General features: G+C 44.7%; 51 protein-coding genes (1 of these 51 running past the window's edge). 26 read left to right on the forward strand and 25 right to left on the reverse strand.

Annotation, left to right across the window (positions count from 1 at the left end; all coding sequences use genetic code 11):
• From A3KS_RS20975 to A3KS_RS0111255, 4 genes are all read right to left on the reverse strand, one after another.
• The coding region (locus A3KS_RS20975) for a formate--tetrahydrofolate ligase (RefSeq protein ID WP_026395888.1) at positions 1-486 on the reverse strand (486 nt) is incomplete at its 3' end.
• A 386-nt stretch (positions 487-872) separates the two neighbouring features.
• On the reverse strand, positions 873-1601 hold the full coding sequence (locus A3KS_RS20980) for an acyl-[acyl-carrier-protein] thioesterase (protein WP_051355823.1): 729 nt from the start codon (positions 1599-1601) through the stop codon (positions 873-875).
• 9 nt (positions 1602-1610) lie between these two features.
• A complete protein-coding gene (locus A3KS_RS0111250) occupies positions 1611-2558 on the reverse strand; it encodes a 3'-5' exoribonuclease YhaM family protein (protein ID WP_026395005.1) in 948 nt (315 codons plus the stop codon).
• A gap of 53 nt (positions 2559-2611) precedes the next feature.
• Positions 2612-3820: a pyridoxal phosphate-dependent aminotransferase gene (locus A3KS_RS0111255; protein ID WP_026395006.1), complete on the reverse strand. Its 1209-nt coding sequence runs from the start codon at positions 3818-3820 to the stop codon at positions 2612-2614.
• A 152-nt stretch (positions 3821-3972) separates the two neighbouring features.
• On the opposite strand from A3KS_RS0111255, the gene A3KS_RS20985 reads away from it, so the two are divergent.
• The 16 genes from A3KS_RS20985 to A3KS_RS21000 all read left to right on the forward strand — a co-directional run bounded on the left by A3KS_RS20985 (position 3973) and on the right by A3KS_RS21000 (position 20076).
• Entirely contained in the window at positions 3973-4623 is a 651-nt protein-coding gene (locus tag A3KS_RS20985) for a pentapeptide repeat-containing protein (protein WP_051355824.1), read from the forward strand.
• Positions 4624-4728: 105 nt separating this feature from the next.
• A complete protein-coding gene (locus A3KS_RS0111265; protein WP_026395007.1) occupies positions 4729-5613 on the forward strand; it encodes an SPL family radical SAM protein in 885 nt (294 codons plus the stop codon).
• A gap of 169 nt (positions 5614-5782) precedes the next feature.
• Positions 5783-5995 (forward strand): helix-turn-helix transcriptional regulator, encoded by a 213-nt coding sequence (locus A3KS_RS0111270; protein ID WP_026395008.1) that lies wholly within the window; start codon positions 5783-5785, stop codon positions 5993-5995.
• Positions 5982-6464, forward strand: a complete 483-nt coding sequence (locus tag A3KS_RS0111275; RefSeq protein ID WP_026395009.1) for a DUF6773 family protein — start codon at positions 5982-5984, stop codon at positions 6462-6464. Before A3KS_RS0111270 ends, A3KS_RS0111275 begins: the two co-directional genes overlap by 14 nt.
• Positions 6465-6719: 255 nt before the next feature.
• Complete coding sequence (locus A3KS_RS0111280) at positions 6720-7373, forward strand: Fe-only nitrogenase accessory AnfO family protein (protein ID WP_026395010.1); 654 nt, start codon at positions 6720-6722, stop codon at positions 7371-7373.
• A 12-nt stretch (positions 7374-7385) separates the two neighbouring features.
• Positions 7386-8336, forward strand: a complete 951-nt coding sequence (locus tag A3KS_RS20990) for a toxin-antitoxin system YwqK family antitoxin (protein ID WP_051355825.1) — start codon at positions 7386-7388, stop codon at positions 8334-8336.
• A gap of 571 nt (positions 8337-8907) precedes the next feature.
• A complete protein-coding gene (gene nifH, locus A3KS_RS0111290) occupies positions 8908-9729 on the forward strand; it encodes a nitrogenase iron protein (RefSeq protein WP_026395011.1) in 822 nt (273 codons plus the stop codon).
• A gap of 49 nt (positions 9730-9778) precedes the next feature.
• Entirely contained in the window at positions 9779-10105 is a 327-nt protein-coding gene (locus A3KS_RS0111295; RefSeq protein ID WP_026395012.1) for a P-II family nitrogen regulator, read from the forward strand.
• A gap of 14 nt (positions 10106-10119) precedes the next feature.
• Positions 10120-10503: a P-II family nitrogen regulator gene (locus A3KS_RS0111300; RefSeq protein WP_026395013.1), complete on the forward strand. Its 384-nt coding sequence runs from the start codon at positions 10120-10122 to the stop codon at positions 10501-10503.
• A gap of 15 nt (positions 10504-10518) precedes the next feature.
• Entirely contained in the window at positions 10519-12108 is a 1590-nt protein-coding gene (nifD, locus tag A3KS_RS0111305; RefSeq protein ID WP_026395014.1) for a nitrogenase molybdenum-iron protein alpha chain, read from the forward strand.
• Positions 12108-13472, forward strand: coding sequence for a nitrogenase component 1 (locus A3KS_RS0111310; RefSeq protein WP_026395015.1), 1365 nt, complete (start codon positions 12108-12110; stop codon positions 13470-13472). The genes nifD and A3KS_RS0111310 overlap by 1 nt, the downstream gene beginning before the upstream one ends.
• 179 nt (positions 13473-13651) lie before the next feature.
• Positions 13652-15013, forward strand: coding sequence for a nitrogenase iron-molybdenum cofactor biosynthesis protein NifE (nifE, locus tag A3KS_RS0111315; protein WP_026395016.1), 1362 nt, complete (start codon positions 13652-13654; stop codon positions 15011-15013).
• Positions 15006-17720, forward strand: a complete 2715-nt coding sequence (gene nifB, locus A3KS_RS0111320; protein WP_207637754.1) for a nitrogenase cofactor biosynthesis protein NifB — start codon at positions 15006-15008, stop codon at positions 17718-17720. The genes nifE and nifB overlap by 8 nt, the downstream gene beginning before the upstream one ends.
• A 128-nt stretch (positions 17721-17848) precedes the next feature.
• A complete protein-coding gene (locus A3KS_RS0111325) occupies positions 17849-18157 on the forward strand; it encodes a 2Fe-2S ferredoxin (RefSeq protein ID WP_026395018.1) in 309 nt (102 codons plus the stop codon).
• Positions 18158-18305: 148 nt separating this feature from the next.
• Positions 18306-19289 carry a homocitrate synthase/isopropylmalate synthase family protein gene (locus A3KS_RS22620; protein ID WP_051355826.1) on the forward strand — a complete coding sequence of 328 codons (984 nt, stop codon included), beginning with the start codon at positions 18306-18308 and terminating at the stop codon, positions 19287-19289.
• Positions 19261-20076 (forward strand): beta/alpha barrel domain-containing protein, encoded by an 816-nt coding sequence (locus A3KS_RS21000; RefSeq protein WP_035356076.1) that lies wholly within the window; start codon positions 19261-19263, stop codon positions 20074-20076. Before A3KS_RS22620 ends, A3KS_RS21000 begins: the two co-directional genes overlap by 29 nt.
• A gap of 68 nt (positions 20077-20144) precedes the next feature.
• On the opposite strand, the gene A3KS_RS0111340 is transcribed toward A3KS_RS21000, so the two are convergent.
• The 10 genes from A3KS_RS0111340 to murA all read right to left on the reverse strand — a co-directional run bounded on the left by A3KS_RS0111340 (position 20145) and on the right by murA (position 30291).
• Complete coding sequence (locus A3KS_RS0111340; RefSeq protein WP_026395019.1) at positions 20145-20420, reverse strand: HPr family phosphocarrier protein; 276 nt, start codon at positions 20418-20420, stop codon at positions 20145-20147.
• 111 nt (positions 20421-20531) lie between these two features.
• Positions 20532-21326 (reverse strand): HAD-IIA family hydrolase, encoded by a 795-nt coding sequence (locus A3KS_RS0111345; RefSeq protein ID WP_026395020.1) that lies wholly within the window; start codon positions 21324-21326, stop codon positions 20532-20534.
• Positions 21323-22339, reverse strand: coding sequence for a sugar-binding transcriptional regulator (locus A3KS_RS21005; RefSeq protein WP_051355827.1), 1017 nt, complete (start codon positions 22337-22339; stop codon positions 21323-21325). The genes A3KS_RS0111345 and A3KS_RS21005 overlap by 4 nt, the downstream gene beginning before the upstream one ends.
• 234 nt (positions 22340-22573) lie before the next feature.
• A complete protein-coding gene (locus A3KS_RS0111355; RefSeq protein ID WP_026395021.1) occupies positions 22574-22912 on the reverse strand; it encodes a P-II family nitrogen regulator in 339 nt (112 codons plus the stop codon).
• Positions 22913-23043: 131 nt separating this feature from the next.
• Positions 23044-24300 carry an ammonium transporter gene (locus A3KS_RS0111360; RefSeq protein WP_026395022.1) on the reverse strand — a complete coding sequence of 419 codons (1257 nt, stop codon included), beginning with the start codon at positions 24298-24300 and terminating at the stop codon, positions 23044-23046.
• 486 nt (positions 24301-24786) lie between these two features.
• Positions 24787-25125: a P-II family nitrogen regulator gene (locus tag A3KS_RS0111365; protein WP_026395023.1), complete on the reverse strand. Its 339-nt coding sequence runs from the start codon at positions 25123-25125 to the stop codon at positions 24787-24789.
• 71 nt (positions 25126-25196) lie between these two features.
• On the reverse strand, positions 25197-26450 hold the full coding sequence (locus A3KS_RS0111370; protein WP_026395024.1) for an ammonium transporter: 1254 nt from the start codon (positions 26448-26450) through the stop codon (positions 25197-25199).
• A gap of 468 nt (positions 26451-26918) precedes the next feature.
• A complete protein-coding gene (locus A3KS_RS0111380; RefSeq protein ID WP_026395025.1) occupies positions 26919-28022 on the reverse strand; it encodes a S1C family serine protease in 1104 nt (367 codons plus the stop codon).
• Positions 28023-28052: 30 nt separating this feature from the next.
• Entirely contained in the window at positions 28053-28841 is a 789-nt protein-coding gene (locus tag A3KS_RS0111385; RefSeq protein WP_026395026.1) for an MBL fold metallo-hydrolase, read from the reverse strand.
• A 172-nt stretch (positions 28842-29013) separates the two neighbouring features.
• Complete coding sequence (gene murA, locus A3KS_RS0111390; protein WP_026395027.1) at positions 29014-30291, reverse strand: UDP-N-acetylglucosamine 1-carboxyvinyltransferase; 1278 nt, start codon at positions 30289-30291, stop codon at positions 29014-29016.
• A gap of 272 nt (positions 30292-30563) precedes the next feature.
• Here murA and A3KS_RS0111395 point away from each other — a divergent pair, with 272 nt between their 5' ends.
• Positions 30564-31592 (forward strand): DnaD domain protein, encoded by a 1029-nt coding sequence (locus tag A3KS_RS0111395; protein WP_026395028.1) that lies wholly within the window; start codon positions 30564-30566, stop codon positions 31590-31592.
• Complete coding sequence (locus A3KS_RS0111400; protein ID WP_026395029.1) at positions 31579-32544, forward strand: ATP-binding protein; 966 nt, start codon at positions 31579-31581, stop codon at positions 32542-32544. Before A3KS_RS0111395 ends, A3KS_RS0111400 begins: the two co-directional genes overlap by 14 nt.
• Positions 32545-32585: 41 nt before the next feature.
• Here A3KS_RS0111400 and A3KS_RS0111405 read toward each other — a convergent pair whose 3' ends face one another.
• Positions 32586-33194, reverse strand: a complete 609-nt coding sequence (locus A3KS_RS0111405) for a CheR family methyltransferase (protein ID WP_026395030.1) — start codon at positions 33192-33194, stop codon at positions 32586-32588.
• Positions 33195-33268: 74 nt separating this feature from the next.
• Positions 33269-34024 carry a tRNA1(Val) (adenine(37)-N6)-methyltransferase gene (locus tag A3KS_RS0111410; protein WP_026395031.1) on the reverse strand — a complete coding sequence of 252 codons (756 nt, stop codon included), beginning with the start codon at positions 34022-34024 and terminating at the stop codon, positions 33269-33271.
• A gap of 522 nt (positions 34025-34546) precedes the next feature.
• Here A3KS_RS0111410 and A3KS_RS0111415 point away from each other — a divergent pair.
• Positions 34547-36136, forward strand: coding sequence for a GGDEF domain-containing protein (locus tag A3KS_RS0111415; RefSeq protein ID WP_026395032.1), 1590 nt, complete (start codon positions 34547-34549; stop codon positions 36134-36136).
• A 95-nt stretch (positions 36137-36231) separates the two neighbouring features.
• On the opposite strand, the gene A3KS_RS0111420 is transcribed toward A3KS_RS0111415, so the two are convergent.
• Complete coding sequence (locus A3KS_RS0111420) at positions 36232-37353, reverse strand: 3D domain-containing protein (protein ID WP_026395033.1); 1122 nt, start codon at positions 37351-37353, stop codon at positions 36232-36234.
• A 477-nt stretch (positions 37354-37830) separates the two neighbouring features.
• Here A3KS_RS0111420 and A3KS_RS0111425 point away from each other — a divergent pair, with 477 nt between their 5' ends.
• Positions 37831-39204: a TrpB-like pyridoxal phosphate-dependent enzyme gene (locus tag A3KS_RS0111425; protein WP_026395034.1), complete on the forward strand. Its 1374-nt coding sequence runs from the start codon at positions 37831-37833 to the stop codon at positions 39202-39204.
• 84 nt (positions 39205-39288) lie between these two features.
• Here the strand turns inward: A3KS_RS0111425 and A3KS_RS0111430 are convergent, their stop codons facing one another.
• Entirely contained in the window at positions 39289-40848 is a 1560-nt protein-coding gene (locus tag A3KS_RS0111430; RefSeq protein WP_026395035.1) for an ASKHA domain-containing protein, read from the reverse strand.
• Between the two features lie 23 nt (positions 40849-40871).
• Positions 40872-41225 carry a rhodanese-like domain-containing protein gene (locus A3KS_RS0111435; RefSeq protein WP_026395036.1) on the reverse strand — a complete coding sequence of 118 codons (354 nt, stop codon included), beginning with the start codon at positions 41223-41225 and terminating at the stop codon, positions 40872-40874.
• Positions 41226-41443: 218 nt separating this feature from the next.
• Between A3KS_RS0111435 and A3KS_RS0111440 the strand changes: the two genes are divergently transcribed.
• From A3KS_RS0111440 to A3KS_RS23915, 6 genes are all read left to right on the forward strand, one after another.
• Positions 41444-42115 carry a response regulator transcription factor gene (locus A3KS_RS0111440; protein WP_026395037.1) on the forward strand — a complete coding sequence of 224 codons (672 nt, stop codon included), beginning with the start codon at positions 41444-41446 and terminating at the stop codon, positions 42113-42115.
• Between the two features lie 4 nt (positions 42116-42119).
• Positions 42120-43664, forward strand: coding sequence for a sensor histidine kinase (locus tag A3KS_RS0111445; RefSeq protein ID WP_051355828.1), 1545 nt, complete (start codon positions 42120-42122; stop codon positions 43662-43664).
• Positions 43665-43827: 163 nt separating this feature from the next.
• Positions 43828-44619, forward strand: a complete 792-nt coding sequence (locus A3KS_RS21010; RefSeq protein ID WP_051355829.1) for a polyphosphate polymerase domain-containing protein — start codon at positions 43828-43830, stop codon at positions 44617-44619.
• Between the two features lie 12 nt (positions 44620-44631).
• A complete protein-coding gene (locus A3KS_RS0111455; RefSeq protein ID WP_026395039.1) occupies positions 44632-45321 on the forward strand; it encodes a DUF4956 domain-containing protein in 690 nt (229 codons plus the stop codon).
• A 301-nt stretch (positions 45322-45622) separates the two neighbouring features.
• Complete coding sequence (locus A3KS_RS0111460; RefSeq protein WP_026395040.1) at positions 45623-47215, forward strand: FMN-binding glutamate synthase family protein; 1593 nt, start codon at positions 45623-45625, stop codon at positions 47213-47215.
• A 139-nt stretch (positions 47216-47354) separates the two neighbouring features.
• Positions 47355-48557 carry an SHOCT domain-containing protein gene (locus tag A3KS_RS23915; protein WP_035356078.1) on the forward strand — a complete coding sequence of 401 codons (1203 nt, stop codon included), beginning with the start codon at positions 47355-47357 and terminating at the stop codon, positions 48555-48557.
• A gap of 164 nt (positions 48558-48721) precedes the next feature.
• Here A3KS_RS23915 and A3KS_RS22625 read toward each other — a convergent pair whose 3' ends face one another.
• The 6 genes from A3KS_RS22625 to mtgA form a co-directional block, all read right to left on the reverse strand.
• A complete protein-coding gene (locus A3KS_RS22625; RefSeq protein ID WP_051355830.1) occupies positions 48722-51760 on the reverse strand; it encodes a methyl-accepting chemotaxis protein in 3039 nt (1012 codons plus the stop codon).
• A gap of 70 nt (positions 51761-51830) precedes the next feature.
• Positions 51831-53297: a glycine betaine uptake BCCT transporter gene (locus A3KS_RS21025; protein WP_035356080.1), complete on the reverse strand. Its 1467-nt coding sequence runs from the start codon at positions 53295-53297 to the stop codon at positions 51831-51833.
• A gap of 104 nt (positions 53298-53401) precedes the next feature.
• Positions 53402-54049: a glycine betaine-specific corrinoid protein MtgC gene (mtgC, locus tag A3KS_RS0111480; RefSeq protein WP_026395041.1), complete on the reverse strand. Its 648-nt coding sequence runs from the start codon at positions 54047-54049 to the stop codon at positions 53402-53404.
• A gap of 42 nt (positions 54050-54091) precedes the next feature.
• On the reverse strand, positions 54092-55522 hold the full coding sequence (mtgB, locus tag A3KS_RS0111485; RefSeq protein ID WP_026395042.1) for a glycine betaine--corrinoid protein methyltransferase: 1431 nt from the start codon (positions 55520-55522) through the stop codon (positions 54092-54094).
• A 38-nt stretch (positions 55523-55560) separates the two neighbouring features.
• On the reverse strand, positions 55561-57138 hold the full coding sequence (locus A3KS_RS0111490; protein WP_026395043.1) for a glycine betaine uptake BCCT transporter: 1578 nt from the start codon (positions 57136-57138) through the stop codon (positions 55561-55563).
• 39 nt (positions 57139-57177) lie between these two features.
• Positions 57178-57671, reverse strand: partial view of a [methyl-Co(III) glycine betaine-specific corrinoid protein]--tetrahydrofolate methyltransferase MtgA gene (gene mtgA, locus A3KS_RS0111495; protein ID WP_026395044.1) — the 3' portion only. It continues 427 nt past the right edge of the window; the window shows 494 of its 921 coding nt (coding positions 428-921); its start codon lies off the right edge, out of view — the gene reads right to left on this strand; its stop codon occupies positions 57178-57180.

Here is a 57671-nt window from a genome sequence, read left to right on the forward strand (position 1 = left end):
AATTTTCTTGGCGTCGATTTTCAGTTCGTTGCCTTGTTTAATATGATTGTCCAGCATTGCTGCCAGTAAATTGTTGGCTGCTCCGATGGCATGGAAATCGCCGGTAAAATGCAGGTTGATATCTTCCATTGGGACAACCTGAGCGTATCCGCCGCCGGCTGCTCCGCCTTTAACGCCGAATACTGGTCCTAAAGAAGGCTCTCTTAANGCTACCAGGGTATTTTTACCAATTCGTGATAAACCATCGGCAACCCCGATTGTGGTGGTGGTTTTTCCTTCACCGGCTGGTGTTGGATTGATGGCAGTGGTTAAGATTAACCGGGCTTTTTTGCCGGTTGATTTCTTTAACAGATTGTAATCAACCTTGGCTTTATACTTTCCGTATAAATCCAGATCATCCTCTGTTAACCCCAATTTCTTTGCTATCTCACGAATATCCTGTGGTGTAGCCTCTTGTGCAATCTCAATATCTGATTTAAATCCCATTTTTTTCCTCCAATACTTTGATAAATATTTAACAACTATTATAAGTTTAACCGATTCCATGCTAAAAATCAAACAATAGTTATGATAAAATTTTACTATTATTTGGAGCTGATTGCTAATTTCATTTGTTAGTTTTGTATCATTTTTTACTCTAGATGCTTTTCATTCATATTTTTCTCGTTTTTTGTATATTTCATTTCTATTATTTGATTTATTTTTCAATTTTATATCAATCTTTTTACAAATACCCCGTTTTATTTTCTTTGAAAGCGTTTTATAACATTCTTTGTAAATTTATATCTATTTACTATTTTTCTTCTGATGATTTTTCCGGCAACAGAAAAACCTCCGCCAATAACAAGGCGAAGGCGATTTTCTCAACCATTTCATTTCAGAATTAGTTCCAACTGACACATAACCAGGTCGTCCTGATTGACAATATCAACCCGATAGTGGTTTTCGGCCAGCTGTTCCCCTAATGCCCGAACCTGATCCCCGTAAAAGCACTGGGCCTTGTAAACAATCTTGGCTTCCGATAGCACCTTGGTTTTGACCACTTCCAGGGGTAGGACCTCGATGGCCCAGGCCAGATACTTAACATGATTGACATGCTTATTGAAATCAATATCGAGAAACCGGACCGAGAAGGATTTTTCCAGATCAATTTGATTGATCTTCGAAATTTTTTTAAAGATCGGTTCCCCTTTTTCAAAGCACTGATAAGCCGCCATCTCTGGATGTTCGTCGATGCGCTCCATCTTTTCGGTCTCCCGATTAATCAGCAGCCACTGGGTATCAGCAACTACTTTTTCGATTCCCGCCCCGTCTTCAATAGTAAAGCGTCGGGTGGCACAGAATTTCTCCATCCCGGTAGCCCGGGTGGTCACCGCAACCTCGTCCTGATAGTGGGGATAGTCGTTAAAGTGGATACAATATTTAACCAGAAACCAGGCCAAATTATTTTCTTTTAAATAGTCCCCACCCAGACCCAGCTGATTGCCCTGGTTGGTGGAGGCTTCCTGAAAATAATTCATGGCGGTGGTGGGCAGCATTTTTTCAGTGAAATCAGATTCGTAACAGGCGACCCGCTTCTTTTCCTGATAAACAAGACTCATCAGCAGCTCCTATTCAAAACTGCGGCGATACAGACTGATGCCGTCAAGACTCCAGTTGGGTTCGGTGAAACTGCCCGGTTCCACCCGGTTCAGGGCCTGTTCCATGGTGTACATCCGGGCATCGATCATGTCAATATGGTGGAGCAGCTCAGCTTCCGGGAACATCGGTCGTTTGGGACTGCCGAATTCCGGCTGGTAATGATGGGATAGAATCATATGTTTGAGCATCATCAACACCTCGGGGTCGGTACCCAGTGACTGACCCACCAGTTCCAGTTCGACAATTTCCTGGGTGATGTGGCCCAGCATTTTGCCCTCTGGGGTATAGTCAGAAACTGATCCGTTTTCGTCAGAGACCATTTCATTGATTTTGCCGATATCGTGCAAAATGATGCCGGCATAGAGCAGATCCTTATTAATGAAGGGGTAAATCCCCACCAGCCCTTTGCCGATTCTCAGCATCGAATAGGTATGGTAGAGCAGTCCGCCCTTGATGGCATGATGATGCTTTTTGGCCGCCGGAAAATAACTCAAGGTCGCGGTCTGGTCGCCAAATATTTTTTTAGTGATGGCAGCGATGTCAGCATTACTAAAATCGTCGATAGTATCATTGATGTAACCTAGCATCTCGTCGATATCTACTGGTACCGTTTCAATAAAATCATTAATGCTCACCTCATCGGTTTCATCGACCAGCCGCATTTTTTCGACAATCAGCTGCAGTCGGTTGTTGAATTCCTGGACCTTACCTTTAATTTTAACCAGTTTGCCATTGGTGAAGATTTCCTCATCTTCCGGTTTGACGTCCCATTTTTTGCCATCAATTTCGTCAAAATCGGCATCGTTCAACACCATGTTAAAATAACGGCTGCCATTGGTGGCTGTTTTGGTCATCTGCGACTTTATAAATAAAAAGCCAAGATAATCCTGACCTTTCTGTACTGACTTAATTTTCAATTTGTTCTCCTTGTTGTTTTCTTAATTTATCGCTTCGGGCTGCGGTTGGCAGCTTATTTACATTGCTCCGGAAAAGCCTGAGCGTAGGCAGTCAGGCCGTGTTTTAAAATCTCCATACTTTTTTTCATGTCCTCGCCGTTAAGCACATAGGCGATGCGCACCTCGTCGGCACCGTCCTGAGGGTTTAAATAAAAATCATTGGCCGGGGATAAGAGCACCGTTTCACCCTGATAATCAAACTCGTTGATCAGCCACTCGATAAAATGACAGGCCTCTTTGATCGGCAGCTTGGCCATAAAGTAAAAGGCCCCCCGGGGTTCTTTGCAGATGACACCGGGAATTTCCTTAAGGGCGGCGTAAACAATCTCCCGCCGGCAGGTATATTCCTTTAGAATCCCATCAAAAAAGTGACCATCCAGCTTCAGCAGTGAAACCGCCCCGATCTGATCTACCGTAGAAACCGACAGCCGCATCTGAACCAGCTTTTTGAGCTGATTCATCAGGGTTTTATTTTTGGACACAATAAAACCGATCCGGGCCCCACAGGCGCTGTAACGTTTGGAAATACTGTCGATCAGGATAAAATGCTGGGCCAGTTCCTGATATTGCGCCGGACTCAGATAGCCCTGACTGTCGTAGACAAACTCCCGGTAGACCTCATCCGAGATCAGATAAAGATTATGTTTGATGGCCAGTTTCACCATCACCTCAATTTCTTCCTTAGAAAAGACCTTGCCGGTGGGATTCCCGGGATTGGTCATTAACAGCGCTCGGGTTCGCGGGGTAATGGCGGCTTCAATCACCGCCGTATCCGGCAGAGCAAAGCCGTCTTCGGCATAGGTTTTAAAACCAACCAGGTTGACGTCAGTAGCGGCAGCCATTTCTTTATAAATACTGTAAAGCGGCTCAGCGGTGAGGATTTCATCCCCGGCATTACAGATCCCGATAAAGGTAAACAGAAGCGCTTCACTACCACCGTTGGTAACAAAAAGATCACTGATGTCGTAATCCAGACCCAGCCGCCGGTAATAATCACAGGCCGCTTCCCGGAGCTCGATGATCCCCTCCGGAGCCTGATAGGATAAGACTTCCTGGTCAATACCGTTGACACTGTCTAAAAATCCGACCGGGGTTTTGATATCCGGTTGGCCGATGTTTAAAAAATAAACCTTTTTCCCTTTTTTTTGAGCTTCACTCACCAAAGGATAGTATTTTAAAAGGGCGGGTTCCCCCATTTTTTGGATACGTTGAGATGTTTCCATTTTCACTCCTGTTTGTTCGTATTATCACAATGACTCTGGTGAAAATTATAAACTTTATCAATAAAAATTGCAAATATCTGAAGCCTATTTAATTGTACAGTTTTTAAACTCATGTTAAACTAATCATAAACCATCACCATAACGGAGGCTTTATGAAACGATCAAAACCAAACATTCTCCCTGACCTGGATTTCACTGAGGATTTGCCAGCGCTGATGGCCTGGGCCCGGGAAGAAGAAATAGATATCGAAAACAAGTACTTAAAAGACTTAACCCTGAACGAACTTGATTTTTCTCACCTGTCCTTCCGGGGATCTGTTTTTGAAAACTGTGAATTCACCGATTGCCGCTTTGAAAAAGCAGATTGCCGGGACCTCCGTTTTCAGTCCTGCAATCTATCCAATAGCGAATTTACCGACGGTTATTTTAATCGTTGCGAATTCATTTCCTGCAAAATGGTAGGAGTTGATTTTCACCAGGCTCAATTAGAGAACATTTGCTTTTCTGACAGCAATTTTCAGTATGCCAATTTCAGTAAAACCAAACTCAAGGCCCTGGAAATTTCTCAGTGCGATTTCAGTTATAGCACTGTTTCTGAGTGCAAGCTAGCACAGATCCAGCTTGATGACGTCAATTTTGAGGCCGCCAGTTTTTTCAAAACGCCGCTGAAAGGACTGGATTTTACCAGCAGCCAGATCGACGGCTTGATCGTCTCTATTGAAGCATTAAATGGCGCCATTGTCTCCACCTACCAGGCCGCCGCACTGGCCAAATTGCTCGGCCTGATTGTTAAAAACAGTTGAACTATTAGCAATTGTTAAATGGCGTTTGTTGAACAATAATTGCTTTTATGTCTTTTTCCGCAAACCGGCACCAAAGCTCACGGTACTACCGAAGAAAGGGTATTTATGGAAACCATCCCGGCTAAAAATATGCTGACCCGGACCAAAAATAATTTCTGGTTCGGCACCGACTATAATATGAATATCTATCGCGGCTGTTCCCATGGCTGCATCTATTGCGACAGCCGCAGTGACTGTTATGGGATTGAAGCCTTTGATCAGGTCCGGGCTAAAGAAAGCGCCCTAGCCATTCTGGAGGATAACCTGCGACGCAAGACTCTAAAAGGTGTTGTCGGTACTGGTGCCATGAGTGATCCCTATAATCCCCAGGAAAAACAGCATCAGCTGACCCGCCAAGCCTTGGAGCTGTTTAAAAATTATGGCTTCGGGGTGGCCATTGCCACTAAAAGTCCCCTAGTGACCCGGGATAGCGATCTGCTCGCCGCCATCCAACAACGGTCGCCGGTGATTGTCAAAATCACGATCACCTGTGCCGACGATCAGCTGGCCCAAATCATCGAACCCCGGGCCGCGCCCAGTTCAAACCGCTTTGCCGCCATCCAAGATCTGACCGACCGCGGTATCTTTGCCGGCGTTCTGCTGATGCCGATTCTCCCCTTTATTAACGATACCCCGGCAAATATCAGGAGTATTGTAACTGCGGCGGCCGAACATGGCGCCCGCTTTATTTACCCCGCCTTTGGGGTGACCCTCCGGGATTCCCAGCGGCTCTATTTTTACGACCAGCTGGACGCCCATTTCCCTGGCATCAAAAAAGAATATCTCCGCAGCTTCGGCAACGCCTACAGCTGCGCCAGCCCCCAGGCCAAAAGTCTCTGGAACGTCTTCACCCGGGAATGCCAGCGCCAGGGCCTGCTTTACAAAATGGAAGATATCGTCTCTCGGTACAAACTGGAACACGGCAGCCAACAATTGTCATTTTTATTTTAGCGCAATCGTACCGCTGATTAACGATTGGTCAGTGCCGTCAGCCGTCCCCCAAAAGCCCTTTCCCTAACCAGCAGATAATTGTATCTGCTTTTTATGTTTGACATTATGCAATATATACTTGACATTATATCCTCTATACTGTACTATATGTCATGTAAGGAGTGATCAGATGAAAAATTTAAAATTAAAGGTGGCCCGAGCTGAGAAAGATATCTCCCAGGAAGAGCTGGCCAAACAGGTCGGCGTCACCAGACAAACCATTGGAATGATTGAAACCGGTAAATTTAACCCATCTTTACAATTATGTATCGCCATCTGTAAAGCGCTAGGAAAAACGTTAAACGATTTATTTTGGGAGGAAAACGACAATGAAAAAATTTAAAAAAGTAGTAGATGAGCGCCAGGAACTGGAGTTATATAAAATAGAGCATGTCTGTTTTTGGATTGTTTTCTGGCTGCTGCTGGGCAGCATCATTGTTCAGTCAATGTTTCTCAATGCTCCTTTTAGCCAATGGGGTTTTGAATGGACCATCTTTATGATCAGCTGTGGCGGGGTTATGGTCGGCTGTTATAAAAAAGGTCAGTGGGATTTTTACAGTAAACCCACCACCAAAAACTACCTGATCTACAGCCTCATCGGCTCTGGGGCCTTTGCCGTCATTTATGCCCTTACAATGTACATGAATAACGCTTATTTACAAGACAATCTGCTGGCGCTCGGCACTCTGACGGCCTTTATCTTTGCACTACTGTTTGCCCTGATCTTTGTCGCCTTGTTTGTCACTGGCACCCTGGTGAAAAAACGACAGAAAAAACTGGAAGACCAGTTCAGCGATGATGATCAGCAATAATCCCTGCCCTTTCCGTAAGGTCATGCCCCCTGATTTTATCAGGGGGTTTTCGTTTTGATCCGCGCCATTTTGCCACTTTTCGTTCCAAATAACCGGTCATTATTCTTAAAACAGCAAATTTCTGCAATCGTTTTTTCACCGAATTAGAGTTAATTCAGTCGCACTTTTTTATTTCTGTGCTATACTACAACTAATTTTAAACAGTTCTGTTTTAAATCAATAATCCGTAATGATTCGATTCAATGAGGTGAACAAATGAAAAAAAATGTAAATGTAATGGCTGTTTTTTGTGATGATACCAATCGGATTGCCCGGTTTGATGAGATGACCAATTTTATCTTCTATACCAAATCCGACAACGGTTGGGGCAAATCCGATCCGATTCCCTTTAGCTGTGATCTGTCGGGCGGATTAGCTTCAATTCGGGAAAACATCAGTCAGATGTTGGGCGCCTTCAATGACTGCCGGATCATCATTGCCAAGTCCATCATCGGTATTCCTTATCAGGTTTTTGACCGTTCCGGCTTTATTATCTGCGAATCCGAAGACTTTGATCTGGAGTTACTGGATGCCATCCAGGCCGATCTGATCAGTCAGGACGAGGAAGCTAAAGAAGATGCCAGCCTGCTGGCCCGGACTCCGGAAGAAACCGATGTTCCTGGTTATTACCGCTTTGATTTAACCCAGGTGCAGAAAAAGCACCCGGAAATGAGTTCCAAAATGGCCCTGTTACCCTTTTTAAAAGAAACCCCCTTTTACGCCCTGGAAGTAGTCTGTGACCATATCCCGCCATGGTTTGACCACCAATTACCGGAAATGCAGCTTAACTATAGCATTGCCGAAAAATCCGAAGAAAATAAAAATGATTCCCCCCAACATGTGGTCATCACCCATGCTGGCTGTGAATAAAAGGAGCACGTCATGTCAACCTGCCAAACTGAAAAATATGGTCCCCTCACCGGGATCACCTTTTTAGAAACCTATACTGATGGTTCGCCCAAAGGCTGCGCCTTCGACGAACCCAATACCATCAATACCCCTGTGGGCATTCTGGTTCCCAACTATGGCCCCGCAAACCTGAGAAATCGCGAGGGGCTAGCCCTGGAATTTTTCAAAAGCGGCCAGATCAAAAGCATTGATCTGGAAAACGCTACCGAAGTGATCACCTCCCTGGGAACCCTATCCGCCGAGCGGATCAGTTTTTATGAAAACGGCCGAATCCACCGTTTGTTTCCCCTTAACGGTCGGATCAATGGCTACTGGACCGAGAACGACGAATACACGCTGGCCAAACCAATTGCCTTTGATCTGGCAGTGGGGGCCTTTTCCGCCAAGGTCGTGAGCCTCTGCTTTTATGAAAGCGGTGCCCTCAAGAGCCTGACCATGTGGCCCCAGGAAACCATCGAAATTAATAGTCCCGATGGGCTGGTGAAGGTACGCTACGGCTTCTCCTTATATGAAAATGGCGAATTGAAAAGTTTTGAGCCCGCTCTGCCGGAACCCATTGTGACCCCGATCGGGATTGTGATCGCCTATGACAGCAATGCCCATGGCATTAATTGCGACGAAAATTCAGTCAACTATTCCCCCACCGGTGTGATCAGATCCTTGATCACCGGCAATAACGGCCTGATGATCACCGCGCCGGAAGGGAAACAGTTCGTCCAGCCGCTGATGAAGCCAGGCACCCTGGATCCAGAAATACTGGTTCCTGAACCGATGACGATTGTTTTTAGCGATGACAAAATGGAAATCATTCAGGATGATATTGTAACGGTGGATTTAAAAACCGCCACCGTTCGGGCCATTCTGGTTCATGATCCGATGAAAAAGTCCTGCGGCGACTGTTCTTCCTGCTCTAGCTGCGGCTGATTTCCATCGCAAGCAGTCAAAAGCTTAAGAATTACTTAAGTTTTATCCGGGTAAGAAAAAGTTGTTTCGACTCAAAAACATTGTGAACCCGTGAAAATGATTTCAGCCCACCTATCACTTGAATAACACCTCAGCTAACTAAAGTACAATCCTGGTTTGGGCCCAAATAAAACCGTCGCACCGCCGGCCAATTCTTAAACCCATTTCACTTTGAAAAGGGTTTACAAGCGAAGCTGCTTGACTTATCCCTCAATTCCATGGATAATAAGCCCATAGAAAACAATGCAATACGGATTTGACGAAGACAATGTGGTCTCAGCTCCTTACAATTGGGTAAGCGCTGAGACCTTTTTTGTTCCCTCACATCCTACCCTATTTAGACAAAGAGGTCTTAATTTGCTGCTCAATCAAGGCGGCCGGTTAAGATCTTTTCGTTTATGCAAAACAAAATAAGTTTTTTAGACAAGGAAGTCTTACCTTTTACACTGTTGTGAAAGGCCAAGACTTCTTTACTTTTTGCCGAAAAACTTGCATTGGATCTTAAAATTTTTCACACTCAGGAGGAACGATTATGAGACAAATCGCTATTTATGGTAAAGGTGGTATTGGTAAATCTACCACAACTCAAAACCTCACCGCAGGACTTGGTTTAATGGACAAAAACATCATGGTAGTTGGATGTGATCCAAAAGCCGATTCAACACGGTTGTTGCTTGGTGGTCTAGCACAAAAAACCGTATTGGATACGCTTCGCGAAGAAGGTGAAGAAATTGAACTGGATGCAATCCTAAAACCAGGATTCCGCGGCATTCAATGTGTGGAATCAGGTGGTCCTGAACCAGGCGTTGGCTGTGCCGGCCGAGGAATTATTACTTCCATCGGGATGCTGGAACAATTAGGTGCCTATACCGAAGATCTGGATTATGTATTTTATGATGTACTGGGTGACGTTGTTTGCGGTGGTTTCGCAATGCCAATCCGTGAAGGAAAAGCTCAAGAAATCTATATCGTTGCATCAGGTGAGATGATGGCCTTATATGCTGCCAACAATATCGCCAAAGGGGTTCAGAAATACGCTTCAAGCGGTGGCGTTCGTTTAGGTGGAATCATCTGTAACAGCCGTAATGTTGATGGTGAAAGAGAATTAGTTGATGCCTTTGCTAAAGAACTGGGCAGCCAGATGATTTACTTTGTACCCCGTGACAACATGGTTCAGCGAGCTGAAATCAATAAGAAAACCGTTCTGGAATTTGACGATACCGCCGTTCAAGCTCAGGAATACCGTAATCTGGCGGCTGCTGTCGACAGTAACAAAATGTTTGTTGTTCCAACCCCAATGCATCAGGATCGACTGGAAGAGCTATTGATGGAACATGGCTTAATGGATATTTAATTATAGTAATTAATTTTTAGATTTGAATCGTGAAAGGTAGGTTTTACATATGTTAATGGTACGCGCAATTATCAGACCTGAAAAAACAGGAGTTGTTTTATCCGAAATGTTATCCGCTGGCTTCTCAGCCGTAACTAAACTGGATGTATATGGACGTGGGAAACAAAAGGGAATTAAAGTTGGAGACGTTTATTACGATGAAATCCCTAAAGTAATGCTGCTCTGCATTGTTAAAGACGAAGATAAAGATGATGTTTGTAAAATAATTATGAAAAATGCAAAAACCGGCAAGGATGGTACTTTTGGAGATGGTCGTATTTTCATTTCTCCAGTTGAGGAAGCCTATACAATCAGTACTGGAACAGCCGGCCTGTAAAAGGAGGAATTGATATGAAAGAAGTTATGGCGATTATTCGACAGAATAAAGTGAACCAGACCAAAGAAGCACTTGTCAACGAAGGCTTTCCTGCTTTTACTTGCTTAAAGGTGCTCGGTCGTGGCAAGAAAACCATTGATTTATCTATTATTCAGGATATTGTTGATGCCGGTGAAATGCCTGTTTCAACTATGGGTGAATCATTAACAGAATCATCCCGGTTAATTCCGAAACGGTTTTTCACCGTTATTTGTGACGATGCAGATGTCAGCAAGGTTGTTTCCATTCTCATCGACAACAATCAAACCGGAAATCCCGGCGATGGTAAAATTTTCGTCATCCCAATTATGGAGTCCATTCGTGTACGAAGTGGCGAAAAAAATGCGGATGCATTTTAGAAAGAGGTGATTTGAATGGATTCAAGAGATAAAGTACTCGATAAATATAGCTCTAAGATATATAAAAACAGAAAAGAACACGTCATTGAAATTGAAGCTGGCGAACCGCAAGTCATCGCCGCCGACACCCGGGCAATCCCAGGCATCATGACCAACCGAGGCTGTTGCTATGCCGGTTGTAAAGGGGTTGTTATTGGTCCCTTAAAAGATGTTGTCAACATCGTTCATGGTCCCATCGGCTGCGCTTACTACACCTGGGGAACCCGACGAAATAAAGCCAAAAGTGATGAAAGTACCAAAGACTTTACCCAATACAGTTTTTCAACTGATATGCAGGAAACAGACATCGTCTTTGGTGGTGAAAAGAAACTGCGACAAGCTATTAAAGAAGCGGTTGAAATCTTTAACCCGGAATGTATTATGATCAGCTCAACCTGCCCGGTTGGACTAATCGGTGATGACATCCATGCCGTTGCCGCTGAAGCTGAAAAAATGTATGGCATTAAAGTACTGGCATTCAGTTGTGAAGGTTATAAAGGCGTCAGCCAATCCGGTGGTCACCATATTGCCAACAACGGTCTAATGAAATACATCATCGGAACTGGTGATGCAGAACCTCAAAAATATTCCATTAACCTTTTGGGCGAATACAACATCGGTGGCGACGGCTGGGAAGTTGAACGTATATTAAAGCGAATCGGTTATAACGTTGTCTCAGTAATGACGGGTGATGGTAGCTATGCAGATCTTAAAAATGCTCATACCGCTGATTTAAACCTGGTTCAATGTCACCGTTCAATCAACTATATTGCTGAAATGATGAAAACAAAATATGGCATGGATTGGATCAAGGTCAATTTTATTGGTCTGGAAAGTATCAAAAGCTCCTTGATGGATATTGCCACTTACTTCGGAGACCCAGCCTTGTTGGCTCGAACAGAAGAAGTTATCGCTGAAGAACTGGACGAAATCGAAGAAGGCATGGCTTACTACAAGTCAAAACTGGATGGTAAGAAAGCGGCTGTTTATGTCGGCGGATCGCGTACCCATCATTATATCAACCTATTGAAATACTTAGGCGTCGATGTAATTCTGGCCGGCTATGAATTTGGACATCGTGATGATTATGAAGGCCGCGATGTTATTCCTTCTATTAAGATCGATGCGGATTCAAAAAATATTGAAAGTATTACTGTCACTAAAGACGAGGCAAACTACAAAACCTTCCATACCCCAGAAAAAATTGAAGAACTTAAAGCAGCTGGCGTTCCCATCGAAAAATACGATGGCTTATGGAATGATATTGCCGAAGGCGCCATCATCACTGATGACTTCAACCATTTCGAAACCGAAGAATTTTTAAAAGAGCTAAAACCTGATATTTTCTTCTCTGGTATTAAAGACAAATTTATTGTTCAAAAATCAGGTGTCCCATCACGACAATTACATTCCTATGATTACAGCGGTCCCTATGCTGGCTTCAGAGGAGCATTAAATTTCGCCAAAGACATTACAATGGCCACTTATACCCCAGTCTGGAACATGGTTCAGGCGCCCTGGAAAAGTGAGCCCACGTTAGTCGGCAGCTTAGGAGGTATGGAATAATGTTAGAATTAACCCCAAAAAAATTATCGGACCGATCCACCTTACGAATCAATCCGATAAAAACATGTCAACCAGTTGGTGCAATGTACGCCGCCCTGGGTGTTCACCAATGTATGCCACATAGCCATGGCTCACAGGGATGCTGTTCATTTCATCGTATGTTTTTAACCCGACATTTTAAAGATCCAGCTATTGCATCTTCCAGTTCATTTACCGAAGGCGCTTCCGTATTCGGCGGCGGCTCCAACTTGAAAACGGCGATTAAAAACATTTTTGATATTTACGACCCTGAAATCATTGCCGTTCACACCACCTGTTTAAGTGAAACTATCGGTGATGACCTTAACGGTTACATCCAGGATGCGAAAGTACCTGAAGGCAAATTGGTCGTTCACACCAATACGCCAAGTTATGTTGGTTCACATATTACTGGTTATTATAACATGATCGCCGGATTTATTAAATATCTATCTGAAGCAACTGGCGAAAAAAATGGTAAATTAGCCCTCTTCCCGGGATTTGTTAATCCTGGTGATATGCGGGAAATGAAACGACTGATGAAGCTGATGGGCACTGAGTTCATCATGCTTCCAGATACCAGCGGCGTTCTCGATGCTCCAATGACTGGCAACTACACCATGTATCCCAAAGGCGGAACCTCCATTCCGGATATTAGAGATCTTGGAAACTGTGAGCTGACCTTAGGATTAGGTGAATTAACATCTGAATTCCCAGCCGATTTCCTTGAAAAGAAATGTAAAGTTCCTTACAAAACGCTACCACTACCAATTGGTGTGGAAAATACCGATGCCTTTATTATGGCACTAAACCAGTTCTCTAAAAATGAAGTCCCTTATGAAATTGAAGAAGAACGGGGCCAGTTAATGGATATCCTGTTAGATTCACATCAATATACCAACAATAAAACGGTCGCTATCTTTGGAGATCCGGATACTGTTTTAGGCATGGCTCAAATCGCGCTGGAAATGGGAATGATTCCAAAATATATGGTAACTGGTACTCCTGGTGCTGCTTTTGAGAGAAAAGCCAATGCGTTACTGGAAAAATTCGGCGTCGAAGGCTGTACTGCTAAACAGTCTGGCGATTTATTTGAACTTCACCAATGGATTAAAAATGATCCAGTTGACTTGTTAATCGGCGGAACCCATGGCAAGCAAGTTGCCCGAGCTGAGGATATTCCTCTGGTTCGTGTTGGCTTCCCGGTCATTGATCGTTATGTCCATTCGTACATGCCGATCGTTGGTTACAAAGGTGCCATCCGTCTGGCTGAACTGATCCTTAACGCCCTCATGGACCGTCAGGACCGTGATTGTGAAGATGAAGATTTAGAAATGGTCATGTAGTTTAGGAACTTATTCTTCCAAAACGCCTTATCTTTATTGCTGTTATGTGGTCATGAAATAATAAACCTAAACACTTCATACGCAACTATTTCGTAATTGATACCAGCATGTACTACCATTATTATCAATACACACCAAGGGGAGGTTTTCCTCCCCTTTATTTGAAAGGAGGCTGTAAAATGAAAAATGACAATGCTATTTTACCAGAAAGAGCCAAGTCAATTCGTTTTTCGGAATGCAGCGGAGACGGCAGTGGAATCAAGTGTGAGTCAGAAAGTGTCTCAGGGGCAGTCAGTCAACGGGCTTGTGTTTACTGCGGTGCCCGGGTTGTTTTAAACCCCATCACCGATGCCTTCCATATTGTTCATGGCCCCATCGGATGTGCCAGCTATACCTGGGATATTCGCGGTAGTTTATCCAGCGGAGAAGAAGGCTATCGAAACTCTTACTCTACCGACCTCCGGGAAACCGATGTTATCTTCGGAGGCGAAAAAAAGCTGGTCGCTGCCATTGATGAAATTATGACCCTTCATGAACCAAAAGTTATTTTTATTTATGCCACTTGTATTGTCGGCGTAATCGGTGACGATATCGACGCAGTCTGTCGCAACGCCGAATCAAAATACGGTATCCGGGTCATCCCGGTTAAATCTCCAGGCTTCTCTGGAACCAAAAAAACTGGCTATAAAATGGCCTGTAATGCCATCATGAGTCTCGTGACTCCCGAATTTTTACCAGCAAAAACACTTGGTGTCAACATTCTCGGTGATTTTAATCTGGCCGGTGAAATGTGGATCATCAAAAATTATTTACGACAAATCGGCGTTGAAGTGGTTGCCAATATTACTGGCGATGCCCGGGTCGAAGATCTTAAAAAAGCTCCCAGTGCTCAATTGAATCTGGTCCAATGTGCAGGCTCGATGACTTATTTAGCTAAACAGATGGAAGAAACCTTTGATATCCCATTTATCAAAGTCAGCTTTTTCGGCGTCACCGACACCTCGGATTCACTGATGCGGATTGCCTATGCCGTCGGTGATAAAGAAGTTATAAAGCGCGCTAAAGCTTTTATTGAAGAAGAAAAAAATAGAGTCATCCCTCTTTTAAATAAATACAAAAAAAATCTTGAAGGAAAAAAAGCAGCCATCTATGTTGGTGGCGGTTTTAAAGCAATCTCCCTGATCAGACAGTTTAACGAATTCGGTATGAACACTGTAATGGTGGGTACCCAAACCGGCAGCAAGGATGATTATGAAGTCATTCAGCATCTGGTTGATGAGGATGCCGTCATACTGGACGATGCCAATCCCGCTGAACTGGAAGCCTTTATGAAGGAAATGGGAGCCGATATATTAGTGGGCGGCGTCAAAGAACGACCCTTGGCCTATAAACTTGGGGTAGCCTTCTGCGATCACAACCATGAACGCAAGCATCCCCTGGCCGGCTACGAAGGCACCCTGAACTTTGCCTCTGAAATCAATCTTTCCATGAATAGTCCTGTCTGGGAAACTATCGCCCAAGGAGGTAATAAAAATGTCTAAAAATTTAGTCAACTTAAATGTTAATCCCTGTAAAATGTGCATGCCAATGGGAACAGCCAATGCTTTCTATGGTATTCAGAAGTGTATGAACATCCTTCATGGTTCTCAGGGATGTAGCACTTATATCCGTCGCCATATGGCTACCCATTATAATGAACCAGTCGATATTGCCTCATCTTCTCTGACTGAAGAAGGAACCGTCTACGGCGGTGAGAAAAACCTGATCATTGGTCTGGAAAACCTGATCAAATTATATAAACCGGAGGTCATCGGCGTTTCAACCACTTGTCTGGCCGAAACCATTGGCGAAGATATTGAATTTATTATCAAGAACTTTTACGCTTCACATCCTGACACAACGGTAAAAATTATTCCCGTTAAATCAGCCGGCTATGGCGGCACGCAATTTGAAGGCTTTAACCGGGCTTTGAAAGCGATCGTCTCCCATGTGGATATGGACAGCACCAAACATGATAAGATCAATATCATCAGTAGCATGATTTCCCCAGCGGATACCCGTTACCTCAAAGATATCCTGGATCAGTTTGGACTGGAGTATATCCTATTACCGGATCTCTCGGAAAATCTGGACGGCGTTCACCAGAGCAGTTATTATCGACTGCCGATGCATGGCACCCCTATTTCTGAAATCCAGAAAATGGCCGGCGCCCGAGCTACCATTGAAATATCCGATACGATTAAACCTGACGAATCGCCCGGTGTCTATCTTTATGAAAACTACGGGGTTCCTTATAAACGGATCAACCTCCCGATGGGGCTACGGGATACAGATGCTTTAATCGATCTCTTATCCGAACTTTCAAAAAAAGCGATTCCAGAAAAAATCGCAAAAGAACGAGGACGTTATCTTGATGGCATGGTCGACTCTCATAAATACAATGCCCTTGGTCGCATCGCCATCTTCGGTGAACCGGATTTTGTCGTTTCCGCGGTGCGGCTCTGCTGTGAAAATGGTATTATGCCAGTGATTGCCGCTACAGGCTCTAATTGTCCTCAGCTCAAAGAAAAAATTGAAGCTGAACTTTCTAAGCTGGCCGATGTTCTTTTCGTTGACAACTATGTGATCTTAAATGATGTTGACTTTGAAACCATTGAAGAAGAGGCCCTGCGACTGGGCGCCAACCTGATGCTGGGAAATTCCGATGCCCGTCGAATCGAAGAAAAACACGGTATTCCCCTGATCCGTTGTGCCTTCCCCATCCATGACCGCATTGGCGGTCAACGAGTTAGAACGTTAGGCTACGAAGGTTCACAAATCCTACTGGATCAAATCACCAATACTCTACTTAAAGCAGTGGAAGGCGGGTTTCGGGAAACCTTGTACAACACCTATTATAATGAAGGGCCTAAATCCAAATACGGATTGGAGCCGGAAACGGAGGCAAAAATGAAAGTGCTGAAAAATAACAACACAAACAAAACAACGACCCCACAGAACCAGACAATTGAAGAAAAAACAGCCAACCATCCCTGCTATAGCTGCGGTGCCTCTCAGAAAAATGCCCGAATGCACCTCCCTATCGCCCCTAAATGCAATATTCAGTGTAATTATTGCGTTCGCAAATTTGATTGCCCTAATGAGAGCCGTCCTGGTGTAACCACCGAAATTCTTTCGCCGGAAGCCGCTTTTGAAAAGTATAAACTGGTTAAAGAAAAGGTCCCTAACCTGACGGTAGTAGGTATCGCCGGACCCGGGGATGCCCTGGCAAACTTTGAAGAAGCTAAAAAAGCCCTGACCTTAATTCAGGAATACGACCCCAATGTTACCTTCTGCGTTTCCACCAACGGCTTAATGCTTCCCTACCACGCCAAAGAGCTGGCAAAACTCGGCGTTTCCCATGTCACTGTTACGGTCAATGCGGTTGATCCGGCCATCGGTGCCAAAATCTATAAACATGTCGATTTTATGGGGAATCGCTACCACGGCGAAGTCGGTGCCTCGATTCTTCTGGCTAATCAGTTATCTGGGATTAAACTGCTCATCGATGAAGGGGTAATCGTCAAAATCAATACCGTAACCCTGATGGGGATCAATAATACACACATTGAAGAAGTGGTCAAAACAGTAAAAGATATGGGCTGCTTTATTTCCAACGTGATGCCTCTGATTCCGGTTAAAGGTTCAGCCTTTGAAGGCCTGCAAATCGCCACCAATCACGAGATCAATGCAATCCGCGATAAATGCGGCTTACACCTGAAACAGATGTATCATTGTAAGCAATGCCGAGCCGATGCCATTGGCAAGCTTGACAGCGACATCTCGCTGGATTTCCGGGAAAATAAAACTAAAACTGAAGAAATCGTCATCTCCGCCCCTAAAGGATTACGCTTTGCCATCACCTCCAAAGGCGGAATGCTGGTCGATCAGCATTTCGGCCAGGCGTCCGAACTTTACATCTATGACTACCTCGACGACGAAGTACAGTTTAAAGAAAAACGGGTGATCAGCAAATATTGCACCGGTGAAGAAGAATGTGACGAAAAAGAAGATAAAATCGGGACCATTCTGAAAGCCTTGAATGACTGCGACGGCGCCATCACCATGCGCATCGGTGATCTACCTACTAAACGTCTGGAAAGCAAAGGAATCAAAGTCTTTTCCACGTATGACCGAATTGAAGATGCCGTTAAAACAGCTGCCCAGGAAATGCTAAAAGCCGAGCTGCAAACTGCCGGTAATTTCTAAATTCATTGAATAACCGTCAATTGCTCCACAGTCCATTTATGAATAATTGCTTATTCGGGTAATCAGACTGCGGAGTAGACGGCCATATCATAATTATCCAAACTCTATTATTGCTCAGGAGGAAAAAAATGGTTAGTCCAAAACATCATATTTTTATCTGCACCAGCTGCCGGATCAACGGCACTCAACAAGGGTATTGTTTTCAACAGGATTCGGTGAAAATCCTGCAGACCTTTCTTGAAGAAATCGATGAACGGGAATTATCCGGCGACGTCATGCTGAATAATACCGGCTGTTTCGGAATCTGCGATAAGGGCCCCATCGTGGTCGTTTATCCGGAAGGTGTCTGGTATGGCAATGTCACTGTCGATGATGTGGAACGCATCATGGAAGAACATATCGAAGGCGGCAACGTCGTCGAGGATCTGGTAATTTAACCGTTCCGGATTGCACCAAACAAATTATACCGATACAATGATCAATCAGATTGATGCTGCTTCTGAATCGGTGGCATCAATCTTTTAATTATTATCCGTCACTTTTTTACATCCTATTTTTGAAATATTGCGAAAGCGGGGTACACAAATGGTTACCATTATCGATCGGACACTGACAACCTTTAATACTGCCGGGATCACCTCCCAGGATCTTAACCATTTCTGTGATCTGCTTTTTACCTGTGGGGTCACTAAAATCGAACTGACCCCTGACCTCGTTGCACGGCTGAACTTTCCGGAAACTGCCGCCGGTTTAAAAAAATGGCTGCTGGGGCGAAATTTTTTTCTCACCCAACTTACTCCGATTGCTGCTGATTCGATGCGTTGTTCCAGCAAGGAACCCAAACCCCTATGGCAATTGGAAGCAAATGATCTGCTCGAAAAAAATATTCCTGTGAGTAAAATCAACCCCCTCCAGCATCGCAAAATCCGTATCACCGGACTCGATGACCTGATGACCCGGGACTATCCGGCGATTTTTAAAACACTGCTTTCCAGTGGTGTCGAAACCCTCGATTTTTGTCCAGGAAATCAAAAACACTGTGCTACTGCCATCGCCATGGAATGGCTTCATGCCGGTGGCCAAAGCATCAGTTGCGGGTTTACCAATCATCATAACTTCGCGCCATTGGAAGAAGTATTGATGAGCCTGAGCCTCAGTCTACCCGATAACTTTACCGGCGATTTGTCAGTTTTAAGTGAACTGCGCAGCCTTTATGAAAAGCTGTCCGGGCAACCGGTTTCTAAAATGAAGGCAATCATCGGTGAAGATATTTTCAAGGTGGAATCCGGCATTCATGTCGACGGTGTTTTGAAAAACCCCCGTACCTATGAACCGTTTAATCCCCAAACCGTTGGAAGTCAACGGGAAATTGTGTTAGGGAAACACTCCGGCCGACAAAGTATTTTATATAAACTGAATCAACCTGATTTATCCGAATCAGCGGCCCACTCGATTTTAAAACAAATAAAAAAACGTTGCAGCCAGCTTGGCCGAAACCTGTCCGATCTGGAACTGCGAACCCTTGCCAGTGAGGTACAAAATGACAAACAGACGGAAGTATATTGTTGATACAACCTTAAGAGACGGCGAACAAAGCCCCGGGATGGCCTTTTCGATCCGGGAAAAAGTCACCATCGCCAAATCGCTGGACGCCCTGGGGGTCAGCCGAATCGAAGCCGGTACCCCGGCCATGGGCAGGGAGGAATGCCGGGCCTTTGAAAAAATCAAACTGGCCTGTCAGAAGGCGCAGATTATTGGCTGGAACCGGATGAATCTCGGCGATATCAGCCAGTCCATCGACTGCGGCGCCGACATTATCCATGTTTGTGTCCCGGCTTCGGATCTGCTGATTCGTGAGAAGCTGCGCACCACCCGATCCCAGGTACTGGAAACCCTGAGTGCCTGCGCCGCAGCTATCCACGATGAGAAAAGAGAACTAACTATCGGTTTGGAGGACGCCTCCCGGGCCGACTGGGATTTCGTCGTTTTGCTGATTGAAACCGCCCGGGATCTGGGGGCCACCACCCTGCGTTTCTCAGATACCGTAGGAATCATGTCGCCCAGCCTCTGCAAGGCCACGATCAGTCGGATTCCTGACAACATCGACATTGAAGTGCACATGCACAACGATCTGGGCATGGCAGTGGCAAACTCCATCCAGGGACTCCGTTCCGGCGCCAAATATGCCGATTCCACCCTCTTCGGGATCGGCGAGCGGGCCGGTAACTGCAATCTCGAACATCTCCTGATCGCCACCCAGGGTCAACTGGACTTCGGTATCAGCCTGGACGAACTCCAGTGGCGACAGGCCGATTTAAAATCGATCATTTATAAAAACAAACTGACGTATGCCTAGATCATCTCCTACTGAACACATCCACTAAAAAAAAACACCGTGAGGTGTTTTTTTACATCTTATAATAATTACACTTCGCCAAAGCCACTGCCGATCAATGCCACCAGAGTTTCCACCGCCAGCATCTCATCCTCACCCGCGGCAAAAATTTCAACCACATCGCCCTGACTAATTCCCGTTGCCATAATACTCAACAACGATTTTGCCTCACCCTCTTTGGGGTCATCCCCTAATTTTTTGATTCTGATATCCGCTCTGAATTCTCCGGCCTTCTGACAAAACTCCGCCGCAGGTCGTGCATGTAAACCTGTGGGATTAATAATTGTAACTGTTTTCGAATGCATACTCCTACCTGTTAATGAATCTTTCATTCCTTTCCATTTATTCTTTCGGTCGCCTTCATATTATGATCGTTGTTATTATTATCTTCCCCGTTTCCGATAAAATAAACAGGCTTATAAGTAGTTCGTCATTTCTTTCAGTGAGTCAAAAACACAATCCGGAACCACCTCCGAATTTTTCAGGTCGGACATTTTAGTCTCCCCGGTCAGCACCAGAAACCCTTTACCGCCATTATTGACACCAGTGGCCACATCGGTGTAGATCCGGTCTCCGACAAAGGCTACATCCTCTTTTTTATGGCCGGTAATGGCTAAAATCATTTCCATGGTTTCGGGAAAAGGCTTACCTAAATATTTGGGTTCCACCCCGGTCGATTTGGTGATCAGGGCACACATCGAACCGCAATCGGGGATAAAACCGGTTTCGGTGGGACAGACCAAATCCAGATGAGTGGACAAAAAGACCGCGCCGTTTAAGATAAAGGTGCAGATTTTCTCCAGCTTTTCGTAGGTCAGAGTTGTGTCAAAACTGGCCACCGCTACATCCGGCTGCTCCTGGACCAAGTTAATGCCGTGTTTCCGGAAGCTCTCTTCCAAGAGTGGGGTACCCATCAGATAGACAGATTGTCCAGGATAATAGGTTTTTAAATATTCAATGGTTACATCTCCGGAAGTGATAATCCGGTCTTCTTCCACAATACAACCCATATTTTTCAGTTTCTCCTGATAAAAGCTGGGCCCCCGGGATGAATTATTGGTGATGAAAATGAAATCTTTTTGCTGGGCTCGCAAAGCTTCGATAAAGTCCAGCGCCCCATCGATTAAGCCATTGCCCAGATAAACCGTGCCGTCCATATCCAGAGCAAACAGTTTAACATCTTTTAGTGCTTCTTTTTTCGTCACGATCATTTTCTGTCAATCTCCTCAGTTTCTGCTTCCATCGTCCTATTCCTGGTCGCCGGTTCGGCGGCTTCATCGAGTTCCAGCAGTCTTTTTCCACATTCCACATCAGTGACCAGAACATTAATGAATCCGCCTTTGATGGCGCCCTGGATGGCCTGGGCCTTTTCGGGACCACTGGCCACGCCAATCGAATGAGGGACCCGCCGGAGCTTTTTAATGTCAACCCCAATCACACAGTTATCAGCCTCAAAGGCTTCAGTGCTGCCATTGATATCAAAAAACTGCATACCGACATCGCCCACCACATTTTTTTGGCGCATGATTTCCATGTCTTTTTCATCATAATAGCCGGTGGCCATAATGGCTGATCCCCGATTAGGCACCCCAATCCCAACCACTGCTACATCCAGACCGTCACCCATTTTGATGATCCGTCGGATATCCGGTTCCTTCATCAACTCCTCTTTGATCTTAACTCCGGACACCCGGGCCGGTGCATGCAAAAGATAAGAGACACCACCAAAAGACTTGGCCAGAGCTTCAACAATAGTATTGGAATGAAGCTCCATGCCCAGATGTCCGATCCCGCCGATGAGCGGGATAAAAGTCACCCGCTTTGAGGTTCCCTTGGATACAAAACGATAGATCTGGCCAATTGAAGACCCCATCGAAACCCCAATAATGGTATCATCTTTGATCAACCGCTCCAGATAGTTGGCGGTGGCCTTGGCCAGCTCATCCTTCTGATCCCGGTTATCCTGTTTCATATCGACGATAAAGACTTCTTTTAAGCCATAGCGATTCTCCAGTTTTTTTTCCAGATCAACATAATTATTGCCAAAAATAGGATCAATAATTATTTTGACTATCCCCCGCTCCCTGGCATTCTGAAGAATTCGGGACACCGTTGGTCGGGATAGCCCCAACTCCGTTGCGATCAGCTTTTGACTGATATCCTGATTATAGTACATCTCGCAGATTTTCACCATCAGACGCTCATCGTCCACTACCTTTTTCATCCGGTCACCTTCCTGTTTCTGCTTTCGTAAGCTATTTCTAAGCTGTATCAGCTTTACGCTTTAAGACTTTTCTTTTTATTCATTTCTGAAATTATGCAATTATTACTTAATTATATTGCTTTTGCTAAAAAAGTCAATCATTTCGTTTTCTTCTGTAAAAAAGTATCGATTAAAAAGCCCGCTCGTTACAGATGTAACGAACGGGCTTTTCTCGATTTATTGAAAAAGTCATTTTTATAATGCGATATCTCCTCTTTCGCCGGTTCGGATCCGGATACATTCTTCCACTGGTTTGATGAAAATTTTTCCATCGCCAATTTCGCCGGTTCGGACCACACTCATAATCAATTGGACGATTTCTTCGACCTTATCGTCGGCTACCACAATTTTAATTTCAATCTTGGGAATCATATTCATCATCACCGAGGTGCCCCGGTTATGAGCCACCCAACCGTACTGGTTGCCGCATCCCAGTACCTGGCGGATATTCATACCATTGACTTTTGCTGCCAAAAAGGCATCCTTTAAAGGTTCCAGTTTTTCCGGACGGATAATCGCTTCGATCTGTTTCATAGCATTTTCCTTTCTTACTTAAAATAACCGGACATTGGGCAATTTCCAAGTACAGGAATAATGATTGTTTTACTTTCATTTACCCCAATATCCGGTGCTGACTTCCACTTCGTATTTTAGTCGATAAACTGCTATTGGTCAATTCCGGAAAATGCCGGATAAGCTTCTTCACTGTGTTCACTGATGTCAAGACCCAGTGCTTCTGCTTCAGGAGCGACTCGAATCGCCATGATCTTCTTGAGAATCAGCATAATCACCGCTGTCATCGTACCCGAATAAAGCACCGCAATTAACAGCGCTGTGATCTGGGCGACAAATAACTGGGTATCGCCAAAGAACAAGCCATTCCATTGGGCCACCGGATTAATCGCCGTCTGGGCAAACAGTCCAGTGGCAATGACCCCCCAGATCCCACTGATACCGTGACATCCAAAGGCATCCAGGGTATCATCATAGCCAAACCGCACCTTCACCTTTGTTAAAAAGAAGAAGCAGATCGGACTCACCACGGCACCAATAAACAAGGCCGCTTCGGTTGGTACAAAACCAGCTCCAGGGGTAATTGAAACCAGTCCAACGATTGACCCGGTGATGGCCCCCATGACGGTGACTTTTTTATAAACCACCATTTCAACCAGCATCCAGGTTAACATCGCCGCCGCCGATGCCAATAAGGTCGTCACTACCGCATGCACCGCCAGTCCGTTGGCGGCTAGAGCCGATCCGCCGTTAAAAGCAAACCAGCCGACCCATAAAATTGCCCCACCGATGACAAACAGCGGAATGTTATGGGGATGATAGGATTTGATACCGTACCCTTTTCGGGAGCCCAGAATAACACAGGCCACCAGACCAGAAATCCCTGAACTGACTTCGATGACCAATCCCCCGGCAAAATCCACCGCGCCGAGACCAGCAATCAGACCGCCCTGACCCCAAACCATATGGGCCATCGGATAATAAACCAGCAGCATCCAGAAGGTTACAAAAATAAACAGCGCTGAAAACCGCATTCTTCCTGATAGTGAACCCACCACAATAGCCGGGGTTACCATACAGAATACCAGTTGAAAAATGGCAAACAGCTGCCCCGGAATACTACTGGCATAGGGTCCCGGTTCAGATGCACTGATGCCTCTAAAAAAAATGTTGCTAAAATCACCGATAAAGCCAAAACCACCCAGATCCGGGCCAAAGGATATCGAATACCCCACCACATACCACATCACCGTTGCCAGTCCACAGCAAAACACCACCGACATGATGGTGTTGAGGACATTTTTTCGCCGCACCATTCCGGCATAAAATAATGCCAGCCCCGGGGTCATAAAAAATACCAGCATTGTACAAATCAGAATAAATGCCACATCTCCAGAATTAATCATAATTTCCTCCGTAATTCTCTGTTTTCGTTATTTATACCAATCACTGAAAATGGTTCAATGATTATCCGATCAACCCACTTTAAAACCAGCCCTCAACCGGCCGGCCGCTACGCTTATCCCCTTTGATAAGTTGGTTCAATTAGCTAATTTAAAATCAGCAATTGCAGACGCTCAACGCAAAAAAAGACGACAACAAAAAAACTGTTATCGCCTTTGATACTCTAAATGATATATCCGGTTCACTTTTTTGCCGATTCTCCTCATTGACAATCGACTAAACCTTTTCGCTATTATTTAAGGTTGATTTTAATATTTAATTTTTGTCGACTCATTTCTGACTCAGCAAGTCGAATTATAGCATTTGTCGTCCCTGGAGTCAATCCTCGAATTTATCAGAGTTGAAATCTTTCGTGTCTTTTCAAAAAAAGCGCAAAAAAAAGCGATTATATCAAGTATCTAATATAATCGCTTAAATCCATTTGCCAGTTTTTAAAGGGCGATATCGCCGCGCTCGCCGGTTCGAATCCGAATGCATTCCTCAACTGGTTTGATAAAAATTTTTCCATCACCGATTTCCCCGGTTCGGACAGTGTCCATAATCAGCTTCACGGTTTCCTCGACCTTATCGTCGGCAACCACAACTTTTATTTCAATTTTAGGAAGCATGTTCATCATTACCGAGGTTCCCCGATTATGAGCCACCCAACCAAATTGATTCCCGCATCCTAGAATCTGACGAATGTTCATGCCATTAACTTTTGCTTCTAAAAAGGCATCCTTTAAAGGTTCCAACTTTTCCGGACGGATAATTGCTTCAATCAGTTTCATAAGTTTTTTCCTTTCTTTGCTGATTGCGAAGCCATGATGGCATGGCTCCCCAACCGTATTTTAATTTCGTTCTATTGATCAATTCCCGAGAAAGCTGGGTAGCCTTGTTCGCTGTGTTCGCTGATATCCAGACCCAATGCTTCGGCTTCCGGTGATACGCGGATATTCATCACTTTTTTAAGGACCAGCATAATTACCCCGGTCATAACTGCCGAATAGATAACTGAAATCCCTACCGCCATTAATTGAGCCACAAATAATTCAGTAGCTCCGAAGAACAACCCATCCCATTGCGCAATGGGGTTAATGGCTGATTGAGCAAATAAGCCGGTGGCAATACCGCCCCAGATTCCGCCAATCCCATGACAACCAAAGGCATCCAGCGAATCATCATATCCAAATTTTTGTTTGACCTTGGTCATAAAGAATAAACAGATTGGACTAACTAAAGCACCGATAAACAAGGCCGCACCAAAGGGCACATAACCAGAACCCGGGGTAATGGCTACCAGTCCGATTATCGCACCAGTCACAGCACCCAGAACCGTCACTTTTTTATAAAGAATCGATTCCATCAGCATCCAGCTTAACATTGCTGCTGCTGAAGCGATCATCGTGTTTCCCATCGCCTGAACGGCCAGTCCATTGGCAGCTAAGGCCGATGCGCCATTAAAGGCAAACCAGCCCACCCATAAGATGGCACCACCGGTGAAAATCATCGGAATGTTATGGGGATGATAAGCTTGAATACCATAACCTTTTCTTTTACCGAGGATGATACAGGCAATCAGCCCAGAAACCCCAGAACTGATATGAATAACATTACCGCCGGCAAAATCGACGGCTCCCAGTCCGGCGATAAAACCGCCTAAGCCCCATACCATATGAGCTAGTGGGTAGTAAACAAGCAGCAACCAGAAGGTGATGAAGACAAACATGGCGGAAAATTTCATTCGACCTTCCAATGCCCCCACCAGAATGGCTGGTGTAATAATACAAAACATCAACTGAAATATGGCAAACAGTGCGCCGGGGATATTGGCCGCATAAGGACCAGCTTCAGTTGCACTGACACCGCTGAAAAAGGCATTGCTTAAATTCCCGACAACTCCCAGTCCGCCGACGTCTTCACCAAATGAAATCGAATAACCAACGGCAAACCACATCACTGTTGCCAAACCACAACAGAATAACACAGACATCAATGTATTAATCACATTCTTTCTGCGTACCATCCCACCATAGAACAATCCCAAGCCTGGAGTCATAAAGAATACCAGCATTGAACCGATCAGAACAAATGCGACATCACCAGAATTAATCATTTTAACTTCCTCTTTTCTAAATTATTTTGATCAAGTAGCTTGATCATGATGACCTTATTGTAATTAATTAAGGCCACCCTTTTAGGCAATTTATAATTTCTGTCCTCTTCTTTTGATCCACCAATACGTTGATATTTTATTGGCAATCAATTTCTCTTATGTCCATTCAAACGATAAAATAATGATAATCCATCAAAATTTAAAAAGCGATAACATTCATGACTGTTATCGCCTTTGATAAATTGCTGGGTCTATTTGGTTTGAATAAAAAAAGGCGATAACAGGGTTTCCTGTTATCACCTTTGATAAGCGTTTAGAAATCATTAAGTATCAATCCTAACAATCCTGTCTTCTTTGACTTCCGTTAGGTTTACCTTAAGATGTTTTTGATTATAGCACCATAAAAATCCACTGTCAATGGGATTTTCATTTTTTTTCATAAATTCTTAACTGAAAACGATTTTCTTTTTACTGACCAGCCGTGACAATCACATCTTTTGTCTGACTTTGACCATTTCGCTCGAAGGTCACACTTACTTTATCGCCGCCATTGACCGCATAGAGAATTTCTTTCATCTTAAGCATGGTGTTCGTTTTGATGCCATTAATTTCTTTAATGATATCTCCGGCAGCCAAACCGGCATTAGCAGCACCGCCGCCCTGTTGTACCGAAGCAATATAGATTCCCTCATTAAAGTTGACATCACTGTCAGTAAGATAATAATCGGCAATCGCCCGGTCATAAGCGGTGATGCCCATCACCGTGGAATCAAATTTTCCAGTTGCCACAATTTCGTTTAGAATCGGTTTTAAAATATTAATCGGTATGGCAAAACCCATTCCTTCGCCAGTGGTCAGTTTATAGGTATTGATGCCGATTACTTCACCGTTTTTATTAACCAACGGGCCACCGCTGTTTCCCGAATTGATCGAAGCATCGGTTTGGATCAGATCTTCCGCTAACCCATTTTCCAACGGGATGCTCCGATTCAGGGCTGATATGATGCCGGCCGTGACCGTTCGTTCAAAGTTCAGTCCCATCGGATTACCAACTGCCACCGCCAGTTCACCAACGACCACATTGTCCGAATCACCCAGTTCCAGCACTGGCAAATCCTTGGCCTCAATTTTGATAATGGCCATATCCAGCGCAGCATCAGACCACACCAGTTTGGCATCATAGGTATTTCCGTCCGCCAGTGATACCTTCAAGGCCGAGACATCATCCGATGCCACATGCTGATTGGTGGCAATATAACCATCGCTGGTTAAAATGAAGCCGGAACCGACTCCGGTTGCTTCCTGAGGTCCGTAAGCGGTCATCGCCACTCCAGTGGTCTCAATCCCCACCACCGATGGGGGAACCGTTTGGGCAATGGCTTCCACCACTGTATCCGCTGAGCTCTCACTGACTACAATTTCATTTTTGGCGCCCTGTATTACAGTGCTGTTGTCAAAGAAAAAGTTAACGCCAAGAAATAACGCGCCCACAATCACACCGCCGATAATTGCACCAATCATGCCGATGATCAGGGAATTTGGTTTTTTTTCTTTTTTCAGATCGTCGTTCATCGTTTCACCTCAATCTTAGTTGAAGTTCTTTTACAGGTTGATTATCTCACTCGCACTACTTCTTTTGGCCACACAAAGTTTCACATCACCATCCAGAACCACGCCGGCCCCGATTAAGATCCGAGCGGTGGTTTCATAGGCCAGCAAAGGATAATTGTTTTCCTGGCTGAGATGGGCCAGCACCAGTTGTCGGGTACCTTCCTTTACCAGAGCCAGGGCCAGATCGCCGGCCGTCTCATTGGACAGATGACCGAAGTCACTTTTTATCCGCTGTTTGAGGTAGAAGGGATAAGATCCGGCTTCCAGCATCGACACGTCATGGTTGGACTCCAGCACCACCAAATCACAGCCACATAGGGCACTGCGCATCTCAGTGGTAATAATCCCCGAATCGGTGGCGATTCCCAGTCGATTTTTTCCGTCAGAAATGACAAATCCGGCCGAATCTGCCGCATCATGAGATGTTTTAAACGCTTCAATTTGAAGATCCTGAATATGAAAAGGTTTCTCGAAATCAAAGATTTTAACATTATGCTCGGCAATTTTGCCCAGATCCTTCATCATCGCTTCCCAAGTTTTTTCATTGGCATAAACCGGCAGATCAAAACGCCGGGATAAAACCCCAACGCCATGGATATGATCGCTGTGTTCATGGGTCACCATAATGCCACCAATTTCTCGCGGGTCCTCAGCGATGGCATCCATGGCACTCTGGATCCGTTTGCCACTGAGGCCGGCGTCAATGAGAATTTTGGTGCTATTGTTTGAGACAAACAAACTGTTTCCTGAACTTCCACTATATAAACTACAAAATTTCAATCGTTGCTCCCCTGTTCATTTTCAACCTTGTAAAATTATTCCATTTAAATGCGCCAAGGGCCAGCTGGATTGTTAGGTTTATCCTAGCGAATGATGCTTAAACCTGACTTAACCTAACTTTACGAGATTTAAGTTAATCGTTGTACCCTTCGCTTCATCAATCTTAATCATTTTAAAGGCAAGCTGGGTCTTTTTCGGAAATTCGGCGGATATCAGCCCCCAGATTCCGCAGATTTTCCTGGAGATTTTCGTAACCCCGATCAATATGAACAATTTCCGTAATTTTTGTCTCTCCGTCAGCAATTAATCCGGCAATAACCATAGCGGCCCCGGCTCTTAAATCAGTGGTTCTGATTTTTGTGGCGGATAAAGCTTTGACCCCGGTGATACTTGCAGTCCGGCTGTTAATCGAAATATTGGCCCCCATCCGCCGTAATTCGTCCACATATTTAAAACGACTTTCAAAAATACTTTCGGTAATGGTGCTGGTGCCCTGGGCAATCGTCATTAAAACGGCCATCGGCTGCTGGAGATCGGTAGGAAAACCAGGATAAGGCATGGTCTTGACGTTGACCGCCTTTAACGGATGCTTTCCGATAACCCGAATCCCATCGTCTTCTTCTAGAACAATGACCCCCATTTCGCTGAGTTTGGCCGTGATCGCTTCCATATGCTTGGGAATAACATTCTTGATTAAAATATCCCCTTCAGTGGCTGCTGCCGCCATCATATAGGTGCCGGTAGTAATCTGATCAGGAATCACTGAATACTCGCAGCCATGCATTTCTTCAACGCCAACAATTTTGATAACATCTGTTCCCGCACCCTTGATGTTTGCTCCCATCAAGTTCAAAAAGTTAGCCACATCAACGATGTGGGGTTCTTTAGCGGCATTTTCAATAATTGTTTTACCATCGGCCCGAACCGCTGCCAGCATGATGTTGATGGTCGCGCCAACGCTGACCACATCAAGAAAAATATGAGCGCCTTTAAGTTCTGGTGCCTCCATTTTTACCTGGCCATGTTCAATCACCACGGTTGCGCCCAAGGCCTGAAAGCCTTTGATATGCTGGTCAATCGGTCGGTCCCCGATGTTACAGCCGCCGGGTAATGGCACAATCGCTTTGCGGTAACGTCCCAGCAACGCGCCCAACAGATAATAGGAGGCCCGCATCTGGCCGGTTTCCTCTTCATAATCCGACACATCATATGAAATCGGTTTTTCGGTATTAATAATCAGGGTATCTTTTTCTCTATATATTTCAGCGCCCAATTTTTCAAGAATAACAATCATTTTGTTAACATCTTTAATATCGGGAACATTTTCTATCTTACTTGAGCAGGCGCAAAGTACTGCTGCCGGAATAATTCCCAGCACGGCATTTTTTGCCCCGGAGATTGTAACCTCGCCTTGTAGGGGGTTACCTCCTTCTATAATAAAAGCATCCATATTTATTCCTTTCAGTGCAAGTGTATATGCAATATCCAATTGGTTATTATATCATAAGTTTCAATTTTATCAAGAAATCTCTTGATTTTACGCCATTTTTTTATCAGCAAACCAGTTTTTCTTATACTCTTTAAGAATTCTTTTCCCAACCTAAAGAAAACAGGAATTCCTCACAAATTAAATTTGATGTGATATAATAAGTTTATCGTCTCTATTCAAACTAGAGATTTTTAGTAATAAAAAGATTATCAATCCATAACTCGAGGTAAAAAATGAATCGTTTTGAATTAGTTTCCAGCCATGACGACCTGGGTGTCACACCCATTGAAAATATATTTATTAATCACTATATGCCCATGGCTCGGGGGGACTACGTGAAGGTCTATCTTTACGGCTTAAAGCGATGCTTTAATCAGGGCCTGACCCCCATCAGCAACGAAGATATCGCCAAAGATCTGAATTTATTAGAAACCGATGTCAAAAAAGCCTGGGATTATTGGGCTTCTGAAAAAATCATCGCCATTGAATACACCGGCACCCGGGATGCGCTGGTCCGTTTTTACAATATCACCGGCACCATTCTCTATAAAAATGAGGCTATCCCGGAAACTACGGTTCCCAAAAATGCCCAGTCTTCCAACAGCATCGAAGACCGGATTCAACGCATGTACACCACCATTCAGGACATGTACGAAAGCCGGACCATCACCAAAAAAGAAACCCTGCTGTTCAAACGCTGGCTGGATGAATACAATTTCACTCCGGAAGCCGTGATCCTGATTGTGGAATATTCCATTAACATGATTAATAAGAAAGATCGCACCTTTACCCCGGCTCAGGTGGTCTCTTATCTGGAAACCGTAGCCAAAAGCTTTCATACTGCTGAGGTACGCGATCATATCGAGGCTGAGGCCCATATTAAGGACTCCGCCCACAAACGAACCGCCTATTTTCAGATCTTCAAATATCTGGGCATCCAACGAAATCCCATGGTTTCTGAGCGGCAGATGATGGATACCTGGTTTAATGACTACGGTTTTTCGATGGAGATCATTGTCCAGGCCTTATCCCGAACCAACAAACCAAACATGAAATATATTGATGGAATTCTGAAAAATTGGCACGAACAGGGCTTCAAAACTCTGGAAGATATTAAAAATGACAAACCAAAACAAAAAATCGATCATAAGGAGTCCATTGAACCGATGAGCGATTCCCGTAAACAGGCTTACCTGGATATGGAAGTCGATTATGCTGAGGATTTATGGCCAGAACTGGAGATAAATGATGAAGACCTATAATGACGCCTTTGCCCTGTTGCAAGATAAACAAAATGCCTATCAATTCAAACAGCGCAAAAAAAAAGAAGCCCTTTATGATCTGATTCCCGAGCTTTCTGATCTGGACAATCAAATCAATCGCCTGGGGGTTGCCCTCACCCGCGCTACCATTGCCAGGGAGCTCGATAAAACCGCCACCATCCGCCAGCAGATGAGCGAACTTGAGGCCAGAAAAAAAGATCTGGCCGGAGAAAAGGCCGTTCTGCTGACCCACTCCTATTATTGCTCGCTTTGTCAGGACACCGGAATTCTCCCGGAAGGAATCTGCTCATGTCTAAACCAGTGTCTGGCCGAAATCAGTTTTTCCAGCTATGACCTGAAAACCCGGGCTCAGCGGGAAACCTTCGAAAGCTTTAACCCTGACTATTATTCCGAACAGCCGATTGGTTCGGGAGCTGCCAGTCATCGCTCCAATGCCCTTAGCATCAAACAGAATATGCTGAAATATTGTCAGAACTTCGAAAACATTGAAGACCAGCTTCTTTTTACCGGTCCGCCTGGGGTCGGCAAGACCTTTATGTCCAATTGCATCGTCAATAAGCTCACCGAAAAAGGCTATGGGATTGTCTACGTCACCGCTGCCCACCTGGTCGCCAGTATTCAGGATCAGCTATTCCGGGAAAAGAAAACCTCCACTGAAATTTATGAACCGCTGCTGCTCTGCGATCTTTTGATCATCGATGATTTAGGGGCAGAATTTTCTTCTGAATACAGTCAGAAGCAGCTCTACGAGGTCATCGACAGCCGCCTTAATGCCGAAAAAAAGATGATCATTTCCAGTAATCTGACGGTTCTCAAAATCAAAGCGCTTTATGATGAACGGCTGTCCTCGCGAATCTCCGGCTATTTTAAAACCATTCCCTTTCTGGGCGAAGATATTCGTATTCTCAAGGCCCGGCGTGGCCGTTCTTGAAAAAGGTGTCCGAGTCTTAACTCGGGACACCTTTTTCAACGTTAATAGCGGCGTTTCCGATAAATGCGGGCATTTGACACCACCGGCTCAAATTTATGTTCTAATTCGGCTGGCAGCTTCTGGGTTTGTTCCATTGCCAGATAGCCGCCCTCCGTCAGGGCCTCATCAAACATCCGGATCACATTGATACGTTCCTGCTCATTAAAATGAAGCAGGACGTTTTTGCATAAAATCAGTCCAAAGTCTTTTCCAATACTGTTCAGAGTCAGCAAATCGTGCTTCTGAAAGATCACCGCGCCCCGGATTTCAGCAGTGAGCTGATAAGAATCTCGCTTTTCAACCTTGATAAAATATTTTTCGAAAATTTCAGCGGGGATCCGTTGCACCTGTTCCCGGGGATATTCAGCCGCTAAAATAATCTTATCAAAAAGGTCACTACCATCAATATCAGTAGCCTGTATCTTCACCTTTTCAAAATCAAGCTGATCCATCCGATCTCGCAACAACATTGCCAGGGTATACGGTTCCGGCCCCATGGCACAACCGGCATCCCAGATCTTAAGCTCCGCCTTTGACCGAAGATCTGGAATGGCATGGTCGCAGATCAACTCCAAAGTATGTAAATCTCTAAAAAAGTAAGTAAATGCCATCAAATCCTCCCGATATTCTTCTGTTTTGCAAAAGTTATGGCTGCCTGGAGCTATCAAAAAATTAATTTTGCTAACTATTCCGGCTTTTTCATCCCATATATATCATAAATTTCCTGAGTATATTCGCCTTCTTGATGATAAACAATCAGCGGTGCATCTGTTTTCAATCCTGGCTTACCGCTTTTTCGGCCTTCAATCAAAACCAGGTTGGCTTCCTTTTTAATGGACGGATAAACAAATTGCAGCTGCTTGACCTCAATTTTATAAAGTCGCATCAGTGAGATAATATCACCCAGCCGTTCCGGCCGGTGAACCAGAAACAGCCGTCCCCGATCCTTCAGCATCCGTTTACTGAAAATAAGAATATCTTCAATGCTGCATAAAATTTCATGCCGCGAAATCGTTTTTGTTTCACAATTGTTCTTCAGCCCAGCCTGAGCCCGCATATAAGGCGGGTTACTGACTACCACATCATAAGTGTTCGGCAGAATCTCACCACCTGGTTCTTTAATATCGCCGGCAATGATCTTGATCTGAGCTGATAAACCATTAAGTGCCATACTCCGCCTGGCCATTTCCACCAGCGGTTCCTGTATCTCCAAACCGGTGATGGAGGCCGCCTTGGTTTTGCCATAAAGCAATAATGGAATAATCCCTGTCCCGGTTCCCAGATCGATGATGTGGGGGGACCCCTTTATTCGCCGGGAAACAAACCAGGATAACAAAACCGCATCCATACCAAAACAGAAAAAATCGGGATTCTGAATAATCTTCAAATTATTCAGCCCTAAATCCTCGATTCGTTCCCCTTTTTTTAAATAGTTATCCACAATTAACTCCTTCTATCCACACAGTTGTACTATTTTCCGAGATAATCAACAGGTTTGTCCACATTTCCGTCAATTCTATCCACTATTTGTGGATAAGTATTGTAAATGCTTCGCCTTTTCCCTGAAACTTCCCAAATTATGGGCTTTTCGGATCAACCTTTTTTCAATGGCCCTGTTGATTGTTTTGTATAACTTATCCACATATACACAGCTAAAAGTTGATACTTATCAAACGAAGATCAGAATCCCATTAACAGGGCGTTTAAATTTATTTCTCCGTAAATATCAAACCACTTCAGCTGTTGATAAAAATATTTCTCCCGAATTTACAGCCTTTTTTCGATTTTCCCTTTTATGTAAGCAAATTCTTTGCTATAATGTGTAGTTGTAGAGGACTATTTCTAATTTATTGTAATGATTCGCCTAGCCTCTAAAAGCTCCTTTATCATCCACGATTATGATGATAAAGTCAATGACCAAAAAATATTGCAATGAAATTATTTGCGAAAGCGATGGATACATATGAATAATGACAAAATCCAGCCGAGTAAATTGGATATTATTCTCGAAAAAAAACAGCATCTGGATGCCACCATCCAGGAATGTGAAATACGAATTGATGAAAAGCTTGCTTCACTGATTGATGATGGGTTTATTTCTCATGAAGTGAAACCTGAATTTTTTGAAGCCGCTATCCATGAGCCCTACCAACCCGGTGAACATTTTCTTTCCGGTGTGGATATCTCGGATGACGACGCTCTGGATCAGGCCGTCCTCAATTCCCGTCCTTTCGAAACCCGGACCAACAGGCTGGCATTTGATGGTGATCGGCTCACCTATCAACCATCCCAGACCAATGATTTGACTGACTTTTCCACCCCCGTCGGCGAAATCGAGGATGACGAGGAACTGCCCACGCTGTCAAAAATACTGGGTCGAACCACCCCTTATGCCTATGAAGCCGAGCGGACCTCATCTCTCCCCAGGATGTCAATTGAATCAGCAACCACCGATCCAGCCATACCAAACAGCATTAATGCACGTCCCAATTCCCGGTTTTCCGAAACGGAAAACACCGAGTCGCCCCCGGAAACAGCTCTGGAAACACCAAATTCTGATCAGCCCCCCGAACTACTAAAAGCACCACCGATCACTCCGGAAGAACCGGTTCCGGAAAAACCACTGCCGCCGGGAAAAGAAAAACCTGTAAAGACCAAAGCTAAAGCAACCAAACCGAAAAAGTCGAAAAACACTAAAAAAACAGACCGTTCCTCCCTGAAAAAGCCCAGCTTAACCGATATGGTTCCGCCGCTTGTTTTTTTCTTTTTAGGATTAATGGTTTTTGGTGCATTTCTGATCTTCACCGCTTCAGAATTTAATTTTGTTGATTACAGTGTAGTCTTTATTTTATTTACCTGCCTGATTTTTACCATCGCTATGCCCTACGGCGCCAGTATCTTTTTTATGATCTTGTTGCTGTGCAGTTATGTGGTGTTATCCCTCATTTCTGTTTTCTATCTGGAAGTTCCCTTTGAATTTTATCAGGTCGGCTGGCTGGTCGTGATTCCGATGATTTTATGGAGTTCTGCTTTATTGATCAGAAATGTCCGGGAGCTTTTCCATTTCAAAAAAAATCTGGAACAGCAAATCGCTCATTATGATAATCTGGAAGAAAATCCTGGACTGACCATTGAAAAGGCCTATTACAAAGACCTAAAATATGCCATGGATCGTGCTTCCCGAGGCGAAACCATTCTGACCCTGGAAATGATAACGGTTCGCCATCTGGAAGAACTCAAAACCATAAATGGTCCAAGGTTCTGGGACGAGATTCTCTATAAAACCTTAAAGATTATTAAGACTCATTGTTACAGCACCCACCTGATTTATATTCTTGATGGCAGTGTTTTCAGCATTCTCATGGAAAACACCTCCGTTAAAAATCAATTACTGATTAATCAGGAGATTACCGATGCCTTCAATGCGCTGATTTTGGAATATGAAGCGATTGAACCTGATGTGAAGCTTAACATCGCAGCGATTCCCTATACCCGGGATATCACTAATCCCTTCGACTATCGTGCCCTGGTCTTAAGGCATCTAAAAAATTAAAGCAGAAACCGAGTGCGAGGTTTCTGCTTTTTTAGTTTCCACAATAGTGAAGATAAAAAAAGGATGTGCCACAGCACATCCTTTTTTATCGATTTCTAATAAACAATGTAAGCTTCCAGGTTTTGTCGTCCAAACTGAATACAGGCATCGTAGGAATCCATATAAATATCAACGATTCCTTCGGTTACTGCTCCGCCCCGATCTTCAACCGTATAGGTGGTACCCATGGCCGGGATATAAATCTTGGTGCCAAAGGGGAGTCCGCTCCAGGCTGCCACCGTGTGATTGGCAGTTGGCATCACACCCGACGCCGTGGCATTTCCCGTTGCCGTATAGGCGGTACACTGGATGGTCATTTTTACCGCTCCTTCAGGAATGGTATTGGTTGCCGTTGACTGGGCCGGGGTTGCGGCCACTGGGGTCTGCACGGCGACTGGAGTTTCGGTAACCGGGGTTGGTGCCGGGGCCGGGGTTTCCACAACAGCCGGAGTTTCTACTACCGGAGGAGTTGTTACAACAACTGCTGCTTTGGTTCCCACTTCGACAATTTCTGGAATCGGCGCGATGACGATCTCATCGTAAATAATCTCCCGTTTGACCTCTACGCCGTTTTCATAAAGCACCCGTTCAACCTGACTTGATTCTCCATCAACACCAACCTGGACAACCTTGGTTTTGCCAGCTTCCATTTCCGGATTATCTTTATTTTGAGTTGTAAAAGTAATCACCTGTCGGCTTGGTAACTCAGCGACCTCAACCCGGATCACATCAACTTCTTCAACATCTTCCAGAGCGGTTGACTGACCCGGTTCGACCCGATCAAGGTCGCCCAGTTCAATGCTATACTCTTTAAGTAAATCACCCACTGTTTTTGCTTCGGTCTGATAAATAATGGTTTTCCCATCAAATGACAGTTCGCCGCTGGCTTTGCTTTTCACTTCGATATTATCAACCGTAAACAGCACCGAGTTGGTATCCACACTGACGGTATACTGATCGCCCAGTTTTATACCATTGTCTTCCAGTACCTCGCCGACATTCTGGAACATGCCGCCGCTGAGCACGCGTTCCTTATCATCAACCGTTACCTTGATCTCCTTGGCAAAAACAAAGGAACTGGCTGTTCCCACCACACAGGTGATGATCACGCTGGCCATGCCTATTTTAAGAAGTGACTTCTTTCTTTTTTTAGGGCTCTTATTCTCTTTTTCTATCATAAAACCTCCATCTCCATTTCAATCCTCAGATCGAAACTCCGTTTCGTTACAATTTCTTTACAAGTCGATTGTACTTCATTTCCAGATAATTGTCAAGATTAGAATTTACTAATTGACTTTTCTTAATTTTTCATTTAAACTGTATCTAATTAAATAAAAACAAACCATTGACGCGGAGATAACGGTGGAAGATGCACTAACAGAGAGCGAGGTAGGCTGAGAGCCTTGCAGAACGCAATCCATCAAATGGACCGCTGAGGGCATGGTCAAAGACTTAGGTCGAGTATTCCATGACGTGACAACTACGTAAGTGTTGAGGAATATGTTGGTATTCTGCAGAGGCAGGTTCGATCCTGTGAAAAAAGGTGGCACCACGAGTCGTTATACTCGTCCTTTACGTTTAGTAGAGGACGAGTTTTTTGTATTTACAGACTTGCTGTCTGTAATGAGTTAACCACAGAAAGAAAGGAAATAACCATGGAAAAGATACCCTATAAGATTTATTTAAGTGAAGATGAGATGCCGAAATACTGGTTCAATCTCCGGGCCAAAATGAAGGAGCTGCCTGAGCCTTTTGTGAATCCCGGCACTGGCGAATACTGTACTAAAGAGGAACTGCTGCCGGTATTCTGCGAAGAACTGGTGGATCAGGAACTGAATACCACCGATGAATACATTGAAATCCCTGAAGAAATCCGTGATTTTTATAAAATGTACCGACCTTCACCTCTGGTTCGAGCTTATTGTCTGGAAAAAGAATTAGATACCCCGGCCGAAATCTACTATAAATATGAAGGAACCAACACCTCTGGCTCCCATAAGTTAAACTCTGCCGCCGCTCAAGCCTATTATGCCAAAAAACAGGGGTTAGCCTCATTAACCACTGAAACCGGGGCCGGGCAATGGGGTACTGCTCTTTCCATGGCCTGCGCCTATTTCAACCTCGACTTATCCGTTTATATGGTTAAAATTTCAGCCGAACAGAAACCCCATCGCCGGGCGGTAATGGAAACCTATGGCGCCAAGGTGATTGCCTCCCCATCCAACACCACCAACGCCGGACGAAAAATTCTAGCTGAAACCCCGGACACCAACGGCTCGCTGGGCTGTGCCATCAGTGAAGCCATTGAGGTAGCGGTCACCACTGACAGTTGCAAATATGTTCTGGGTAGCGTCTTAAATCATGTCGGTCTGCACCAGTCCATTATCGGTCTGGAAACCAAGATTGCCTGTGACAAATATGACATTAAACCGGATATCATCATTGGCTGCGCCGGCGGTGGCTCCAATTTACTGGGTCTGATTGCCCCGTTTATGGCTGATAAAATTGAAGGCAAAAATGACATCGATTTTGTTGCCATCGAGCCGGCGTCCTGCCCCTCTTTAACCCGGGGACGTTATGCCCTGGACTTTGGCGACACCGGGAAAACCACGCCGTTGATTCGAATGTACACCCTGGGCAGTGGTTTTATGCCATCACCCAACCATGCCGGCGGATTACGCTACCATGGCATGAGCCCAATTATTTCCAAGCTTTACCATGACGGCTATATCCGCGCTAAATCTTATACCCAGAATGAAGTTTTTGAAGCCGCCACCCAGTTTGCCCGAATTGAAGGCATTCTGCCCGCCCCCGAATCTGCTCACGCCATTAAAGCTGCCGTTGACGAAGCCATGGCCTGCAAAACATCCGGGGAAAAGAAAGTCATCGTCTTTGGTTTAACCGGCACCGGCTACTTTGATATGACCGCTTATATGAATTACAATGCCGGCAATATGACCGACTATGTTCCCACTGACGAAGATCTTCAAATCGGCTTTGACAGTTTGCCCGAAATCGAACAAAAATAATTACTCGTAATTAATTACTTGCAAAACAAAGGCCGCCCGGTAATGGATGATTATCCATTACCGGGCGGCCTGTTTGTTTACCGACTATCGCAAACGTCCCTGTTTTTTAAGCGCCGCCTTAACGGTGGGATAGAGATCGAAGTCCGTATGGGGCAGAAACCGGGCAGCATACATCCGCGAGATAAAATCGGTTGCCGCGCCGAACTCAAGGTATTCAATCCGTTCCTGCAATATCTCCACCTGTTCCATTTTCTCGCTATTGGTTAACAGCGCATAGGCCCCCTTTAGCGAACTGTTTCCCAACGAAACAAAACGTTCTCTCGGTAAATCAGGATAAAGGCCAATGGTAATCGCCGATTCCAGATTGATGTAAGTCCCAAAGGCTCCGGAAATGTACAATCGATCGACGTCCAGTGGCTCCACGCCCAGCCGTTCCAGCAGATAGGCAACCATGGTACTGGCGGCGGCTTTGGTGTCGATGAACTGGCTCATATCGCGCTGGGTAAAAAGCAGCTCTTCGCCATTGCCGGATTCATCCCGGCTGGCGTATTGAACACCATATTCCCCCTCACGAATAACGATCCGCGGGGATTTCTCGGGATTAAAGCGGCCGGAAAAATCAATCCAGCCACTTAACAGCATCTGAGCAATCAAATCGACAATTCCGGATCCGCAAATACCCAGAGGCCGATGACCGCCGATGGTCGTCAGCTTGAGTTCATCTTTGGTGATGATGACTGAGTCTACGGCACCCGCAGTGGCCTTCATCCCATTTTTACTGATGCCGCCTTCCAGTGCCGGTCCGGCCGCTCCGGCTCCGGCCACCAGAAAACTCTTATTTCCTAATACCATTTCGCCATTGGTGCCAATATCGATAAATAGACCCAATTCATCTTTTTCATGAAGGCCGGCCACCAGCAACCCGCTGACGGTATCGCCGCCTAAGTAGTTGGCCACCGAAGGCATGCAATAAAGATAGCCACTGGTAATGAGACCGAGATCCCGGGCCTCCAGATAACCAGTATGATTAAACACCGGCGCAAAAGGATACTCAAAGATTGGCCAGGGATCAATTCCCAATAAAAAGTGGATCATCGTGGTATTACCGGAAACAACCATTATGCAAGATTCCTCCGCATTGATCCCGGTTGCCTCTTCCAGGCGATGGAGCAGCGCATTTAAGGTGCTGACCGTTGCTTGCTGCACCGCGATAAGATGCTCGGATTTATTTTTGGCATAAAAGATGCGACTGAGAATATCATCGCCATACTGGATCTGATCGTTTAAGAGACTTTCTTCGCCCAATACCCTGCCAGTATTCAGATCCACCATCTTCATGGCCACTGAGGTACTGCCTAAATCCACCGCTACGCCAAAATGACGATGTCGCTGGTCTCCGGGTTCCAGTTCCACCAGCTCCCAGGTTGGGCCGTTTTTTACCAGAGTCAGACTAATCTCCCAATTGGCCTCCCGGCATAGGGGGTATACTTTTTTCAGCAAATGACGAGAAAAACGCACCGCCCCATATTCCTGGGTCAATGCGTTCAGAATGCGTTCCTGGTCGCCGATAATATCACCGTTTCCCGGCGGAGTAATTTTTAAAAATATCTTTCTGGTTAATGCATGAATCGTTTGATCTCCCATACCCACCTCAAATTTTCTAGTTTTTAATGACTGCCACTGACGGTTCCATATTTCCAACCGCTGATGCCGCCAAGATTATAAATGTTCTGATATCCCATCTTGACCATCTGGCTGGCGGCACTTTGGGATCTGCCTCCACTTAGGCAATAAACAAAGATAGTGGCATTTTTATCCGGCAAGATTTCGCCCACCGCCAGAATATTACTGAGTGGCAGATTGATGCTATTTGGAATATGCTGATTGGCATACTCAGCTTTTTCTCTGACATCGAGGAGTACAATCGGTTCATTGGCATCCAATCGTTTTTTCGCCTCATCTGGGGATATTCTTTTTACCGAATTTTTAGATTCTGATTTTCTTGATAATAAGTTTAACATAATAATACCTTCCTTTAAATCATTTATTGGTGTAAATTTTAACTCTTCGTGATTATGTTTATAGTTTACCGCCTTTCCCGATTTTTTTCTGTGATGATGTCACATAGATTCTAATTAATTTTTAAAATTTTTCAGCCATTAATCAGCGCCTGTTCACGTAATAAACACTTAGCAATATTATCCTATTTATATTATAATGAGAAAAAGAGGTGAAGTGGATGTATAAGATATTAATAACTGATGATGAAGAAAAAATCAGAGCACTGATAAAAAAATATGCAATTTTCGAAGGCCATACGGCAGTTGAAGCCTCAAACGGGATGGAAGCTGTAGAGCTGTGTCGTAAAGAAGCTTTCGACATTATTATTATGGATATCATGATGCCCGAGCTGGATGGTTTTTCTGCCGTCAAAGAAATTCGAAAAACCCAAAACATTCCGGTGTTAATGCTCTCGGCTCGGGGTGAAGAATATGACAAGATTCATGGCTTTGAACTGGGCATTGACGATTATGTAGTGAAGCCCTTTTCACCCAAAGAATTGATGATGCGCATTGATGCGATTATGAAGCGGGCCGCCCGGGATCAGCCCCAGGATCATGATATCTTTCAAAAGGATGGTCTGACCGCCGACTTTACGGCCAGAAGAATCCTCATCGATGACGAAAACATTGAGATGTCGCCAAAAGAATTTGACCTGATTTTTTATATGATCCGAAACAAAAATATCGCCTTGACCCGGGAAAAACTGATCACTGAGGTTTGGGGCTATGATTTCTATGGGGATGACCGGACCCTGGATACCCACATCAAATTACTCCGCAAAAGCCTCGGGGAATATGCCGGGCTGATCACTACCCTCCGGGGCGTGGGCTACCGGTTTGAAGGTTAGACCATTGAAAAAAAACAAGCTATCATCTCAGAAAAAAAACAAATCCCAGCAAATCAGCATCAAATGGAAGATATTTCTTTTTCTACTGGGCTTTTGCGGCGTATTGCTGATGCTGCTCTGGTTTTTTCAGGTGATTTTTTTAAACAGTTTTTATAAAGGTATCAAAATCAATGAAATCAAAGCGACGGCCAACACCATTGAAAAGAGCATTAATGAGGAAAGCATTGAGACCATCATTTCCACTGTTTCTGAAAATAACGATATCTGTATCAAGGTTTTATCAAGTTCTGGTGAAACCATTTATTCTTCTCATGTTGTCAAAGGCTGCATCATCCACAGCAAACCAGACTTTGATGAAAAAGCCCTGCCCTCAGCGGTGACCAACAACGACGGCGAACTGTTTCAGTACTATAATCATGATGGTTACACCAGAGAAACAGAACCGGAACTTGTACCTGATTCCAATGACCTTGAAACTGACAACACGCAAGTTCAGGAGAAACCACCTTCAGAGGAAAAAGAGAAAGAAAAGGATACCCTTATTTACTCTAAAACCATCGTCAATGCTAACGATGAGGAACTAACCCTAGTGCTTAACTCAATGATTTCTCCGGTGAATGCCACGGTAAATACCCTGCGGGTCCAACTTTATTATATTACTGCATTTATGATTCTGTTTTCGGTTATCCTGGCCCTGGTCATTGCCAAATGGATCTCCCGACCAATCGAAGCCATTAACAACAGCGCCAAAATGCTGGCCACCGGCGACTATTCCACGCAGTTTAAAGGCACTGGTTATAAAGAAATTGCCGAGCTCTCCGATACCCTTAACTACACTGCCAAAGAGCTTTCCAAAGTTGAATTGCTGCGTCAGGAATTAATTGCCAATATCTCTCATGATTTACGCACCCCGTTAACTTTGATTAGCGGCTATGCTGAAGCGATGCGGGATTTGCCGGATGAAAACAATTCCGAAAATGCCCAGATTATTGTCGATGAAACCAAACGATTAACCACCCTGGTCAATGATGTCATGGACATTTCCAAGCTGCAAACCGGCAATATCAGTATCCATCGCCAGCCCTATGACTTAACCGCCAGCCTGGGCGACTCGATTAACCGGATGAATAAACTGATGGAAATGGATGGCTATCAGATTGATTTTATTGCTGACCGGGATGTTACCCTGGCGGCCGATGAAACCCGGATTTCCCAGGCCTTTTACAACCTGTTGACCAATGCCATCAACTATACCGGAGAGGATAAAAAAATCACCGTCACCCAAACCATTTTCCCAAACCCGGCCGATGACCTGGCCGACTGGGTTAAAATAGCAGTGGCCGATTCCGGTGAAGGGATCGCCGAAGAAGACCTTCCCTATATCTGGGATCGCTATTATAAGGTCGATAAAACCCATAAACGGGCAGTCACCGGCACCGGCCTGGGTCTATCCATCGTCAAATCCATTCTCGATATGCACCACGGTGATTATGGCGTCACCTCACAAATTAATGAAGGCTCGGTTTTCTGGTTTACTTTGAAAATTTAAATACCTTCAAATAAAAGATGCACCCCCGGGTGCATCTTTTATTATTTTCAGAACGTTCACACAAAAAACACAAAGTTAACAAACGCTTAACAAACTGGTCGAGTATACTTTAGAAAAGCAGCGATATAAAACAAAAACACAAAACTTGATGGAGGTACTACCAATGATCACAAAAACTTTTAAACGCTTTGAAAATAAATATCAGTTAAATGAAAGCCAACTCAATCAACTGATGCCGGTGCTGTTGACCCAGATGAAACCTGATGCCTACACATCCAAAAATGACGGTTATTCGATTTACAATATCTATTATGATACCGACAACTACGATATCATCCGCCATTCCCTTTCCAAACCCTATTACAAAGAAAAGCTCCGTTTACGAAGCTATGCCATCCCCACCGCTCCCGATGATCAGGTTTTTCTGGAACTGAAAAAGAAAATCGGCGGTGTTGTCAACAAGCGCCGAGCCACCCTCAGTCTCATTGAAGCATCCCGTTTTATTTCAAAACTGGAATACCCTCAGGAAATCAACACCATGAATCAGCTGGTGCTGGAAGAAATTGAATTCTTCTTAAAGAACCACCCGGTGACCCCTAAAACCTACATTGGCTATGAACGGATCGCCTTTGTCGGAAAAGACGACCCCGAACTCCGGGTTACCTTTGATTACAATCTGAAAAGCCGGCAGCATAGTCTGTCCCTGGACAAAGGTGATTTTGGACATTTCCTGATCCCTGCGGATCAATATTTAATGGAGGTTAAAATTCTGGGGGCGATTCCACTATGGCTGACCCACGCCCTGTCTGAACTGGAAATATACAGCAGCAGTTTTTCAAAATACGGAAAAGCCTATAAAGATTACCGCCAGCAAAGTATCGGCAAACTGATCAGCCTACCGATTTACACCAATACAAATATCAATAACCCATTGACACCCTGTGTTAATAACTAAAGGAGCTTACCAATGATAGAATCACTCTTTTCAACTACCCTCACCGAAACCCTGACCATCCAAACGGCCTTGAGTGTTATATTTGCCTCCCTGATCATGGGTTTGTTTGTCAGTTTCGTCTACACCCGAACCCGGGGTAAAGACGGATATTCCCCCGGGTTCGTGGTCACCCTGATCATGCTGCCAGCGATTATTGCCATCATCATTCTGTTAGTCGGCAACAACGTTGCCCGGGCCTTCAGTCTGGCCGGCGCATTCAGCCTGATCCGCTTCAGAAGTGCGCCTGGGGATCCCATTGACATCTCCTATGTGTTCTTTACCCTGGCGGTGGGTCTCGCCTGCGGCATGGGCTACATCTTCTACGGTGCCGTCTTTGCGGTTATTCTCTGTACCGTGATGGTGCTCCTGAACGTCACTAAATACGGCCAACCCAAGATTAAAAACATGGAGCTAAAAATCACCATTCCGGAAGATACTGATTTCCAGAGCTGTTTTGATGATATTTTAAAACAATATACCATCAGTCACAAAATTCAGCGGGTTAAAACCAGCGACTTTGGTGCCCTTTTCGAAATCATCTATTGTATCCGCCTGAAAAACGATGTGAATCAAAAGGAATTCATCGATAAATTACGATGCCGAAACGGAAATTTAAGCATCGTCCTCAATACTGAAATTATTAATGAAAAAGTCTATATTTAGATAACACCCAAACCGACTTACAACAAAGCCGAGCTATCGATGTGAACGTTACACCACATTGCAGCTCGGTTTCGTTTATCTTTCACACGCTCCAATAAAATCGGTAAATTACTTCAATTGTTTGCGTTATCATTCGTAATAATGTTAGATCTATTGACTTTATTCCTGTTTGATTTATAATGGTAAAGTAAGTTTTTTTATCAGTTCACAAGGATATGCTTGTTTTCAATGGCGAAAATAAGCGCTGACGTATGCTTGCTGGGTGATAATCATCAAAACTAATTTTCAAGGGGGAAAATTAATGAATCTTCAAAGACCAAATGGCAACGATGCCACAGAAACCTTCAACCGTTCCAAAAGTATTGTACCCTGCTCAGGACTCTGTTCACGCTGTGTGGATGGATGTCGGGGCAATTGCGAAGTTTTCAAGGCCACTTTCAGAGGCCGGGAACTGATTTATCCAGGTCCCTTCGGTGATGTAACCGCCGGTGGTGATAAAGATTATCCCGTCGATTATTCGCATTTGAATATTCAGGGCTATGCCCTGGGTGCCAAAGGTTTACCTAACGGCGAAGTAGGAACTCCTGACAATGCCCGGTTTCCAAATGTCAGCACTGAATGTGCCTACGGTTGGGATAGCAAAGTAGCCATGAATGTTCCGATTTTTACTGGCGCTTTGGGTTCCACCGAAATCGCCCGAAAAAACTGGGATCATTTCGCTGTTGGTGCCGCTATTTCCGGCGTTACGATTGTTTGTGGCGAAAATGTCTGTGGGATTGATCCACGTCTGGTTTTGGATAAAAACAACATGGTTATTGAAGCGCCTGATATGGACCGCCGTATTGAAGCCTATAAAAAATATCATACCGGTAAAGGTGAAATCCTGATTCAGATGAATGTTGAAGATACCCGCCTAGGCGTTGCCGAATATATCATCAATAAGCACAATATTGAAACCATTGAATTGAAATGGGGTCAGGGCGCCAAATGTATCGGCGGCGAAATCAAGGTTAACACAATCGAACGCGCGATGGAACTGCAGCGACGTGGTTACATTGTCACCCCCGATCCGATGGATCCCGTTATTCAGGCAGCCTTTAATGACGGCGCCATCAAAGAATTTGAACGACACAGCCGTCTAGGCTTTATCAGTGAAGAAGGCTTTATGGCTGAAGTTGAGCGCTTAAGAGCCTTAGGTTATAAACGGATCACCTTAAAAACCGGGGCCTATGGTTTAAGAGAACTGGCGATGGCCATGAAATGGTGTTCAAAAGCTAAAATCGACCTGTTAACCATTGATGGCGCCCCCGGCGGAACCGGGATGAGTCCTTGGCGAATGATGGAAGAATGGGGTATGCCTTCAATTTACCTGCATTCAGCCGCCGTTGAATTTGCTCAAATCCTGGAAGCCCAGGGCGAACGCGTTCCTGATCTGGCTTTTGCCGGCGGATTCAGCAGTGAAGACGGTGTTTTTAAAGCCTTGGCGCTTGGAGCCCCTTACGTTAAAGCCGTTTGTATGGGCCGGGCCCTGATGATTCCTGGGATGGTTGGTAAAAATATCGATCAATGGATGAAAGCCAACAACCTGCCCAAAACAGTCAGCGAATTCGGCTCTACGCCTGAAGAAATTTTTGTCTGCTACGAAGCGGTCAAAGATATCGTCGGTGCTAAAGAAATTAAAAATATTCCTTTGGGCGCCATCGGGATCTACAGCTACTCTGACAAAATCCGCGTTGGCTTACAGCAGTTAATGGCCGGTGCCCGATGCTTCAACACGGACAGCATCACCCGCAACGAACTGATGTCCTTAACGGAAGAATGTGCCAAAGTTACCAGAATTCCTTACCTGATGGAATGTGGTCGTGAAGAAGCCCTTTCTATTTTAAAAGGCTAACTATCATTAACTAAATAATTACTTCATCAGCCTTCTGAATTTATCTTAAAGAAAAGTTCAGAAGGCTGTTTTAATTTGCTATTTTCCTCATCCTTATGTAAAATGACAGTAACATATTCAACGAAAAAGGAGACCAATCATGGGATTAAAAGATCTATTTAAAGATGTTACCGATCTGGCCAAGGAAAGTATTGATTCCATTCAAACAGAAATAGCCTTAAAAAAAGAAGAACAGGAACGGTTGCGAGCAGAAATGAACCAGCGCATCAAAACTTATACCGATACCCTGGTGGAGCAGCTTCTTAATCCCACTGAGGCCCCTGCCAGCCGCCTGATCAACGCCGGGGATGACGAGGTTATCGGGTTTACAAAAAATTTCTGTGCGAAACTCTTGTTGCCTGCCAACAGCCCGACGGCGACCAAAATCGACATGCACCCCTATGAAGAAAAGGTCTTAAAAAATATTTTAAAAACCTTTCCGACCTACACTATGCAAGAAAAGTTCTTGTTTCAATTCAAAGATTCCAAAGGTCAAATCCTGCTGCTGACCACCAGTAACCTTTATTTTAAAATTCAGTTTCCCGAGAACCTGTCATTTTTTGCAGTCGACGCGATTCCCAGTGAAAAGCTTTTTTCCATCGCCATCAATAAGGAAGCTGATCACTGTACCCTCCTTGTTAACGGCATCCCACTGATCACCACCCCAGTCGAAGAGGTCAAAACCATCGACATCGTCACCTTAACTGAGTATCTCTGGCGGCTGAGCAATAATGATTTTGTTATCACTGCTGACCAGGTCGATGCCTTCATTGCTACCAAGCTGGATCCCACCACCTTGGAGATTGTCAAAAGCTTTCTGGAGCCTGATGAAAAACTGGTCTACTTCGCCTGGGGACTGGGTAGTCTGGTCTCTAAAAAATTCATCACTTGTACCAGCAATAAAATCGTCCTCTACGACCGGGATTTGAGCACTAAAAAGAGTTTCCCCTACGATCAGATTTTGTCCATGTCGACCCAAGCCAGTACGGTTTCATTTCTGGACTTGTCCCTGACCCTGGGGATGAACCCCAATGATCTGGAGATAAAAACAGTGGATACCATCGAAACCATCAGCATCCTCTATGCCCGAGAAGCCGAGCAGGTTATCGAGACTTATAATGCCCACAAACCGGAAGGAGCTTCCTCGACAGCTTCGAATCCGGCCCCCTCACAGCCACCCACCGAGCCGGCCCCGGAGGATCCCATTGCGATGATCGAAAAATTGGCTGGTTTGAAAGAAAAGGGCATCATCAGTGAAGAAGAATTCAACCAGAAAAAGCAGGATTTACTGGCTAAATTATAAGAGCAACGCCAATTTATTTTTATACCGCCTAAAAAAACTGCGACCAGCACTTAAAGTGCCGGTCGCAGTTTTTAATCTATTAAATTATTTCTGATAAAATCGTTGGGCAGCAATTCCAAACAACTGTTTAAGCTTTAGTTTTTGTCATTACTAACTTCAGCTATTTAATACTTATCCATGTCCATCTCATCCAGAATGATCTGGGGTCGGATTGATTCCGCTTTGATGCTATCATTCATACTAACGGTGTTTTCTTTTTTGCGCTGGGATTGATCCTTTAGTTTAAAGGCCCCAACCATTGCCTTCAGCATTTCGGCCTGGCCGGTTAATTCTTCACTGGCGGCCGCACTTTCTTCGGCTGTCGCTGAATTGGTCTGGACCACTTGAGAAACCTGTTCAATCCCCTGAGTGATCTGGGCAATTTCTGAAGCCTGATCAGTGGACGCCCGGGCAATATTGCCCACCAGACTGGTTACCTTCTCAATTTCATTTAATATTTCTTTCAGGCTTTCCGCCGTTTCGTCGGCAATCTTTGTTCCAACCTCAACGCGTCCCATCGAACCTTCAATCAGTCCGGTGGTTTCCTTGGCGGCTTCGGCACTTCGAGCTGCCAGGGTTCTGACTTCTTCGGCAACTACAGCAAACCCTTTGCCATGTTGCCCAGCCCGAGCCGCTTCCACCGCCGCATTGAGGGCCAAAATATTGGTCTGGAAGGCAATATCATCGATGACCTTGATGATTTTTGAAATATTATGGGATGATTCATCAATATCACCCATGGCCGAAATCATTTTTGCCATCTGGCCATTGCCCACTTCGGCATTTTTCCGGACTCTGACTGTCAGTTCGTTGGCATCATTGGCCCGGCTGGCATTCTGTTTGGTTTCACCGGCCACTTCTTCAATGGAGGCAGTGAGTTCCTGAATTGAGCTGGCCTGTTCAGTGGTTCCCTGAGCCAGCGCCTGACCACCATCAGAAATCTGTCTGGCCCCAATCTCCACCTGGGCGGCGGCCACATCAATATCTGACATGGTGGTACTCAAACTGGCACTGATACCATTAAGGGCTTCCTTAATAATCAGGAAATCTCCGGAATAGGTGGAGGTGATCTCCTGATCCAGATTTCCCCGACTCATTTCTTCCAGGGTAATGGCAATCTCGTCGACATAACGTTTCAGATTCGCGATGGTCTGATTCATCGCTTCTTTAATGATGGCATGGTCGCCCTGATAATCGCCATCCATTTGAGTATTGAGATTTCCCGCCGCCAATTCTTTGAGCGTTTCGGAGGCCTCATTAATAGGATGAATCACGGCATCCAGGGTCTGGTTAAAACCGGCAATAACTTTTTCGTACTCACCGGAGAACTTTGTCTGGTCCCCTCTGAAACTCAGATCCCCCTTAACGGCAGTGACGGTCATTTTTTGGGTTTCTGCCACCAGCAATACAATATTTTCCATCATTCCGATCAGGCTGGGTATCAGGGTGTCATTATCACTTCGTTTACCGATGGCTTTCAGTTGCTGTAAATCACTGAGTTCACCTGCCTCAATATGGTTGGCAATCTTAACAATTCGAACCAGCTGATCGTGAACGGCATTGATTCCATTTCCGATTTCACCATAAATTCCCAGATATTGATTCTCAATTTTTTGACTGAGGTCATTCTGGCTCATTAATCCCAAGATCCGGTTGCCTTCCTGTAGCGCCCCCAGCCCCTCAATACAGGCATTGATACTTTGTTTCAGCTTATCAAAATCGCCTTGGTAAGACTTGTTAATCTTTTCAGGAATTTCGCCCTGACCAATTCGGTTTACATATTCAGCGGCAATGTTTAATGGTCCAACCACCGCATCCAGGGTGGCATTCACCCCTTCAACAATATCCCGAAAGCCTCCGGCAAATGCTTCGACATTGCCTCTGGTTTCCAGTTTTCCCGCCACGGCCGCCTGGGACAATCGGGTTGCTTCAACGATCAGCTCGCGAATCGTTTTAATGGTTTGTTTCAGGGCTGGGGTGATTTCATCCAGATCGTCTTTTTCTTCCAGATCGGCAGATACATCTCCCGCCGAGATCTGATTCATGGTGCCGATTACCACATTCTGAAGATCATCGGCAAACTCATCCATGGTCATCGCCATTTCACCAATTTCATCCTCTGATTCCAGATTCAGACGAATTCCCAGATGCCCTTTGCCCATTTCTTTGATCATATGGTTAACACTGGCAATTGGTTTAGTAATGGAAGCCGAAAGCTTGTATAAAATCAATCCCAGGGCCAAAAAGACGAATAATCCCGCCAGCGCAATCAGCAGAATATTTTTTGTGATTGCCGCTTGCACACTACTCATCGAGTAACCAATATTCAAAGCCCCTTGAAGTTCCCCATTGATGACAACTGGATAAACCACATTATAGACGTTGGCATTTGCCACTTCATCAAATAATTCTTGAGCTACCATTTCGCCATCAAGAGCGACTTTTTTTATGGTCTCATCGTCCTGATAGCTTTTGTCAATATTGTCCTTGTTGCTGTCGGCCACGCCAACCAGATCTTTGTCAATAAAACTGGCCGAGACAATGTTTTCATCGGATACCAATTCATCAATCAGAGCCTGATAGCCGAATTTTTCCGTCAATTCCAGGACCCGATCCGCTGATACCCCGGCCTGAACAAATTCGCCGGTGTTGCTGCGGATATAACCGTATTTAAACAATTTACCAGTTTCGCTGTCGGCCCGGATTTCTTCCATCAGTTCCGGGGCCCCACTGATCATAAACTCATTGATCGGATGATCTGCTGGTACTGTCCAGCCCAGATATTCACCGTAGGCGGCGTTGGTAATGGTGCCGGCCGGATTATAGAGGTAAATGGGATTTATCCCGGTTTGTTCAGATAACTGTGTTAAATACTCATTACTAACCCGATCGCGATTGGCAAAAATAATATTTCCGACACTACGAATCTGTGTTTCCAGCATTTCATTCATCGTTTTAACGGCTTCGGTATTATCTTCGATCCGATTGACGAAGCGCTGGGACGATGAAAAACCATTTTCCCGCATCTCCGCCAGCAAACTGTCCCGTGTCAGATACGAAGATATTGCCCCGATCATTAAGACCCCCACCAGCACGCAGATGAGTGGTACAAACAAAAGTTTTACCTTAATCGACTTTCTTTTCTGCTTACTTCTTTCTTCCATTTCCAATTACCTTCTTCCCCTTTTATTTGAATATCTCATCCGATCCCATGATCGGTTTTTGGGACAAAATCTAATTGCTTTTCTCGCTGGCAAATGCCTTGTAGATTGCCACACACATCATGATAATGATGATTAAAAATGGCAAGGCCATGATAATCGAGGTATTTCTCATCGCCACCAATCCGCCACTAAAAAGCAGCACAATCGCCATCAATGACAGCACTACACCCCAGATTATTTTTATTTTATTATCCGGATTCAGATCGCCATTTCTGGAAAACATGCCGATGACAAAGGTTGCTGAATCGGCTGAGGTGACAAAAAATGTGATGATCAAAATGGTTGCCATAAGTGAAATTATTTTCCCCAGTGGCAAGTAGGACAGGGTCGCAAATAATCCCACGGTTACGTCATTGGTAACCTGAGCGACGATATCAACACCTTCAAAGATTTCGAAATATAACGCCGTTCCGCCAAAAATAGTAAACCAGATGCAGCAGAAGATAGCTGGCAGGATGACTACCCCCAGAATAAATTCTTTGACCGTCCGACCTTTTGATATTCTGGCAATAAAAGTACCGACAAATGGTCCCCAGGATAACCACCAGGCCCAATAGAAAATAGTCCAGGTTCCAATCCAGGGATCTTTGTCAAAGGGTGATAAGGCCAGGCTCATGGGTAGAATGTTCTGGATATAACCACTGAGACTCACAAAAAAGGTATCAATAATGAAGACGGTTGGTCCAAATAAAAAGACAAACAGCAAAAGCAACACGGCAATAATGATATTAGTGTTGCTGAGAATTTTTATTCCTTTGTCCAGTCCAGTTGTTGCTGAGATTAAAAATAAAACGGTGATTACAACAATAATAATAACCTGGGTACTGATATTATTGGGGATATTGAACAAGGTATTCAGCCCCCCGTTTACCTGTAAGGCGCCCATCCCCAGGGACGTAGCCACCCCGATAACCGTTAAAATCAGTGCCAGAATATCGATTACATGACCAATTGGCCCTCTGGTTTTCTCTCCCAGCAGTGGATAGAGGGTTGAACTGATCAGACAGGGCATTTTTTTCCGAAAGGTGACATAGGCCAGCGCTAATCCCACAATGGCATAGATCGCCCAGGGATGAAACCCCCAATGTAAAAAGGCATACCGAAAAGACATCATGGCTGACTGGGTTGATAAGGGTTCGATTCCCATTGGCGGCTGAGCATAATGAAAAACGGGTTCGGCAACGCCCCAGAAAACGAGCCCGATCCCCATCCNGGCACTGAACAACATCGCAAACCAGGAAAAATTAGAATATTCCGGTCGATCATCGTCATTGCCTAAGCGAATTTTCCCAAACCTGCCAAAGGCCAGATAGAGCGAAAAGATTAGAACGCCCAAAACGGTTACCAGATAAAACCATCCCAGATCATTCGTGATAAATGCAAACATCTGACTGGTAATCCCCAGCAGTTGCTCGGGAAATAAAAAACCAAAAATCAGAAACAGTAGAATCAGACTAATTGATATGTAGAATACCATCTTATTCACTTCCTTTTATTACAGAAAGGCGCCAAAATTTTATGAAAATTTTGGCACCTGTGCTGTGATGTTAATTTATTGTATCATAGATTGTCAGATCTTTGTTACCCCAGTAATTGTTTACACAATTCTACCGCTTCATCGGCTGTTTCAGCCCAGCCATCAGCGCCGATATCCTCGCCCCATTTGGCACTGGTTGGTCCACCACCAATGATAATCTTATATTTATCCCGGAGATTATTATCATCCAGATACTCAACCAATACTTTCTGAGATTTCATGGTTGTCGTCAGCAATGCGCTGGCAGCAATGATTTTTGCGCCGACTTCATCCGCTTTAGCAACAAATTCTTCAGCTTTTTGATCAATTCCGATATCATAGACTTTAAAACCGGCGGAAGTTAACAGTGCGCCGACAATATTTTTACCGATATCATGAATATCGCCTTCAACGGTTCCCAGAACGATCTTGCCCTTATCCTCATAAGCGCCTTCACCTTCCCCAGCTGCCAGCACTTCTTCCAGCACGTCCATCCCTGCTTTCATGGCATCGGCGGCCATCATAACATCTGGTAAAAAGGCTTCACCACTGGTCCATGCTGCACCAACTTCTTCAATCCCTTTAATAAAGCCAAGCTGTACTGCCTGGACCGGATCAATTTTTTCGGCTACGACTCTTTCGGCCAGCTCAATCGCTAAATCTTCATCACCATCCACAATTGCATCTTTAATTTCTTCAAATATTGGGTTCATAATTTTCTCCTTTTTTTCTAATATTATTTTTGCTGATTTTTACTATTTCATTAATTCTTTTGAACGTTTTTCAATAAAGGCTTCAATTTTTTCTTTGACGGCCGGATCCAGTTCTGGTGGGGTGTAGTTGGCCAGTACTTCCTGCCATTTCAGTTTTGCCCGCTGATTGGTATCCAGCGAATCTTTAGACCATCCGTCAAAGGATTGACGGTCACTGAGGGCCGGTCGGTAGAATTCGGTTTTGAAGTTTTTACGGGTATGTTTCTGAGTCAGGAAGTGACCACCCGGTCCGACAGTTTCAATAACATCATAGGCCATTTTTTCATCACTCTCAGTATCAAATCCTTTGAGATAACGCAATACCATCCCGGCGATTTCATCATCGACCATAAATTTTTCATAGGACATCGCCATGTAATACTGCAAAATCCCAGCGGTATGGAGGACAAAATTAACGCCGGTGGTGCTGGCAGCAAAGAGTACCATCATCGATTCATAACCGGCCTGGGCATCAACAGTTTTGGCATCGGTTAAGCCACCGCCGCCGCGACAAGGCACACCATAGAACCGTGAAAACTGCGCACTGGCTGAAGTAAACAGGGCATTTTCAGGATTCCCGATCGATAACGACCCGGTTGACATATCAGTTACGGCTGAGGTTGAGCCATAAACCACCGGTGTTCCCGGGTTAATGCATTGAGTCAGGGTGATTCCTGCCAGTACTTCCGCATTCTGCAGCGACAAGGCTCCAGCCATCGTTGCCGGTCCGGTTGAGCCAGCCATTACCAATGAGGCAATGACCATTGGTTGACCAGCTTCGGCATAGGCCATCAAGCCCCCCAGCATCCGGTCATCATATTTAAGCGGAGTCACCGAGTTGATTAAACAAATCAGCGCTGGTTTTTCTTTGATCACATCCAAGCCACCGTGAAGCAGTGCTGTCAGTTCGATGGCATCCCTGGCGAACTCATAACCAGAAGAACTGCCCATAAAACATTTGTCTGAATTAATAATATGACTATACGCCATTTTCAGATGACGGATGTCATCTGAAACATCAGTCGGTTCGACGACAGTACCGCCAGTCATATGAATATTTTTACTGGCTCCGGCCAATTTGACAAAGTTGTCATAGTCAGCCATCGTGGCATCCCGTTTACCACCGTCGGCATCGTAAACAAAGGGGGCGCCATAGCCTGGCATATAAATAACATTTTCTCCGCCGCAAACCAGATTGTGTTCGGGATTACGGGCATGGAGAGTAAATTGGGCCGGTGCTTTTTCGACCATGTTTTCGACAAAATCGGGATCTAAAAAGACCCGATGTCCTTCGACCCGTTGACCATGTTTTTTAAATACTTCAATGGCCGGGTCATAGGAGAACTCAACCCCTATTTCCTGGAGAATTTTCAAGCTGTTTTTGTGAATCTTATTAATTTGTTCATCCGTCAAAATATCAAACTTTGGTAACATATTCAAATACCTCTTTTTCTATAATTTTGTACTTATTTTTATTCCTGAATATCCGCAACCGGTTCCTGACCGCTGCCAATATCATTAAGACCTGTTTTGTTCAGCAATAGCTGGGTTTCAGCATAATCTGCTTTCAGCGCTTTGAAAATACTGACGCACATGACCAGCATAACCAGCATATAGGGGAAAGCTGCTACGATTGAAGCGGTCTGCAAGGCTTTTAAGGCCGATGTTCCGCCAACAAGAATCAATACGATAGTGATTAGACCCTGAGCAATTCCCCAGCCGCCTCTCAGTTTTTTGTCCGGATCCATATCGCCGCCAGAAGTCAACATCGCCAGAACGTAGGTTGCTGAATTGGCTGCCCCGACAAAACAGACGACAATCAGGAAGATCGCCAATATCGATGTGATTCCGTATGCTGGAAGCTGTTGGAGTAATGCATAAAGTCCCGTTGTATAATCAGCCCCGACGGCTGCTTCAATGGCTCCGCCAGAAATGGCATTCAGGTTAAATGCTGCTCCGCCATAAATGGCAATCCAGATTAATGAAAAACCGGAAGGTAACAGTGAAACGGCGATGATGAATTCACGGATGGTTCGGCCTTTTGATACACGAGCCACAAATTGGCCAACAAATGGTGCCCAGGCAATCCACCATGCCCAATAAAATACCGTCCAGCCATTGACCCACTCAATATTTCCCATCCAGAAGGTTTGTCCAATCAGGTTTTGTAAATAGGTACCCAATGAATTGGTAAAATTATTCAAAATAAAAACACTTCCACCGAAAACAAAAATGAATACCATAAAGGCGATTGATAACCAGATTTTAATATCTGCCGCCATCTGCATCGCTTTATGCAAACCCGAAACGGTTGCCAGCGTAAAGATGACCGTAATAATTGCTATGATAATCGACGTGGTCATTGGGGTCGCTTCAATCCCCCAGATATACTCCAGTCCGGTGGCGATCTGGGTGGATCCCAAACCAAGACTGGTTGCTACTCCAAAAATGGTGGCAAAAACAGCCAGGATATCAATGGTTTTCCCAATTGGTCCCTTTACCTTATCGCCAATTAATGGATAAAATGCCGAGCTGATCAAAAATGGCATGCCTTTTCTGAACTGGAAGTATGCCAGACCTAAACCACCGATGGCAAAGATCACCCATGGGTGCAGTCCCCAGTGGAAGAAGACGATCCGCATGGCCAGCTCCTGAGCTGCCTGTGTTCCACCTTCGCCCATTGGCGGTGTCAAATAGTGCATAATTGGTTCGGAGACTGACCAGAAAACCAGACCGATTCCCATCCCGCCTCCAAATAACATGGAAAACCATTGGAAATTTGAAAACTCCGGTTTATCATCATCTTTTCCTAATCTGATTTTTCCAAACGGGCTGACTACTAAACCGATTGCAAAAACAATAAAAATTCCAACTGCAACTAAATACAGCCAACCAAAATTCGTCGTAATCAGGGCAAACAACTGATTAAAAACAGCGTTTGTTCCTTCAGTAAAAATCAAGCTCAATAAAACAAATACTAATGCAATCCCCGCTGAAACATAGAGTACTGTGTTATCCTTGCTTTTGTTTACTGTTTTTTTTTCGTCCATCACACTTAATCCTCCTTCTAATTTTTGTTTTAGAATTTTTTAGAATATTTTCATCAGTGGTGTTTCGAGGGTGCCAAGTTTTGTGCCGGTGATCTTATTGCAATATGACATCATCGCATCGGTAGTGGCTGCAGCCTGATAGACCCAGGCGGCGTTGGCCATCGGTCCGTATAAAATAAAATCGGCACCGTGGGTTAAGGGGAAGGTAAATACTGAGGCTCCGGCCGCTTCAAAATAGGGGCTGCCTTTGGAACGCATTTTTTTCCATAAATAAAGGGCATTGGATGAGGCGCATCCACCAGGTAAGCCATGCTGTTCTTTAATATCGCGGATCGCCATCGCGGTCCAACTACTGCTGGCGACATCCAGAACCCCGGGATCAATCAAAAATTGTTCAACACCAGCTCTTTTTGCCTTGGTCAATAGTCCTTCGTTTTTTTCATCACCAACCAGAAGTTTCACCCGTTTGGCCGGTTGCAGATGCTTTTTACTGAAGGCCAGAATAACAGCCGTTTTTACGCCACATGCTTTCA

This window comes from Acetobacterium malicum subsp. dehalogenans DSM 11527, from assembly GCF_000472665.1.
GTDB classification, from domain to species: Bacteria; Bacillota; Clostridia; order Eubacteriales; family Eubacteriaceae; genus Acetobacterium; species Acetobacterium malicum.

What these genes read in the sequence shown, in the direction of transcription:
- A3KS_RS0111255 (WP_026395006.1), bottom strand. Translation starts at nt 3,820, where the DNA reads ATGGAAACATCTCAACGTATCCAAAAAATGGGGGAACCCGCCCTTTTA.
- A3KS_RS0111455 (WP_026395039.1), top strand. Translation starts at nt 44,632, where the DNA reads ATGATAGAATCACTCTTTTCAACTACCCTCACCGAAACCCTGACCATC.
- nifD (WP_026395014.1), top strand. Translation starts at nt 10,519, where the DNA reads ATGGATTCAAGAGATAAAGTACTCGATAAATATAGCTCTAAGATATAT.
- A3KS_RS0111420 (WP_026395033.1), bottom strand. Translation starts at nt 37,353, where the DNA reads ATGATAGAAAAAGAGAATAAGAGCCCTAAAAAAAGAAAGAAGTCACTT.
- A3KS_RS0111435 (WP_026395036.1), bottom strand. Translation starts at nt 41,225, where the DNA reads ATGTTAAACTTATTATCAAGAAAATCAGAATCTAAAAATTCGGTAAAA.
- A3KS_RS20985 (WP_051355824.1), top strand. Translation starts at nt 3,973, where the DNA reads ATGAAACGATCAAAACCAAACATTCTCCCTGACCTGGATTTCACTGAG.
- A3KS_RS0111325 (WP_026395018.1), top strand. Translation starts at nt 17,849, where the DNA reads ATGGTTAGTCCAAAACATCATATTTTTATCTGCACCAGCTGCCGGATC.
- A3KS_RS0111265 (WP_026395007.1), top strand. Translation starts at nt 4,729, where the DNA reads ATGGAAACCATCCCGGCTAAAAATATGCTGACCCGGACCAAAAATAAT.
- A3KS_RS0111415 (WP_026395032.1), top strand. Translation starts at nt 34,547, where the DNA reads ATGAATAATGACAAAATCCAGCCGAGTAAATTGGATATTATTCTCGAA.
- nifE (WP_026395016.1), top strand. Translation starts at nt 13,652, where the DNA reads ATGAAAAATGACAATGCTATTTTACCAGAAAGAGCCAAGTCAATTCGT.
- A3KS_RS0111490 (WP_026395043.1), bottom strand. Translation starts at nt 57,138, where the DNA reads ATGGACGAAAAAAAAACAGTAAACAAAAGCAAGGATAACACAGTACTC.
- A3KS_RS0111370 (WP_026395024.1), bottom strand. Translation starts at nt 26,450, where the DNA reads ATGATTAATTCTGGTGATGTCGCATTTGTTCTGATCGGTTCAATGCTG.
- A3KS_RS20990 (WP_051355825.1), top strand. Translation starts at nt 7,386, where the DNA reads ATGTCAACCTGCCAAACTGAAAAATATGGTCCCCTCACCGGGATCACC.
- A3KS_RS0111380 (WP_026395025.1), bottom strand. Translation starts at nt 28,022, where the DNA reads ATGAACGACGATCTGAAAAAAGAAAAAAAACCAAATTCCCTGATCATC.
- mtgC (WP_026395041.1), bottom strand. Translation starts at nt 54,049, where the DNA reads ATGAACCCAATATTTGAAGAAATTAAAGATGCAATTGTGGATGGTGAT.
- A3KS_RS22620 (WP_051355826.1), top strand. Translation starts at nt 18,306, where the DNA reads ATGGTTACCATTATCGATCGGACACTGACAACCTTTAATACTGCCGGG.
- A3KS_RS22625 (WP_051355830.1), bottom strand. Translation starts at nt 51,760, where the DNA reads ATGGAAGAAAGAAGTAAGCAGAAAAGAAAGTCGATTAAGGTAAAACTT.
- A3KS_RS0111295 (WP_026395012.1), top strand. Translation starts at nt 9,779, where the DNA reads ATGTTAATGGTACGCGCAATTATCAGACCTGAAAAAACAGGAGTTGTT.
- A3KS_RS0111395 (WP_026395028.1), top strand. Translation starts at nt 30,564, where the DNA reads ATGAATCGTTTTGAATTAGTTTCCAGCCATGACGACCTGGGTGTCACA.
- A3KS_RS0111405 (WP_026395030.1), bottom strand. Translation starts at nt 33,194, where the DNA reads ATGGCATTTACTTACTTTTTTAGAGATTTACATACTTTGGAGTTGATC.
- A3KS_RS23915 (WP_035356078.1), top strand. Translation starts at nt 47,355, where the DNA reads ATGGGATTAAAAGATCTATTTAAAGATGTTACCGATCTGGCCAAGGAA.
- A3KS_RS0111310 (WP_026395015.1), top strand. Translation starts at nt 12,108, where the DNA reads ATGTTAGAATTAACCCCAAAAAAATTATCGGACCGATCCACCTTACGA.
- A3KS_RS0111365 (WP_026395023.1), bottom strand. Translation starts at nt 25,125, where the DNA reads ATGAAACTGATTGAAGCAATTATCCGTCCGGAAAAGTTGGAACCTTTA.
- A3KS_RS0111430 (WP_026395035.1), bottom strand. Translation starts at nt 40,848, where the DNA reads ATGGGAGATCAAACGATTCATGCATTAACCAGAAAGATATTTTTAAAA.
- A3KS_RS21000 (WP_035356076.1), top strand. Translation starts at nt 19,261, where the DNA reads ATGACAAACAGACGGAAGTATATTGTTGATACAACCTTAAGAGACGGC.
- A3KS_RS0111340 (WP_026395019.1), bottom strand. Translation starts at nt 20,420, where the DNA reads ATGCATTCGAAAACAGTTACAATTATTAATCCCACAGGTTTACATGCA.
- nifB (WP_207637754.1), top strand. Translation starts at nt 15,006, where the DNA reads ATGTCTAAAAATTTAGTCAACTTAAATGTTAATCCCTGTAAAATGTGC.
- A3KS_RS0111355 (WP_026395021.1), bottom strand. Translation starts at nt 22,912, where the DNA reads ATGAAACAGATCGAAGCGATTATCCGTCCGGAAAAACTGGAACCTTTA.
- A3KS_RS0111345 (WP_026395020.1), bottom strand. Translation starts at nt 21,326, where the DNA reads ATGATCGTGACGAAAAAAGAAGCACTAAAAGATGTTAAACTGTTTGCT.
- A3KS_RS21005 (WP_051355827.1), bottom strand. Translation starts at nt 22,339, where the DNA reads ATGAAAAAGGTAGTGGACGATGAGCGTCTGATGGTGAAAATCTGCGAG.
- A3KS_RS0111425 (WP_026395034.1), top strand. Translation starts at nt 37,831, where the DNA reads ATGGAAAAGATACCCTATAAGATTTATTTAAGTGAAGATGAGATGCCG.
- murA (WP_026395027.1), bottom strand. Translation starts at nt 30,291, where the DNA reads ATGGATGCTTTTATTATAGAAGGAGGTAACCCCCTACAAGGCGAGGTT.
- A3KS_RS21010 (WP_051355829.1), top strand. Translation starts at nt 43,828, where the DNA reads ATGATCACAAAAACTTTTAAACGCTTTGAAAATAAATATCAGTTAAAT.
- A3KS_RS0111270 (WP_026395008.1), top strand. Translation starts at nt 5,783, where the DNA reads ATGAAAAATTTAAAATTAAAGGTGGCCCGAGCTGAGAAAGATATCTCC.
- A3KS_RS0111400 (WP_026395029.1), top strand. Translation starts at nt 31,579, where the DNA reads ATGAAGACCTATAATGACGCCTTTGCCCTGTTGCAAGATAAACAAAAT.
- A3KS_RS0111275 (WP_026395009.1), top strand. Translation starts at nt 5,982, where the DNA reads ATGAAAAAATTTAAAAAAGTAGTAGATGAGCGCCAGGAACTGGAGTTA.
- A3KS_RS0111300 (WP_026395013.1), top strand. Translation starts at nt 10,120, where the DNA reads ATGAAAGAAGTTATGGCGATTATTCGACAGAATAAAGTGAACCAGACC.
- A3KS_RS0111280 (WP_026395010.1), top strand. Translation starts at nt 6,720, where the DNA reads ATGAAAAAAAATGTAAATGTAATGGCTGTTTTTTGTGATGATACCAAT.
- A3KS_RS0111460 (WP_026395040.1), top strand. Translation starts at nt 45,623, where the DNA reads ATGAATCTTCAAAGACCAAATGGCAACGATGCCACAGAAACCTTCAAC.
- nifH (WP_026395011.1), top strand. Translation starts at nt 8,908, where the DNA reads ATGAGACAAATCGCTATTTATGGTAAAGGTGGTATTGGTAAATCTACC.
- mtgB (WP_026395042.1), bottom strand. Translation starts at nt 55,522, where the DNA reads ATGTTACCAAAGTTTGATATTTTGACGGATGAACAAATTAATAAGATT.
- A3KS_RS20980 (WP_051355823.1), bottom strand. Translation starts at nt 1,601, where the DNA reads ATGAGTCTTGTTTATCAGGAAAAGAAGCGGGTCGCCTGTTACGAATCT.
- A3KS_RS0111440 (WP_026395037.1), top strand. Translation starts at nt 41,444, where the DNA reads ATGTATAAGATATTAATAACTGATGATGAAGAAAAAATCAGAGCACTG.